We start from the raw sequence: 56468 nt of genomic DNA on the forward strand, positions 1-56468 counted from the left end.
CTTTAGCACGAATAAATCTTAGAAGTAAAGTATGAAACAAGAACTTGAATTTCAAGGAATGTAGTGACGATGAAATTCTTAGTTCCTACTGCTAACGTACACAGTGGATTTCTTAAGGCTCACCTGAGCTTATAATCTCAGGTGAAGCCAGTATTTCACAGCAACAAGCCTAATAGCAATGTTTGTAAAATAATATATAAATAAGTTTCTTAGTCCTAACTATGTATTTGTGATATAATTATATAGTTGACTGTTTTCGAAGAAACTAAATTTTACGGTCGATAATAATTAGTATTCGAGGTAAACAATGCAAAGAAAAAATAAGATAATAATACAGGGTGCAAGAGAGAATAATTTAAAAAATATTGATTTAGAAATACCGAGAGATAAATTTGTTGTTATAACAGGGCTTAGTGGAAGTGGGAAAAGCTCGTTGGCATTTGATACAATTTATGCAGAAGGGCAACGTCGTTATGTTGAAAGCCTTAGTGCATATGCGCGACAATTTCTGGGAAATATTGAGAAACCGGATGTCGATTTGATTGAGGGCTTATCGCCGGCAATCTCAATTAATCAAAAAACAACATCAAAAAACCCACGTTCAACAGTTGCAACAGTTACAGAAATTTATGATTATCTTCGTTTATTATACGCACGTATAGGAGAAATTTATTGCCCGAATCATCATATTAAAATTGAAAGTAGTTCCATTAGTCAGATTGTTGATTCCGTTATGGCAATGCCGGAAAAAAGCAGAATACAAATAGTAGCACCTGTATTAAAAGAAAAAAAAGGGACGCATAAAAAATTAATAGAAAAGTTAGCTAAGGACGGGTATATACGTTTTAAAATAGATGGAGAAAACTATGAAGTAGATGAAATTCCTGAACTTGATAAAAATAAGAAACATTCCATTAGTGTAATTATTGATAGACTGGTAATAAAAGAAGGAATAGAAACTAGATTGGCAGATTCTCTTGAAACGTCATTAAATCTTTCTAATAATGATTTAGTAGAGATAGATGATGTAAGAGAAAATATAACACAACTTTATTCAACAAAGCATAGTTGTAAGTTCTGTGATTTTGCACTTGGAGAACTGGAACCGAGAATATTTTCATTTAATAATCCACAAGGTGCTTGCCCATCATGTGATGGTCTTGGAATACATGAAACTGTTGATGTAAATAAAGTTATTAAAAAAGATTTATCAATAGAAAATGGTGCAATAGTCGTTTATAATAATGCCACAAGTACATATTATCCGAGTCTGATACAATGTGTGTGTAATCATTTCGGAATTGATATGACTATTCCGTTTAACCGATTACCAAAAGAAAAACAAGATATTATTTTGTATGGAAATGACAAAGAAGAAATTACTCATACTTATATCAATGATGAAGGCGTTAAACGTTCTCGTATAATATATTATGAAGGTGTTGCCAATAATATATTTCGTCGTTACAAATCAGGTATGACAAAAGCAACACGAGAAGCAATGTCAAAATATATAAAAGAAGATTTGTGTACCAGTTGTAAAGGACAAAGATTGAAGCCGGAAATCTTATCAGTGTATGTCGCTAAAAAAAATATTGCTGAAATATGCGAAATGTCTATTAAAGAAAGTTATGAATTTTTTAATACTATTCAATTAAGTGAAAAAGATTATACTATTGCAAAATTGGTATTAAAAGAAATTAGGGCGCGACTGCAATTCCTTAATGACGTAGGATTGGATTATTTAACATTAAATCGTGCTTCCGGAACACTGTCCGGCGGAGAGGCACAACGTATTCGATTGGCAACTCAAATAGGTTCAAAATTAATGGGTGTTACTTATATTTTGGACGAGCCATCTATCGGACTGCATCAACGAGATAATGAAAAACTAATAAATACGATGTTATCAATGCGTGATTTAGGGAATACGGTTTTAGTAGTTGAACATGATGAAGATACTATGTTAGCGTGTGATTATATTGTTGATATTGGACCAAAAGCCGGTGAAAACGGTGGGGAAGTTGTAGCAGTAGGAACTCCACAAGAAGTAATGGCTAATTCAAAATCTATTACAGGTGCATATTTATCGGGGAGAAAGAAAATAGAAGTTCCGAAAAGAAGAAGAGAAGGGAATAATGAATTTATTACCGTCAAAAAAGCTAGAAAGAATAATTTAAAAGATGTATTTGTAAAATTTCCGCTGGGTAAATTTATCGGAGTAACTGGAGTTTCCGGGAGTGGTAAATCAACATTAGTTAATGAAATACTATTTAATTCTGTTAAAAGTATTTTAAATAAAGAAGAAATAGATACGACAGTGGTTGAATCAGTAGAAGGTGTTGAGAAAAACATAGATAAAATAATTGATATAGATCAAAGTCCGATTGGAAGAACACCAAGAAGTAATCCTGCCACTTATACCGGTGTTTTTGATGATATAAGGGATTTATATGCAAGTACCAATGAAGCGAAATTACGTGGATATAAAAAAGGACGTTTTAGTTTTAATGTTAAAGGTGGACGTTGTGAAGCGTGTACGGGTGATGGTATATTGAAAATAGAAATGCACTTTTTACCAGATGTTTATGTACCATGCGAAGTATGTAAGGGTAGCCGCTATAATAGAGAAACACTGGAGATAAAATATAAAGGTAAAAGTATAAGTGATGTATTGAATATGACAATAAAAGAGGCATATGAATTCTTTGAAAATATTCCTAAGATTAAAAATAAACTGGAAACACTTGTTAATGTCGGACTTGATTATATTCGCTTAGGGCAAAGTGCAACAACACTTTCAGGAGGTGAAGCTCAAAGGGTAAAATTAGCTAGTGAATTATACAAAAAATCTACAGGTAAAACTTTGTATATATTAGATGAGCCAACTACAGGATTACATATTGATGATATTAGCAGATTGATAAAAATTATTGATAAACTGGTTGATGGAGGTAATACTGTTATAGTTATTGAGCATAACCTTGATGTAATTAAGTGTTGTGATTATTTAATCGACTTGGGACCGGAAGGTGGTATTGGTGGGGGAACAATTCTTGCCGAATGTACACCGGAACAGTTAATTGAAAATAAACAAAGTTATACCGGTAAATTTCTGAAAAAAATGTTATAGCTATGGTTATGTTAATAAAAAAATTGAATATAAAATAAAAAATATTAAAAATATATTTTTCTTTAAAAAAAATTATGGAAACTTAGGTAATATGCTGTAACTTAATAAAAAAATGTGAAGAATTGAAAATATTTTGATATTGTCTTCTCAAGATACTTGTGGTAAAATATAAGTATACAACTGGAGTGCATGTATGACTCACTATACATTCGGGCCTAACACTTTTTAAAAGGGAATGAGAATCTTTTATCGGTATAAAACGCTTCCTTTAGTTGAAGACTTTAGAAGATAAAGCTATCGTACCCACCTGATTATATCAGGACCAATTTAGGTGATAATCTACGGTACTCTGGTTTTGTGACTGGTTTCGTTTTGTTTCCAGTCTTTTTTGTTAGGCGTAAGATAATAAATAAATGAGGTATAGAATGTTACATCAATTTTCTAGAAATGAGTTGGTAATAGGTGATGAGGGGTTAAAAATATTGAAAAATAGCAGAGTGGGAATTTTAGGCATAGGAGGGGTAGGCTCTTTTGCCGCTGAATCATTAGCACGCTCGGGAGTAGGGTCGTTAGTTATTATGGATAAAGATAATATTGATATTACCAATATTAATAGACAAATACACGCAACGACTAAAACGGTGGGAGCAAGTAAGGTAGAAGAAATGAAAAAACGTATTTTGGATATAAATCCGAAATGTGAAGTAATAGCAATTCGCGATTTTTATACAGAAGATACATATCATAAATTTTATGAAAGAAAGTTAGATTTTGTTATTGATGCTTGTGATACAGTAACTTTTAAATTGCATTTAATACAATACTGTTTAAAAAATAAAATACCGATGATAAGTGTCATGGGATCTGCTAATAAGATGGATCCGACGAAGTTTAAAATAGCTGACATTAGTAAAACAACAGTTTGTCCGTTAGCTAAGGTAATAAGAACAACACTAAAGAAAAAAGGAATAAAGGGGAAAATTCCTGTTGTATACTCTACAGAAAGCCCAACAATTGCTAATGAGGAATACTTAATAAAAATAGGAAAACAAGATTCAAATATAAGAAAATCAAAAATTCCACCAGCATCTAATGCGTTTTGTCCATCGGTGGCGGGCTTAATAGCGGCAAATTATGTTTATACTAATTTGTTGAAAAATATAAAAATATTAACCGTTGAAAAACCGGAATAATTTGAAAGTAACGTTTCCATAAACGTTGCTTTTATTTTGATAAAAGGTTGACGTATTAAATTTATTGGCGTTTTTCTGAAAAAAACAAATGTAATTAAAACGAAAAAATTTTCATTATCATAAGAAAAAATATAAATAATTTATAATTTAATTTGATTTTTTATAGGGAAAAGAGTATAATGTTAATAGATGAGAAAGGAGGATTACTTTGAAGAATAACGGAACATTACTGGCACAAAATTTAAAGAAACTTCGAAAAATGAATAATTATTCTATGTCTGCTGTTGCACATAAGTTAGAGTTATCTTCTCATGGTGTTTATGCTAATTGGGAGTACGGTAGAAACGAACCTAATGTAGCTACTTTAGTATCTATTGCGAAATTGTATAATATTTCTATAGATGAATTGGTTGGCTATAAAACAGAAACAGAGGCTCGTTCGAAGTTAGCTGATACTCACTTTGAAGTAATTGATATGATAAAGGCATTAGACAATGAAGATTGTAAATTAGTAGAAGAGGTTTTAAGAAGATTTAGGGGTTACTCTTTTTCTAGGAACTTGAATCTGTAAAAAATTCAAATTACTTAGGCTATATGGAGTTATATGTAGTATATTAAATTAATAGTTTTTAGATATAGGCTAGGTGAACACTTAGCCTATATTTTCTTTTTCTTGTAAGTAAAGAAGAAGGTGATATATATCGATATTAAAGATAAAATGACAAAAATTATAGAGTATGCTATAAAAATAAAAGCCAGTGATATTCATATTTATCCACATGTATCAGGTAATTCTTTTATAAAACTTAGAATAAAAGGTGAACTAAGTAAATATGAAGAGTATACAAATGGGGAGTTAGAAGGGATAATTTCATTATTAAAATTTAATGCAAATATAGATATTTCAAAAAATAAAGAACCACAAAGTGGTAGGTTTGTTTATGAATTTGACGGCAAGAGTTATTACCTTAGGGTATCAACATTGCCTCTTAATGAATTAACGGAAGGTTGTGTAGTGAGAATTTTTATTAATGAAGTAGAAGATGTTGACTATAGTATTTTTGAGCCGGATAAAGATTTTATTACTGGTTTGGCGAAGAAAAACTACGGATTAATTCTTTTTTCGGGACCAACAGGAAGCGGGAAATCAACATCACTTTATAAATTAGCTAGCGAGATTGCAAAAGATAATAGACAAGTCATTACTGTAGAAGATCCTGTAGAAAAAAATATTCAAAGCTTGGTACAAATGCAAATTAATGATAAGGCAGGTATTAATTACGATAATGCTTTAAAATCTATTTTACGTTGTGATCCCGATGCGATTATAATAGGGGAAATACGTGATTACAAAACGGCGAGTGAAGTAGTAACATCGTCGTTTTCAGGGCATTTAGTAGCTAGTACCATTCATGCCGAAGATTCAATTGGTGTTATCAACAGATTAAAAGATTTGGGGTTATCGCTAGAGGACATTAGACAAACTGTACTTTGTATTATTTCGCAAAGGTTAGTGACTCTCACAACAGGTGAACGAGGACTTGTTACCGAAATATTGAAAAAAGAAGATATAAAAGATTATATCACTTATAATAAAATAAATAACCATACTTTACCCTATAAATTTAATTTAGCTTTAGAGAAAGGATTTATAACTTTTGAAGAAAAAGAAAAATGGGGATATTAAAAAATTATTAGATAAAGATAATAAAATCTATTTTATAAAAAGGTTATATGAACTTATAGAACATGGTTATATGTTAGAAGATTCATTGGAATTTTTACTAATTCAATATGAGGTTTCAAGCGACGAAATAAAAAAAATTAAAACTCAACTCTCAAATGGGAAAAAATTATCTGATATACTAAGGTATCTTGGATATTCACAGTTAATTGTAAGCAAAATGAAATTTGCTGAAAATTATGATCAAATAGAAAGTATGTTAATTGAGGTAACGACATATTTAGAAATACAAAAATTACAACAAGAAAAAGTAATAAAAACATTAAGGTATCCGCTATTTTTAACAATTTCTTTAATATTACTAATATTAGTATTTAATTCACTGGTAATTCCGCAGTTTGAAAATATTTATACTTCATCAAATATAAAAATGGATTTTCAAACTATTATTCTTATTAAATTTTTATATTATATTCCAAAAATTATTTCAGTTATTTTTATTATATTTCTTTTTATTTTAGGGTATTTGTATTATGCAATGAAATATAAACCTAAATTATTTTTAAGATCTTTATTGTATATTCCTAAAATTAGAGATTATTCAAAATTATATTTTTCATATAAATTTTCTTTAGAACTTAGTTTATTTTTAACTTCCGGTTTTTCTTTAAAAACGGCTTTAGAAGTTATGATTGAAGAAAATTATGATTATTATTTGACTTTGTTTTCAAAAAGTATTTTAGATGAGTTAAATAAGGGGATTAATTTTGAAATTGCGATTTCGAATGTAAAACACTTCGAAAAATCTATTGGAAAATTTGTTTCGCATGGTAAAAGTAACGGGTTAATAGATAAGGAGTTAAAGTTATTTAGTGACTTAATGTTAGATACATTTTTAGTATCGTTGGATAAAAGTTTAAAAAAAATTCAACCAATATTATTTACAATTTTAGCGGTTGTGATTATAGGGTTGTATATGGTAATTTTATTGCCGATATTTAATATGGCAAGTTCATTAAAATAAAGGGAGGAACTAATGAACAAGTTATTAATATTGAAAAATAGATTAAAAAAGAAAGAAGGTTTTACTCTTATAGAAACGCTTATGTAGTAGTTCTATTTAAAATTTATTTCTGTAATACCTAGTTCTATCAATGTTCTTGATTTGAATTTTTTAATTTTTGAACATTCATAATGTATTGATATTATAAATGTGTTGAGAAATTCTGCCCTTTCTTCATAATTTAAAACTTCCCATACTTTATTAAAATTCAATAGAATATTTTCAAATTTTATTTTATTATTTTTTCTTTTTATAGCATCTTCTTGTTGTTTTTTCATTTTATTAATATCATTTAAAGCATTATCTAACTCTTTTTGATATTTTTCTAACTCATCATCTGAAATTAAATCATTTAACCAAGCACGTTGTATTTTAGAGCGTTTTTTAGTAATAATATCTAATTCTTTATCATAATTTATTACAATAGTCTTATTTTGATTTTTGTTTTCAACTCCAACATCAAACGAATAATTATTCAAGTAATCTATTAATTTATCCAACACCTTTTTTTCTGATATAGTAGGAGCAAATTTACCTGATCTTTTACAATATATACATCTATAATGATTTTTATATTCCCCTTTGATTTTTTGCCTTGATACAGCTAATCTTCTATGGCACGTAGGGCATGATATAAGTCCTCTGAATAACGCATAATAGCTTTTATTTTTCCCTTTACTTTTATAACAATTTCTTTCTTCCAGCATACTTACTATTTTGTCGTGTTCCTCGTCATTAATATAAGGCTCGTGAGTATTCTTGACTTCTATATTCATTAGCAAAGTGTGACCGCAATATACTTTTTGCCTAGCAATTTTATTAACCGTATTAAAATGCCAAAATGATTTTTTTAATTCACTATACTTATGAAATTCTAATATTTTTGCTATGTGACTAGTACTATATCCATCTAGTAATTTTTTGAAAATAAATTCAATACACTCTCTCGTTCTTTCGTCTTTCACCAATTTACCATTTACTTTTTTATAACCAAAAGGCGGGTGATTGATATAGTTACCATTTTTCACCGATTGAATTTTGCCTGCTATCATTCTATCCCGAATAGTGTCACGTTCTAGTTGGGCGAATGTTGATAACATACCAACAGTAGCCATTCCTATTGCTTGTGAAGTATCGAAATTTTCGCTAATACTAACTAAGTCAATATTATTCGGTTTAAACAAATCTTCAATCAATAGCATAGTATCTTTTATTGAGCGTGAAAGTCTGTCTAATTTATAAATTAATACTATATCTATTTTGTCTACATCTAATTTCAATCTGTCAAGTTCTGGACGGTTAAATTTAGCCCCTGAAACTCCAGCGTCGATATAAGTATTAACAATTTTATAATCGTGCAATTTAGCATAAGCCGTTAATTTTTCTATTTGAATATCAATGGAATTACCATTGTCAGCTTGTTCTTGGGTTGATACACGGGCGTAAATCGCTGCTCTTTTATTCATAATACACGTCCTTTCTTGATTATTTTGGTTGTGTATGGTATACTTAAAATAATCTTGTTTATATAACAATACACAATTATCTCAGGATATTTTAAATAATCCTATTGGTAAAAAAACTCTCTTACTCTTGGCGGGGCGGGGGAGTTTTTTTATTTATGCACCTAGTTGTGTTTTTATTTTTTTCTTTTCTTCAAAATTGATGATTTTTATATTATATTCATCTAGTGCGTCTTTATATTCGTCTTTTAAATCATTATACCCATCAGGACTTATAATAATAGATAAGCTTTCGTTTCTTCCTAATAGTTTAAAAAAGAAAAGAGTACCTCTTTTGAGATACCCTTATATGATATTGATGCTGATGTTTCACAGCTAATAATGATATTGATGTGGGTGTTTCACCACTAATTTATATAATTAGTATCTCATTTTTCTTATTATTTGTCAAATGTAAAGTAGAATTTTTTTATCCTTTCTTCTATAACGTCCATAGATTCATTTGAAATTATAATATTTCCTGCACTTTCAAATTTAGAAAGAGGAGTTAGTTTTCGTTTATCTATTGTTTGTATCATATTGATACAGGCAAAACTATCTTTATTTTTATATTTTTCATATTTTATAATTCCTTTATAATGTTTCCCTTGTGATTCTAGAAATTCTTCTTTACCTTTTTGTAATTTATATAAAGCTTGATTTATTAGTTCTTCAGAATAAAAATTAATTTTTTGCTGATTTTCTGGTGTTATAATTCCATTATTCTCTATTAATAATTTTTCTACATAATTTTTGAATTTATTACTGTAATATTCTCTATTTGTATCTAATTCAGATAAATACTGTTTTGAATCTACTTTCCACTTAGCAATTAAATTATCTATTTTATTAAGATGATATTGTGAATTTTTTATATAGATATTATCTATGAGGTGTAATTTTTGATAGTAGTTCTTATTTTTTGACGAAAGAGGGACTACAGTGATTGTGCTTTTAGTTTCTTTATCGTATTTATCTAATACTATAGCGAAATGATTACCACTTATTTCTGCACCTATATTTATTCCAAATTTTACATATACAACAGTTCCTCTTTTAAACTTAGGAAAGTATTTCGGAATACTTCCTTGTGCTTCATTATGTAGTTGATTTGCTTTGAATAGTGTTGACTGCGGAAGATATTTGAATTTATATAAATTATATTTCATTATCTTTTGAAATATATTATATACTTCTTTAAATTTGTCTTTCATTGAGTACCTCCTTAAAACTTTCTCTCTCCTTTAAAACTTTCTTCTTAGTTCAACTACTTTTCCTACTATCTTTACCGGTAAATTTTCTATTTCTTCGTTTTAATTTATAAAAACTGTTTAACAACCTCTGTTAATTCATTTTTATATTTGGTTAAATCCATAGGTATGGATATTTCAATTTTTTCTTTTTTACCATTGTTTAATTCTATATATTTTCGGCTTCTATTCATATATATTCTTACTATCCATTTTCTTATATTATCATCTAATAAAATATTAAAATAGGATTGATTGTCGCGGTAAAATACTCTATTAACATCAATAGTATCTTTTAACAATACTTTTGCGATAGCGTACGCTTCTAATTCTTCAGGAGTAGTTATAATTTCGACATCGTTATTAATATTGTCAATATTTTCTTCGTGTTCATCGTGCTTAGTATTAACAGTAGTATTTAATGCCGCATTTAATTTATTATTTACTTGTTCATTTATGAAAGTTCTAAATGTTTTTTTAACAATAGGAGTAAACCGTTCAATAACTTGTTTAGTTTTTACACCATCATATATTTCATTTAATAAATACTTTACGAACAATTCAGATGGTTCATTCCATTGTTGAGTTAAGTAATCTTTTAAAGAGTTCACATACTTCAACTCGTAAGCTGTTTTAGAAATTTTCGATATTTCGAAATTATCTTTTGTAAACTTGAAGATTTCTATAATATGATTTTCTTTTAATTCTAATAAGTTGAATTGCAAAAATGGTGTGCTATCCATTTTATTTTGCTCGTCTAAATCGGTATAAAATCTATATTCAATGCCGTTGGTTAGTATCCCAAATTTTGAAGATGTTGTTACAAAATACCTGAATAATTGTGAGTCATGATTATCTAATTTCTCATTAACTGATTTACATTCTATTAGTATAACTGGATCATCTTCATATAAAATCGCGTAATCAACTTTCTCACCTTTTTTAATTCCTACATCGGCGGTAAATTCCGGGGTGAACTCAAGGGGATTGAATACGTCGTACCCTAATATTTGAAAAAAGGGCATAATCAATGCCGTCTTTGTAGCTTCTTCAGTATTTATAGTATCTTTTAAATTTTCTATCCTATTAGATAAGCCCTTTAATTGTTCAGTAAATTTTTCCATAATATATCTCCTTTAAAATTTTCTTCTTAATTCAACTACTTTACCTACTATCTTTACTGGTAAATTTTCTATTTCTTCATTTGAGTAAAAATAAGTAGGATAACTACTATTATTAGGTATTAGCATTATTCCGTTGGTGTTTGCCAAATAATCCTAATTAAAATCAATATGTTTTGCTAGCATTCCAGGAACTGTGATTGTCGCTCCGGAAGTAGCTTTATAACTTATTTCACCAGCAGATATACCTGAAATAGTTACTTTGTCATCTTCTAACACATTTTTCTTCACGATGGAAGAGTTGTATTCTACTAGAATTATCTTTTTGTAATTTTCATCAACAGCTAATCTAAGACGAATGCTATCTTCCCCTTTTGAAACTTGAATTACCTTTCCGGAAAATTTAATTTTTTTACCGGAATAAGAGTTTGGCTCTCTTGATAATTGTTCATAAGTTATTCCTGAATCATAACCTTTTTTCTCTTCTGCTTCTTGTTTTTCTTTTTCTTTTTGTTTTTTCTTTTCTAACTCTTCTAATTTTTGTTTAGCTTCATTTTCAGATAATTCTTCATATTTTTTCATTTTTGTTTGATAGGTTGTATAATCACTAAATAGTTTATTTTTTTCTTTTGTTACTTTTGATCTTTCGGTTTCTACTTTTTTATACTTATTTTCAAAACTTGTCGCTTTGTCATAAAAGTGTGTTGTGGTTACTAATAACCCGAAAGACGTAACACCTAAAATAACTGTTATGATTATAATTTTATTCTTTTTAACAAAACTTAAATATTTATTTTCTCTTTTTTCTGAATTTTCTTCAACATTATTCATAATATTTCTCCTTTAGTTAATATATTTTTTTTGGCGGTTAAAAACCATATTGGATAGCTAAAAATAGCTATCTAAAATTATTTTTGAACAGGAGTTACTGATTTAATAACTCTGCCTATAATGTTAAAGTAAATATCTTCTAAATCTGTAAGATATAATATTATATCATCATATTTCGGGTTGATTGACCGTAGAACGTAACGTGTCCCCTCATTATATACTTTTTTTATAAAACTTTTACCGTCGTAGTCCACTAAATATATTTGACCATTAACACCATCATACCCAGCCGATATTAACGCAATATCGCCGTCTAGTAACTTTGGGGACATACTATCACCTGTTATTCTAGTTGCAAAGTCATGATTTGGGACATCATCAGAAGTGTAATATATCTCGCTTTCTTCACCATAATAACTATATCCCGTTCCTGCTGCTGCTTTTTCAGTAACTAAAATTTCGGTAATATCTTCATTACCAATATTCTCGTTTATATTATTTCCAATGCTTTTATTTTGTGAATTTAATAACTCATTCGTATAATTCAAAGTTTTGTTTTGATTTTTACTATTTAATTTAATAACATTATTATTGATTTTTTCTAATAATGAATTGTTGCTAGAATTAATATCATCTGTCCAACCCATAAGGTATGCTTCAGGAACGTTAAGTGCCATTGATAGTTTATATATATTATTTTGTTTAGGTTTGTTTTTCCCTTTTAAATATGAATGCAATGAAGATTTGCTTATTTTCGAAATATCAGATAATTTTGATAAATTGATATTTCTTATCAACATTATTTCTTTTAATCTCTTTTCTATACTAGTTTTATTGTTCATTTAAAGCACCTCCTTTAGTAAAAGTATATCATTTTTGTTCTTAAAACGCAACAAAAAGTTTAAGAAAAAATAGTTTTTTTTCGGAAAAACGAAAAAAACTATTGACAAAAAATAAAAATATATGTTATACTATGTTCGTAAAGAAGAACGGAAGAGGTGGTAAAATGAAAAAAATAAAATTCGACTATAATAAATTGAAAGGTCGGATTAAAGAGAAAAATCTTACACTCAATGAATTCGCTAATAAAGTTAACATAGGGAGAACCGCATTATATTCTAAACTTGAAAGAAATGGAGAATTTACAGAAAGTGAAATGTTTAGAATATGTAACGTCTTAGAAATTCCGTTAAATGAAGTGAGTGTTTATTTTTTTACAAAATACGTTCGTTAAACAGAACGAAAATTAATTCCATTGTTCAAGGGAAGAAAGGAGATAAGCGAAATATGAAAGAAGAAATTTTAAATACGATTAATAGAATATCAAGTCAATATCCTACAGAAATGAAACCAGATTTAGTAGATGGAATAAAAGAAAAAATAGCACCCTTGACAAATGAAATTGTATCTTTATTTGAAAAAAAAGAATTAACATTTGAAGAATGCTACGCGGTATTAAACTTTACATATGATGTTCTTAAATATAAATCACAGAAAGTTAATCTTTAAAGTCTACTGAAATAATTTCAAAATTATCTGTTTCATCAACTAATAGAAAATCTAAATTTAACAAATATAAAGATGAGTTTATAAAACTGTGGGAAGCGGGATATTATCCAAGAGAAAGTTATTTAAGTGAATGTAAAGGGATAGAGATAAAAGCTTTCGTACATTACCTATCATGGAGAGATTATTTTCAAGACACAAATTTAATAAAAGAAGTAGAACTATTTAAAGGAGTTTGGCAATGAAACTAAAAACGAAATATAACTCCCTTATTGCTAAGAGAGTTAAATAGATTATTTTAGAAAGGAGTGATTTTATGTACGAGGCGTATGCTGCAATTGCCCAGGTTTTAGCTTGTGTTTACGCACTTTTGATGGTAAGCATCTGGAGTGACTATCTTGATTTTTCATGGCTTTTTGGAAAATATTCAAAAATTCTTTCGCTGAGTTTGGGTACTTTATTATTTTTGATACTTCTTGTGCTTCTAGCAACAGTTCGATAATAATATAGTCAAATAGTTCGGATGCGGATTTTAAATGGTTGTAATAAAAATAATCATATTCTTCCCCCAAAAAAAAATGGGATAGAGTTGGCTGAATGATATTTATATTTTGATACGTAAGAAATTAACTTTGGAGGAATTTTTTCCAAATTATTATTTAAGATTACACTCAAAAAATCAGGTTTTTTTTGTGAATATCTTGGATGAGCTATTAACCAATGATAATTTAAAAATTCTTCATTTAAAGCAGAGTTTAATTCTCTGAATAACTGTATGTAAAGCTCTTTATAAAGTTTCTCATTTTGAGAATGTTTGTATTCTTTATTAATTTTAAGCGTACCAAGCCAATGAGAAATGAAGATTGATAATACCGAAACTATGGACGGAATAACCATACTCCAATTTATTTGCATATAATTCACCTCCTTTGAGGTAATTATAGCATAGAAAATACGAAAGGAGGTGATTAAAATGATTGTGGTGACTGTAAAGAATTCTGATTTATCGAAATTAGCGATTGATAACTTGAATAAATTTTTTACTAAATTATTTAACAACAAGCCAGAATTGATAGAACAATTACAAAAGGAGACAAAAGATGAAACTACACAGAGGAACTAACAACGCTGTATATTTATCAATCATAACGACTAGCGTATTCGCATTGATGGCAAGCAATATAGAATGGGGGACTATTTTAGCAGTATCTCTATTCACTGCAATGGCATGGGCGTATATCTTTGATAAAAGAATTGATAATTTTTTCCCGGAGAGTGACGTTGAATAATGAATACTTATGAATTACACGATAAATTAATCGAACTTCAATCGCTGCAATGTGAAGTCGACGCCCATGTTGAAATATGGCGAAGGGAAAATATAACTACAGCTTTACACGAAGAGTTTCACGAATGGTATAACACGCTTGAATTATTCAAAGATTGGAAAAAGAATAGAGGAAAATCTAAAGAAGTACAATTAGAGGAATTAGCCGATTGCTTAGCATTTGCTTTATCGTTGTTAAATGATGATAAGCGAAATTTAAGCCTAATGAGATGTATTTTTATTACAAAAAGAATGGAGAATAATTCTCATCAAAAAGGAATGTTAAATGAGATAAGCAAAGGTTATTTGTTCGCTAAAAGAGTAATAAATACAGTATTTGTTCAAGAAAGCGAAATGGCAATTGAGTTAATTTTAGATATAGCAATGTTATATTATTCGCTTGAAGATCTATTTGAAGCGTACGAGCGAAAATCAAAAATAAATATCCAAAGACAGAAAGAGAATTATTAAAAACAGCCCTCTGAGAAAGGACTGTATAAATAACATATTATAAGTTAAAGATAACATATTTAGGAGGAAAAAGCAAGTAATGAGAGATAACGCTAACTTAAAAACAGCTTACACATTACTTTCTTTTGCAGAAGAAATTTTAGAAGCTGAAAAATGGAATACTAAACATTTAAAAGTTTTAAAAGAAGATTTAGAAGATTGTATTCAAAGCAAAAGTATAGCTGTTTACGATAAAATCAGAAAATTAAACAAAAATCAAGATATAGTATTAAAACAAATAAAAAAATATGATGATGAGTATATTATATCTACATTAGTTAATTTTAGTGAAGAATATGAGTTAGATAAAGATGTAGAAAATAGCTATACTTTACTAAATGAATTAGAGGAACTAGAAGTAGTCGAAGAATATATAAAATATTTAAAGGAGAAATTAAATGTTAACAAAAGAGTTTGTAGATAAAGTTAAAGAGTTAGGGTATGAGACAGAATTTGAAAATAATATTTCACCAACAATTCGTATTAGTAACGACGGTGGTACCTTAGGAAGAGCATTTTGTATTTTAAATTTAATTGATACTTATAGTTTTACTCCTATTAAATTAAAACAAATAATGAGAGAATACGAAGATACTCCAATAGATGAGAGAGAAGAAAAAAACATTACTTTATTTGAAATACCACTATTTAGCTTAAAAACTAGCGACGGCTATCAACAATATCTTACTTACGATGAAGAAAAAGGGTGTTATTTTGCTAGCAGAGGTCGCTCTACTTTAAAACAATCATTTACTATAGCTGAATTAGAAAAAATACCAAGCTATTATAGGGTATTAGCAAAGGAGATAAAAGATGTTAACAACTAAAAAATTTAAAGAAAAAATTAAAGATATGGGATATGACATAATTGAAGATGACGGAGCTATGAATATTGTAAAAAAAAATATTATATATGCAATAGCAGGAGTAACGGAGCAATATTCAAACACATTTCGAAATACTCCTATAGCATTAAAAAAAATAGTTAGATATTATGAAGATACTAGAATCGAAGATAGAACAGGATATTATGAAATACCGTTACCAGGATTAACGTTAGGTGGTCAGCAATATATTACTTTCAACAGAATAACAGAACAATTTAAAGCAATGGATAAATTAAGTTTTCACAGCGAAGATTTAGTGCAGTTATTCACTAAAGATGAGTTAGAAAGCGACTTTTTTAAAGAAGTGTTAGGTGATTATCTAAAATGGGTGGTGGAAGCTTAATGAGTGAAGAATTAGATATTTTAAAAAATAAAGCTAAGTTATATAAAAAATTGCAAAAAGCAAGGCTAAAGTTACAAAATAAAGATTTTAAAAAAAGTGGTTATAACCCATTTCAAAAATTTAATTATTTTGAATTGAGTGACTTTTTACCACATATTAATAAGATATTTGATGAAATAGGGTTAGCAGACCACATAAATATTTATAGAGAAAAATCCCAAGCAGAGCTTATTATTTATGATACTGAAACAGGGCATTCAGAAACGTTTTACAGCCCTATTCAAGAGCAATTAGGCAAACAACAAGATATAGGTGCTATGATAACATACGCAAGACGTTATGCGTATAATATAGCGTTAAATATAAGCGAAAATGACGTGTTAGACGCACAAGATATTAAAGCGAAAAGCACGACAAAAATAGATAGAGTAAAAATATTACAAATGCTAAATGATAATGCCGAAATAAGCCAAATTAAAGGGTGGTTAAATAATAACAATATTAAAGCAAATAGCTTTGATGAATTAACAGATAACCAATTAATGCAAGTATTCAATTTATTTAACCAGAGATAAAGGAGATAAGAAATTATGATAAATAACGTAACTTTAACTGGGAGATTAACTAAAGTCCCGGAATTAAAATACAGTACTAATAATACAGCATACGTTAACTTTACGTTAGCTGTAAATAGGGCTTTCAAAACCGAAAAAGACACAGACTTTATAACGTGTAAAGTATTCAACAAGCAGGCTGAAAACCTAGCTAAATTTTGCGGTAAAGGCAGCTTAATAGGTATTATAGGAAGTATTCAGACTGGAAGTTATCAAAACAAACAAGGCAACACAGTATACACAACAGACGTTATGGTTAACAGTATTCAATTTTTAGAAACAAAGCAACAACGAGAACAACAAGGTCAATTTAATCAAGGGTATAATCAGTCATTTAATAACAATGGATATAACCAACAGAACAACTTTAACCAAGGATATAACAATCAAAATAACGTCTATAACAATAAACAAGCACCTGACGCTTTAGAACACATCAGGCAAAATAACAATACTCAAATGGACTTTGGATTTAATCCAATGATGGGAGTTAATAATACTAACACAGTATTTGAAGATATACCAAATCCTTTTGCAGAAGATTAGAATATGGAAAGAGATATATTCGAACTAAATAGTAAGGTATTAGTAGTCAACTTGGAACTACTAGAAGTATTAGGGGGGGCAGGGCATTTAAATGAAGCCCTAGTTCTCCAACAAATTGATTATTGGTTAGAGCAAAATAAGAAACAAGATAAGCACTATATAGACGGGGAATATTGGGTAAGATATTCAATAACACAATTACATAAATATGATTTCCGCTTATTATTTAGTATAGACACATTAAAAAGAACAATAAAGAATTTAGAAGAAAATAATTTCCTCATCATTTCAAAAAAAGAAAAGAAAAAATACATCAAAATAAATTATACTAAAATAAATAAATATATTAGCATTAGTGGTGAACCTGAAAAGAAACCCGACGAACCTGTGAAGACGTTAATGCAGAACATTGAAAATAGAATAACAGTGCAAAATGCACCGGATGAACAGTGCAAAATGCACCAAAAAACAGTGCAAAATGCACCGGATGAACAGTGCAAAATGCACCAAAAAACAGTGCAAAATGCACCGTCCATATATAAGAATAATAATAATAAGATTTATATAAGATATAAGAACTTTATCAAAGAAATACTAAATAATAAAGATAGTGTTGATAAAGATATATCAAATAATTATACACAATATCTTTTTTGGTTTGAAGAAATAAAACAAGATGTGAATTTAGTTATATCAAACGTTTTAAATAACAAAACACCTACAAAAGAATTTCGTATAAACGGTGTAAAGGTTGATATATCAAGCGTAAGAACGACGTTTGAATTAGTGCAAGAAAAAAACGTAGATTATTGTACTGACAAAATCTTAAAATCTAAAAAAATTACTAATTTTGAAAGTTATGTAATAGCAAGTTTATACAATTCAATCAAATCTAAAGATAATAAAAATTCTGAAAGTTCTTTAGGTTATGATTGGTTAAAAGAATAAAAAGGAGAATAGAATGCGAGAAATTATAAAAATAGAATTAAACGAAAATCAAGAGCCGATAGTAAGCGGTAGAATACTACATGAGGTATTGGAAGTTAAGACACCTTATCATAAATGGATAGAAAGGATGTTTGAATACGGATTTGAAGAAAATAGAGATTATTTAGTTACGGACATTTTTGTCCACAACTCAAATGGTGGTAGACAAACGATGATAGACCACGTTATAAAATTTGATATGGCTAAAGAAATAGCAATGCTGCAAAGAACGGATAAAGGAAAAGAAGTAAGACAGTATTTTATTAAAGTTGAGAAAGAATTCAACAGCCCTGAAAGGATAATGGCAAGAGCGTTATTAATTGCAGATAAGAAAATTCAAACTTTGGAAACTGCGATAGAAGAACAAAAGCCAAAAGTTATATTTGCTGACGCTGTTAATTCTAGCCATACATCAATTTTAATTGGCGATTTAGCAAAAATATTAAAACAAAACGGAATTAGTATAGGGCAAAAAAGACTATTTGCCTGGTTAAGAGAAAAGGGATATTTAATCAAAAGAAAAGGCAATGATTGGAACATGCCTACTCAAAAGAGCATGGAGTTGAAATTATTTGAGATTAAAGAAAGCACGCATAACAACCCTGACGGCTCTATTAGAATAACTAAAACTCCGAAAGTAACAGGTAAAGGGCAAATATATTTTATTAATAAATTTGTAAGGGTAATTTAAGATGACTTTTAATTTTTTTACAAAAATAAAAAGCGAAGATTTTCCAAGGACTACAGCACAACAAAAGAAATTTTCGACCAAGACAAAAAGATTTTACGAAACATCGAAAACTAAACTAGCTAAGGGACAACTTATTAATGCATTATGTGGCAAGCAGCCTAATAAGCAGTTTGACACGCCTATAGAGCTTACAGTGATTTGGGTATTCCCTAAGGTTAAGCAAGCTAAGAATGGTCAAAGAAAAGGAACTAGACCTGATTTAGATAATTTACAAAAAACATTACAGGATACTTTAGCTAAATTAGGGTATTACAAAGACGATAGTTTAATTACTGATTTGATAGTTAAAAAACGTTGGCATGATTGTAGCGGTATTTACATCAAAATTAGAGAAGTTGAAAAGATTGACAATGAATTTAATGAATTTATCAAGGAGTTTGACTAATGGCAGTTTCAAAGAAAAAACACAAGAAAAAGAAAATAAAAAAGTCTAATGTGTTAAATAATGTTAGTGTGAAAGATTTAAAGAAATTTACTCAAATCAAAGTTAAAGAACAAATACAAAACGAAATAGAACGGAATAAGATTAAAGTTTTAGAAGCAACTTACGAGGATATATTTATTAATTTGTTAGGAGTTCCATTATTAGCACTTAGAAATAAAGGCTGGGGTGGTAAAAGGTTAGGGGAATTTTATCAAGAGATGATAACAATATTTAAAGATTATCACCAAGAGTGGTTAAGTAGTCAAGATATGGCGGAAGTAATATCAAAAGAAACTGGCTTTGATTTATTGAAAGAAAAGCAAGATTTTATAGAATGGTTAAGAAGTATTGATTTAGGAGGAAATCATGAATAAAGAAAAATTCTCGAATAGACTTAAATATTTAAGATTAAATAAAAATGTTAGCCTTAGAAAACTAAGTAAAGAGGTAAGGATACCTCACACAACGCTTAGTGGATATGAAAAAGGTCGTATTCCTGATAAAGAAAGACTAATAAAATTAGCAAATTACTTTAATGTTAGTATTGATTTTCTATCGGGAGAAAATGATACCCTAATAAAAACAGACGGCTTAGAAGCCTTTTAAATGATTTTAAATTTTAAAGTAAGGAGATTAGGAGATTGTTTAGTGATGAATAATAATAAATTTAATTACACTAAAAATGACGTTGATTATTATTTAGAAGCTTATTCTAAAATAAAAAGGCAGTTAAATATATATGTTATAGATAAGTTAAGTTCTGATAATGATAATAAATCTACTTTACACGATATTAATACCAATGAAGCAGTGTTGGTAAATAAATTGTCAGATTATGATTTTGAAAAAGATAGATATGCATTAGATTGTATAGATAAATTAATTGATTCATTAGTTGATGTAAGAGATAAAAAGATTTTGCAGTTTAGATATAGATATAAATTAACAATAGAAGAAGTGGCAGAAGAAGTATGTTATCACACAAGAACTGTAGAACGCAAGATACAAAGGTTTAAAGATAGATTGTATAAAATGTTAAATGATAAAAAGGTTTAAGTAGAGATACTTAAATCCTTTTATTTTTTAAAAACATTTAAAAAAGTATTGACATATTGTAATACATGTATTATAATATAAGTATAAAGTGAGAAAGGAGGAAAAAGCTAAGTGGTAAAAATAAAAAAGCTAATGTTAGAAGAAATACACATCACAATTAAACTTTTCTTCATAACAATTAGCTTAAAACTAAAATAGGTTTAAAGGGAAGTTAACTTCCCTACCTATTACCATTATAGCATAAGACTTATGAAAAAGGAATACAAATTAGGAAAAAGAAAACTAGAAATTGAAATAAGAAGAAGCACTAAACAAGAATTTCTAGAAAGTGTGATAGGAACTTGTATTGTAGGTTTAGTAATATATTATTTTTTCATTAGATAAGATTTAAAAAATACAAAATCTAAAAATATAATTTCTAAAAAATTTAAAATTCTAAAGGAGGAAAAATAAAAATGACAGAAAGAAAAACATCAGAAGCACAATTAAAAGCAAATAAAGCATACTATGAGAATAATAAAGAACACGCTTCTTATTTAAAGAAGAGGTCTTCTGCACGTAGTTTTGTAAGACACAATGCAACTAAAGAAGACATTGAGGAACTAATAGAGATATTTAATAATGAAAATCCTAACGCTAAATAAAAAGTTGTCGGTTTTGTCGGCTTTGTCTGTGGTATAATAATAGTATCCGAAGAGTATATAATATAATTAAATATGATTTATTGTAAAAGAGATGGTAAAAACTATCTCTTTTTTATTTATTCATCGGAAATTAAATCTTTTTTTTGTACGGGGCTTTTAAATGTATAAAACAAAAGAACAAAAGCAAACTTTTTATAAAAGTAGCAAATGGTTAAACTTAAGACTAAAAGCGTTAAAGAGAGATAATTACGAGTGTCAGCAGTGTAAGAGAATGGGGAAGGTTACTAAAGGACAGAATGTTCATCATAAGTTAGAAATAGAATTCTATCCCGAGCATGCTTTGGATATTAACAACCTTGAAACATTATGTATTAATTGCCATAATGTTGAACACGGTAGGTTATTCGGGGGTAATAGTCAAAAGAAGAGGTGGAACGATGAAAAGTGGTGATATGTCAGTAAATAATCTTAGGCAGTCTTTTATAAATACCCCCCCTAAAAAAATTTCGAAAAAAATTTTTTTCTCTGGAGCGGGCAGCTCTCTTTTCTGCAGTTAGATTGATATTTTTTCATGAGAGGGGGTGAGGGTATATGACAATAAAAAAAACAACTGTTAATAAAAATGATTTAAAAAAATATCTTTTAGATAAAATTAATCAACCTGATAATATTCTTGAAATTGAAAAAGTAAATAGATATATACAATTTGTTGACTTAATAGCAAAACTTAAAAAAGATATCAAAAAGCAAGGTGAAACTATTGTAGTTGAAAATGGTAGTCAACGTTATATAAAAACTCACCCTGCTATCGCTGAAATTAGTAAATTAAATACTAGTATGCTTGCAATCGAAAGAACATGGAATTTTAAAGTTGATTATGCAGAAGATTTTGATGAAGATCTTATATGATTTTAAATAGATATGTAGAGCAGTATATTAGTGATTATCGAAAAGGTAAAATAATACTCAATAAAGAACGTGTGCAATTAATTAATATTTTGGAAAAATATATATTTCCAAGAGAAGATTTATATTTTAATGATGAATTGATAGAAAATTGTATAAAGTTCGGAGAGAAGTATTACTTTAAATTACAACCATTTCAAAAGTTTATAATAGCTTTTGTTTTTTTATTATATAAAAAAAATGACAAAGCATATTATAGACGATTTCTAATCATGATGGGAAGAGGTGGAGGAAAGAATGGTTTAATTTCTGTATTAACCAATTTTTTAATTAGTTCGCTTCATGGTATTCAAGATTATAATATTTCAATAGTTGCCAATTCAGAAGAACAAGCAAAAACATCGTTTAATGAAAGTTATAACGCTATTACAAGAAATCAACGAATGAATAAAAGTTTCAAGTGTACTCTTGAACAAATTCAGAATATTAAAACAAAAAGTATTTTGAAATTTAGAACATCTAATGCAAGTACAAAAGATGGATTAAGAGACGGAGCGGTAGTATACGATGAAATTCATCAATATGAAAATAATGATACGGTTAGCGTTTTTTCAAGTGGATTAGGGAAAAAGAAAAACCCACGAGAATTTTTTATTACCACTGACGGATATGTAAGAGATGGCTTCTTAGATAAGCAAAAAGTAAAAGCAAATAAAATTCTAAGTGGTGAAAGTCCTAACAGTAATATGTTTATTTTCATATGTAAACTTGATGATTATTCAGAAATTGATAACCCTGATGTTTGGGAAAAAGCTAATCCTATGTTTTGCAATCCTAGGAGTGATTATGCAGATAACCTTTATGATGTGGTATTTGATGAGTATAGAGATTTAGAAGATGAACCAGACGGAAGAGAAGAATTTATAACAAAACGAATGAATCTCCCTGAAACTGATTTAACCAAAAGCGTTGCTACTGATGAAGAAATTTATGCAACTAACAGACCTATTCCAGATGTGAAACATAGAACATGTATAGGTGGTCTTGACTTTGGTTCTATTAGGGACTTTACAGCGGTAGGTTGTTTGTTTAAAGTTGATGGTAATTACATTTGGAAAACACATTCATTTGCTAGAAAAGAATATCTTGATAAAACTAAATTAAAACCCCCAATAAAAGAATGGGAAAAGCAGGGACTTTTAACTATTGTTGATGAACCTTCAATAAATCCACAACATGTAGTTGATTGGTTTGTGGAAATGCGAAAAGAACATGGGTTACAAACTATTGTGGCAGATAATTACAGGCTTGATTTATTAAGACCTCTTTTAGAAAAACAAGGTTTTGAAGTTATATGCATTAGAAATCCTAAAGCTATTCACCCTCTACTTATTCCTAGGATAGAAAGTGCTTTTGCAAACCGCCAAGTGATTTGGGGAGATAATCCGCTGATGAGATGGTATACGTTTAATGTTTACGTAAATATAAAAAAAGATGGAAATAAAATATACGAGAAAAAAGATGAACACAGAAGAAAAACGGACGGATTTCAAGCTTTTGTGCATGCAATGTATAAAGCTGGAGAATTACTTACAGATGAAGTTGATTTCTTCTTAAATGATTTAGAATTTTAAAAAAAGAGGTGAGATTTTGGGATTTTTTGGTAAAAAAAAAGAAATCGATATACTCCTGGATTTAGATTTAATAGAAACTAGTTATGAAAATGTTCATATGAAAAATATGGCGTTGCACACAAATATAGATCTTATTGCAAGAACAATTTCACAATTAGAATTTTTAGTTGTGAAAAATGGAAAATATATCAAAGATAGATTGTATTATAAATTAAATGTTAAACCTAATAAAAATCAAAATTCGTATGAGTTTTGGAAACAATTTGTAGAAAATATTTTTTATGAAAATGAATGTTTAATTATTAAAACTGATTCAGATGATTTAGTTATTGCTGACGATTTTTATAGAGAAAAATCAGCATTATATGAAGATAAATTTTCTAATGTTCAAATTGATACATTCAGATACGAAAGAGATTTTTATAGTGAAAGTGTTTTGTATTTTCAATATAGTAACCGTCGTTTACAAAATTTTGTAAATGGATTATATAAAGATTATGGCGAGCTTTTTACAAGAATGGTTGCATTTCAAAAAAGGAAATCTCAAGTAAGAGGAATTACTAGGATAGATTCAACAAAATATGATAAGAATAAAAGTCATGAAATACAAGAATATATTAATAAATTGACTAAAACTTTTAGAGATCAAGAATATGCTAATGTTCCAATGCAAGACGGTTTTGATTATACAGAAGTTAACAAAAACAATATAAAAACAGAGTCTGTTGATGAGGTGTCAAAAGTAGTAAATAATTTCACCAATCATATAGCAAATTGTTTGGGCATTCCTATAGGTCTATTGAGTGGCAACTTAGCAGATGTTGAAAAGCAAACAGATAATTATATGCGATTTTGTATCAATCCTTTAATTAAATTTATTATTTCTGAATTTAACGGTAAATTTTTCACAGAAAAAGAAATATTAAACGGAGATGGATTAGAGGCAAACACAACACCTATAATGATTTATAACGTATTTAATTCTGCAAGTTCCATTGATAAGTTAATTGCTAGTGGAATGTATACGATTAATGAATTAAGATTAAAATTAGGTGATAAATTATCTGATGATGAACTTGCTAATAAACATCACATAACTAAAAACTATCAAACTTTAGGAGGAGGTGAACAAAGTGCCAAAGGAGAAAATTGATTACTTTTTTAATTCTGTACAAAAGGATGAAAGAATAGAACTAACAATTAGAGGAGCGATAGGAGAAAGTACATATTTCTATGAAGCGACCTCAGCAAAAGATGTAAAAGAAGCATTAGAAAACTCTATCGGAGATATTCATATTTTTTTAAACAGTGGTGGAGGAGATGTTTTCCAAGGGATAGAAATTTACAATTATTTAAAAAATCTATCTAATAATGTTACTGTTGAAGTAACAGGTACTGCTTGCAGTGCAGCTTCTATAGTTGCAATGGGTGCAAATAAACTGATTATGAATACTGGAACTTCGCTTATGATTCATGAAGCTTCAACATTTGTATGGGGGAATAAAAATGAACTTAAGAAAACATTAGGGGCTTTAGAAACAATAGATCAATCTATTGTCGATATTTATAACGAAAAAACAGGAATTGATAAAGTAGAATTAGAGAACTACCTTTCTAACGAAACATGGATTACGGCAGAAGAAGCAGTTGAACTTGGTTTTGCAGACGAGAAAAAAGAAAATAGTAAGAGAGATAATATAAAAGAAGATGTAGCAACAAATGTTATCATCAATCAATTGTGTAAAAACGAAGAATTTATACAAAAAATTTCTAACTTATTAAATAATGAAAATAAAAAAAATGAAGAAACTTCCAACAACAGTTGTTTCTTTTTATGATGGAGGAAAATAAATGACAATAAAATTTAAAAATTTTGAAGAAAAAAAACGTGCATATGCTAATTCAGTTATTAACAATGAATCAAAAGAAAAGCAAGGCGAAGCATTTGAAGAAATGATGTCGACAATGGTTGATGAAATCAGGGAAAATATTTTAGCGAATGTAAATACAAAAAATGCTGATAATGTGATTTTAAGTAATAGAGGGCAAGAAGTATTAACATCTGAAGAATTAAAATTCTTTAATACAGTAATTGAAGAAGGCGGGTTCAAAGAAAATGATACTCTACCAAAAACAACTCAAGAGCGAGTATTTAAAGATTTAGTAGAAGACCATCCGCTATTATCTAAATTAGGATTACAAAATTATGGTGCTATTACAGAATTTATTTACGGTATCCCAGAAGGAGCAGCTGTTTGGGGTGAATTATTTGGAGCAGTTCAAGGCAGCTTAAATGCTAACTTTAGAAAAGAAAAAATCAGTCAATACAAACTTACAGCATTCTTTGCAGTTTCTAATGATATGTTGTCATTGGGACCGGTTTGGGTAGAAACTTATGTAAGAACATTTCTTGTAGAAGCATTAAAAGTAGCTTTAGAAAAAGCATTTATTTTAGGGGACGGGAAAAACCAACCTATTGGGCTAAATCGTGATTTACTAGCTGCAGTTAATCAAGGAAAATATGCTGAAAAAACATCAGCTGGAACTTTAACATTTAAAGATAGCCTAACGATTATTGATGAAATAGCGGGAGTTCATAAAAAACTTGCTAAATACAAACGTTTGAAAAAAGATGGAGTTACCGAAGAAGATGATTTCAAAGCTAGAAATATTTCTGGTAAAGTAGTTATGTTAATTAATCCGTTTGATTATTATGATATTATGGCAAGAGCGACTACTCAAAACGCGGCTGGTGCATTTATTACCGCTTTACCGTTTAATCCAACAATAATTGAATCTATATTCGTTCCAACTGGAAAAGTCATTTTCTTTATTGAAGGTGAATATATGGCGATAACAGGTGGTAATTTTGGTATTAACAAATTTACCGAAACATTAGCAATGGAAGACGCAACATTATATATTACTAAAATGTATGCTAACGGCAAACCTACAGATAATTATGCTGCACAAATCTATGATTTAAATATTACACCACGAGCATAAGGAGGTATAATAAATGGTTAAAGTTAAAATTTTAAATAACTTTTTGAATAAATACACTGATGAAGAATATAAAGCGGGGGCTATTGTAGATTTTTCTAAAGATAGACTTGAAGAAATTGAAAAAAACTTATCGGATCATGATAAAAAATTCGTTCAAAAAGTAAGAAATATTGACCCAGAAGAAGAAACATCTGAAGAACAACTAGAAGAAGCGGAAGAATAATCTATGAATGATTTATTAAAGAAATTAAAAGATAGATTACATATTTTACATGGTGATGAAGATGAGCAACTTAAACAGTTGCTTTCTTCGTCTATTTTTTCATTAAAAATTCAGTGCGGTAATTTTGATGTAGAAACTAATCTTTTAGCACAAGAACTTGTTTTTGAGAGAGTTAGATATGCCTACAATGATAGTTTAGAATATTTCGATAAGAATTTCAGAACACAGATTATTAATCTTGCTTTAACATTAGGGGAAACATAATGATAAATTTAGGAAAAAAACAAGAAAAAATTAATCAGACATATAATGATGGAATAGTAAAGTTTGTAAAGTATGAATTTGAAAAAGATGAATTTAATACTAAACTAACTACTAAAATTGAAAAAGAAATAAAAAGTTTTTGGTTTAGAAAGTTAGGAATAACATCTATAGAACAATATCAAGCTCTACAAGTTGATACAGAAGTATCTAGGAGAATAGCTATTCGATTATTTCCAAGAATAGATTATTATATTCTAAGTGATTTATTTATCGTTATTAAAAATAAAATTTATACTATTTCAAGGGTATATCACAACCATACGAAAAATGAAACTGAATTATCTTTAGTTGAGGTGATTAAAAAATGACAACTAAAAAAATGATTTTTAACACTATTCAATCTTTAGGGTTGAACATTCCACTTTCTTATGGATTCAGTGATAATGAGGCATTTCCTAAATTAGTTTACTTTCATGTACATACTAATGAAAGTAGGCTTTCTAACCAGAAAAAAATAAAGCGTCATACATATCAATTGAATTTTTATGATTTTAAACCACATGATCTTGATAATTCTGAAATACTTATAAAACTTCAAGAAACTATAGAAAATACAACATTAAATACAAGTTCTTGGCAAGAGGTGATTGATGTAGATCCAGAAACAAAGGATACGCAGTTCATGTATTTTATGGAGATTTATTCGTGAGTAAAGAATTTGGATTTGATAAAGCTATCACTAGGTTAGAAAAGATAAGAAATAATGCAAATGGTGTAAATTTAATCATAGAAAAAGAAGCGGAAGAAATAAAAATAGATGCACAAAATATAGCAAAAAGTAAAGGATTAAAAGTAACAGGAAAAGGTATTGCAGGTATAACAACCAAACATAACCCTTATGAGAGTATCGTGGGTTGGGCAAGCAGACCAAATTTACATTTATATTTTCATGAAATAGGATTTCATGCGGGTTTTTCTAAATCATCAGGAAGAGAACGTAGAGGTAAAAGAAAGCGTAAATATAAAAAAGGTACTAGAAAATACATTGCTCCAAAGCCTCATATTCGCCCTGCTGCAATAAAACACAAAAAAAGTTTTTCTAAAAAAATAAAAGAAAACTTATTAAAGTAAAGGAGAAATTAAATGGCAGTAACAAAAGAAACAGTAACTAAAGCATTATTAACTGGTGTAGGTGCTGGTTATTTACAAAAAGTTAAAACAGAAGCACTTAGTTCAAGTGGTTTAACTTATGAGGAAAAAGTTTTCGAAGTATATGCTATTGACAAAATAGCATTTAAAGGTCAAACAAAAAATAAAACAGTATATCTTTCTAATGTAAAAGCAAGAGATATTGTTAAATATTCAAGTGTAGAGATGACGGTTGACATTGGTTGGTTTCCAGATGGCTTTTTAGAAGAAGTAAGTGGAATGGTGAAATTAGCTAATGGAGCGTATGTTCAAGGGGATAGCCCGAAATATAAACAATTTAGATGGGCATTCCCAGTAACAGATGAAGATGGTCAAGAAATTATATATAATTTCCCAGTTTGCCAAATTGAAAACCCTGACTTTAATGCTGAAACTGAAACAGATGAGAAAAAAGAAAATATTACTCAAGTAACCATCAAAGCTTATCCAGTTTCATCAGAAAAACGAAAATCTGTATTTAGTAAAATTGACTTACGAGAAACGACTAAATACGACAGGGAAAAATTACTTACATTAGGGTTTTACAACGCTGAAACATTAAAAGCATGTTTGAAAGATAGCGGAACACCTGATGACACAGTAGTACCGGAAGCATAATATTAAGGGCTAGCAAAGACTAGCCCTTTTCAAAAAGGAGATTTTAACAATGAGTATTTTTGTAAAAAATATAAAAACATTTGAAACAAATATTTTAGGTAAACCTATAAATTTAAAAGCTAATTTAGCAGTTTGGATTCATTTAGAAGCTGATTATGGAATTAAACAAGGGCAATGGCAAGAAAAGTACGCAGAAGAACCATTCATTAGTAACGCTAAATTTTTAGCTTCAATTTTAAAAGCTAACGGCTATATAACAACTGTAAATGAAATTTTGGAAAATGTAACTGAATCTGAATTAGAAATTTTTTCTTTGGAATATCAAAAAGCAGTGTATGGAGATATTACCGAAATATTACTTACGATGTTAGGGATAACAAGTGATAGTGAATTGGGAAAGAATATTTTAAATACACAGGTAAGCGAGCTCCTAGAAGAGAAAAAAACAGTTCAACTAGTGAGCAAGAAGAAAAAACACAAGAAGAAATAGATTGGGATGAGTTGTATTATAGATGTAAAACTTGGTTTGGAATGAATTTGGATGAATTTTTATATGAGTATAATTTGGATTATATAATATATATGCATAATAAATATATAAATGAAAATTATAATCAAACTGATCAATCTGAATCAGAAGAAGTTATAACAACAAATTTCAGTAATATACTTTAAGGAGGTAAAAGATGGCGGAATACTTGGATAAGATTGGCGTAGTATTAACTGCTGATGGGGTAGGTACTTTTACTTCTGCAATAAAGCAAGGTGAAAATGCTTTAAAAAGATTACAAGCTGAAACTAAAAGGAATATAGCAGCTTTGGGTAATGGTGGTAGAGCCTACGATTCTTATAAGATTAAAATTCAAGGCTTAACATCTCAAATGAATCAGTCCGCAACTAATGTCAATAACTTAAAAAATAAATATGATTCATTAAAACAATCTACGAGCCAAATTCCAAAAGAAATAGATAAACTATCTAATAGTTTAAAACAAAAACAATCAGTATTAAAAACAAATGGTGCTATCTTACAAAGTCAACGACAACATTTAAAACATCTAGAAGAGACTTATGGTAAGAATAGTGAAGCTGTTAAAAAATATAAAGAAACTGTGACGGCTAGCGGTAAAGTATACAAAGAAACTGAAAAAGAAGCTAAAACTTTAGAAAGTCAAATTAAAGGACTAAATTCGACTTTAAATAGTCAAGAGAAAGAATTAACAACTTTACCTACTAAAATTGCTAATGCTGAAACTAGTTATTTTAAATTAAGAAATGCTGTAGAAAGTACACATGCATCATTTAGAAATAGTGGCGGGCGATTAGCTGATGTTGCCAAAAATTTTGAAAATACAGGAACTAAAGTTCAAAACTTTGGGCAAGGTATGACAAGGGTGGGCGATGGAATAACAAAAGCAACAGCTGGAATATCAGCAGGAATGCTATTAGCTGGTAAGAGTGCCATTAATTTTGAAAGTGATTTTGCTGGTGTAGTAAAAACAGTAAATGGTACTCCAGAAGAATTAAACAAAATACGTCAAAGTTTACTAGATTTATCAACACAGATACCGGTAAGTGCAAATGAATTAGCTAAAATCGGCGAGATTGCAGGACAATTAGGTATTAAAAAAGAAAATATAGTTGATTTTACTAAAACAATAGCTGACTTAGGAGCAACAACTAATTTAAGCGGAGAAGAAGCAGCAACCTCATTATCTCAATTTATGAACGTAATGGGTACTGCTCAAAATAAAATTCAAAACCTTGGATCAACAGTAGTTGCATTAGGAAATAATTTTGCTACTAATGAGCGAGATATTGTTGCTATGTCCCAAAGGCTTTCAGGTATGGGAAAACAAACTAATATGGCAGAAGCTGATGTATTAGGCTTGGCTGCTGCTATGAGTTCTGTAGGTATTGAAGCCGAAGCAGGTGGTAGTGCCATGACCCAAAGTATGACTAAAATGCAAAATGCAGTAATGGGTGGCGGTAAAGAATTAAGTGCTTTTGCTAAAGCAGCAGGAGTAAGCACAACTGAATTTGCTAAAGCCTTTAATGATAGACCGGTAAAAGCATTAGAACTATTATTATCTGGGCTTAAAAAAGTAAAAGATAATGGCGGAAATGTTAACGAAGTATTAGCTAGCCTAGGAATAACAGGGATTCGTGAGGCTGACGCAATCAAACGATTAACAGGAGCCTTGGGTGGCGATAGTGGGCTTGGTAGAGCGTTAGATATTGCTAATAAAGGTTGGGAAGAGAACACAGCCCTAACTAATGAGGCTAATATCCGATATCAAACAACAGCTAGTAAGTTGCAAATCGCTAAAAACGAAATTCAAAAGATGGCTATTGAGTTAGGTTCTCAATTGTTACCTAAACTTGTAGAAGTATTGCAACATTCGAAACCTTTGGTAAAAACAGTAGGTGATATGATGGTATGGTTTAGTAAATTGCCACCAGCTATACAGGTTGCAGTATTAGGAATGGGACCGTTTTTATCAATTACAGGAAGATTGACGAATGGAATCGGCAGTGGAATTAAGAGTATAAGTAGTCTTATAAAATGGATAGGGAAAATAACAACAGGTAAAGCTGTTAAAGATATTGCAAAATTAAGCACCGAAATAGCAGGAGTAGGGACTCAAGCAACAAGAGCAGGGGGAATGGCTTCGGCTTTTGTAAATCCATATATTGCAGGAGCAGCATTAATAGGAGCAGCATTTGCAGGAATAGGGTATTTAATATATCGGGAAATGACTAAAGACAGTCGTAATCATGAGGCGGCAGTTGAACAAACAAACGGGAAATATAAAGAGTGGTATGATGAAGTTAGAAAAGGTGCTGAAAGTTCAGGGAATGCTATTGATAGATTGAAAGGATCGGTTGAGAAAAATACGCAATCTATTGTAGAAGAAACTAAAAAAATAAGAGAAGCTAACACATCTATTATGGAAAACTTGGATGAAAATTTCAAAAAAGGTGCTTGGTATGAAAAAGACGGAGTGTTTAGAAAAAAACTTAAAGAGAATTTAAGTTTGAGTGATGATGATGTCAATGAGATAGAAAGCAAGTTTAAAAATTTTGGAATAATGATAGGCAACTCTTTATCTAATATTCAATCAACTTATTTAGAAAATAAAAAAATAACTTCTGATTATGCTTTAACTCAAATTAAAGCAATAAATGATGTAGCATTAACTTCTGTTGAAAGTTTTGAAAAACGTAGAAAAGCGGAACAAGACAGATTAAATCAATTAAAAGCTAATGGGTTAATCGAAGAAGCGGAATACAAAAAACAATCAGAAGTAGTTAAACAAAGTTTTGACGAGCAAATAAAAAATGTAAGAGAAACTCAAAATAGAATTAAAGAAATTTTAACAAGAGCAGGTAAGGAGAATAGAAGTTTAACAACTCAAGAAATGGCTGAATTAGAAGCTCTATATAAAAAATTAGGTAAAAGTGCTACTGAAGCAGCAACTGATAGTAAGACGGCACAAAAGGCAATGCAAGAAGCTTTGGAAGAAACAGCATTAACAGCTAAAATTGCTGCCTTGAAACACATCGGATTAATTACTAGCCAAAAAGAAGAGTATATTAAAAACTTAGGATCGATGGAAGAAAAGGTCAAAGAAGTTGATGAGATATTAAAAAATTGGACTGCTCATAGTGATATAAAAAGTATAGGAATTAGCTATGAAGATCAAGATTTAATTTTTAATTTTAAAAGCGATTATGAAAGAGCCTTGGCGTTTCCTGATATTTTAAAAGCAATTAAAATAGCGGAAGACCAAGGTCGAACTATTAAAATGACAAAAGAAGATCTTGAGTGGTTGGACAAAAAAGGTATTAAGCCGAAAAATGTTGAAATAGTTGATAAAGCTAGTTTACCTTTAGATAATATTAATAAAAAAGTAGAGGTATTTAATCAAGTTAGTTTGCCTCCTAAATCAATAATGTTCAATGACCAAAGTAATGTTATTGATAATGTTTTTTCGAAAATATTAAATTATAACAATACAAATGTAACTGATAAAAATTTAACTGCTACAGATCAAGCTAGTCAACCTATCAGCAATGCACAAAATAAATTAAATGTATTCAATGGTACTAATCCTGTTGATAAAATATTGAACGCAACTGGGAATACTACATCATTTACCCAAGAAGCTACTAATACGTTGAATAACTATAACAATACAAATCCTAGCACTAAAAGTATTATGACCCAAGGGAATACAACACCTTTTACTAATCAGGCGACAAGTGCATTGAATAATTATTCAGCAACAAATCCAGGTACTAAACATTTAGAAGCAGAAGATAATGTAAGTTATAAAGCTAATAATGCTAATAATTCTATTAGAAGTATCCCTACATTTTGGCGATCAGTAATTAATGTTGCTGCAAGTGGTCCTATATCTTTATTACAAAAATTAGGATTATTCGCTCAAGGTGGAAAAATTGATTTTTACGCATACGGTGGAAATGTAGATATGTTTGCAAACGGTGGACAAATAGGAACTTCTCAAAATTTACCGCCAAGGTATACCGGTATTGTAGGGGAGGCTGGCCCAGAATTATTTCAAGTAACAAAACGAGGCGTTAATATAACACCGTTATCAACTCGTGAAAAGATACAAGGGATAAGTGGTAAGTTATCAGAATATACTAATAATCAATCGCCTGAAATTAATGTAACTATCAATATAACAGGTAACAACATTAGTAACAAGGAGGATATAAATACATTAGCTTCAGAAGTCGAAACTAGATTAGTTAGAAAAATGAAAGAATTTAAAAATATGAATTTTGGAGGTGGTAGCAATGTCGTTACATTATAATAAATTAATATTCAAAGATAAGTCTACCGCTGATTTTCCTTTTGGTATATATGTAATAGAAAATGATGGAATTAATAAAGGAAAAAGAAAAGATAAAATTTTTACAACTGATGAGATGTCTGGCGGAGTAGTTAGGAGTTCAACTTCATATGATGTTGTTGAAAAAACTTATAAATTACTTATATACGATGTTAAATTATTCCAATTGAATGAATTATTAGTATGGTTAGAGGGGAGCGGTAAATTAACTGCTTCTGATAATCCTAACAGATATTACGAGGTGCTGACAGTATCGGCTATAAAATCTAGGTTAGGAGAAGTTGATGATTATGAAATTGATGTAACATTTACATGTAACCCCTTTTCTTATAATTTGGAAAAAGATATCAAAACTTATGATAGTAACGGCACTATCCACAACGAAACTAGTGTAGTTATGTATCCTAAAATAACAATATATGGATCATCTCATAATCAAACTAGTCTTACTATAGGAAAGCAAGTTGTTAGATTTAAAAACCTAATAGAAAAAATAGTTATTGAATGTAAACAAGGTGAACAAAATGTATTTGATAAAGATGGAGATTTATTAAATAGTGTTATGCTAGGATCTTTTTTTGAAATAGAACCAGGAACACACGGAATAGCCTTAGGTAATGGAATATCAAAGGTAGAAATTGAATGTAGATGGGGGGCGTTTATTTAATGTTATGGTTATATGATAAATTTGAAAAAGATTTTACTTACAACGGAATAGTGTTAAATAATGCCTATGAAGCGGACATTCATTGGGTTTTGAATGTTTCTTATAAATTAACATTTAAATATCCTACTGTAGATAATGATATATACAGTTTCATTCAAAAAGGAATGATTGTTAAAGGTGATGAGTTCGACAGAACTAACACATTTAGAATTAAGGATATTGATGTTTCAGAGCATGAAAAATGCATAATTGTAACATGTTATCAACAAGCTTATGATTATAACAAACGATTGCTTAACAATTTTAGTAAATTAAATGCTAATTGTCAGGCAATTTTAGATGAATGGGCTGTAAGTTTTATATCAAAAGAAAAAGATTTAATTTATTATTCTGATATAAAAAAAATAAATTCATATAGCACCTTTAAAGATTATAAAGATAAAGAATTAAAAAATTCGTTTAAGATATTAGGTGAAATAGCCGATACTTATTCAGCGGATATTGATTTACACGATAATCAAATAAGTTTATTAAATAAATTAGGTAAAGACACTGAAGAAGTATTAACAACAGCTAAAAATATAAGTGAATTTGTAAATTCTAGTAATGCAGATGAAATAATAACTAGAATTCATGCTAGTTCAACTTTTAAAGTCGGAGATAAAGAAGACAAGGATAATTTAAAAGAAAAACATCGTAGAGAAATGGAAGCACTAAGAAATTCTCAAAAAGAATATTCTAAAATAAGAAATTCTCAAAAAAGAGCAGAACAAATTCAAGAAGAAATTGATAGGAGATATTCCCAAGAATTGGCTAAGGCTAATAGATCTGTAAAAAGAAGTGGAACTTCATATAAAAGTTATGAACAAATTGTTAATGAAGTTAATAAAAAATACCAAGAAAGAGAAGCAAGAGCGAACCAACGAAAGGCTGAAAGTCAGGCAATAGCAGATAGAAAAAAAGCGGAAATTGAAGAATTAAAGAAAAAACAAAAAGATGAAATATCAGCTTTAGATGATGAAATGTCGATAACTCTTATAGTTGATAGCCCGTTAATAAATGATTATCCATTTATTAACGAAATTTCAATGTCAAATAATGATTTAAGAACAGCGGAAGAATTGGAAGAATGGGCATTCAAACAATTTGCAGAAAATAATATTGATAAACCTAAGAATTCTATTAAAGTAAGTTATGAGCAATTATCAGAAAACATCAATAGAGGTGATACTGTTATCCTTAAGTATCTCAAATATGGCATAGATGAACGCATTAGAATAATTGAAACGCATTACGATCCTATGAATAAAAAATGGAAAGAGTTTATCTTAGGTGAAAAAGAAACACACTTAGGATCGGAAATTTCAAGCAGCATGAGTGGAGTAGAAGCCAACACAAAAGCATACTTCGATTATATAAGAAATAACTTTGATGAAAAGGTGCAAGAGCAATCGGCTAATGCTAGTAAGTTATTTGATAAAAAAGCTAAAGCAATTGAAAATACTATAGGCGATGAGATAGAAAAAAATATAGCAAAATCAGAGGTTATAAAAGAAAAAATTATAAAAACGGTAGAAACTTCTATAGAGCCGTTAAAAAACGACATTCAACGAGCAACTACTGAATTCAACAAAAACCTAAACGAAACTAAACATCAACTTGAAACATTAAAAACTGATAATCACAATAAAATAATCGAACTTGAAAAAGGAATAGCTTCCGCCAAAGAAAAAGGCGAAACTGCATTTAATAAAGTAACAGAGCTAAACGGCGAAGTTACTAGAGAGTTTGAGAAGATAAAAAAAGATACCAACGATAGCATTAATGCTGTTAAATCAGAATTTAAAGTAACCGCTGATGGCTTATCAAACAAAATAGTCAAGTTAGAAGATTATGTAAATAAAGACGGTGAAAGAACTCAAACGATGAAGTCTTGGGTTGAAACTAACACTGTAGAAGCTTTAAAACGAGAAAGAACAGAAGTATTAAAAGTAATTGACGGTAAAGGATATGTAACAGCTCAAAATCTTACTAATAAGCTAGAAGAAACAAGCAAGGGTATTACTAGGGAAATATCAAGTGCTATTGATAACATAAGCTATAGTAACCGTAACTTACTTTTAAATACGCATTTCCCAGACTCAAATTCAATAGAAAATACAAGTGCTACTTTAAAAATTAATCAAAATGATTATAACGGGCATAATTCTATTGAATGGCAAGTGGCAGGGGCAGCTAATTATACATGGAAAGGAATTAACGTTAAAAGTAGCATATCGTCAGTTAAAAAAGGTGATAAGTTAGTAATTAGATTACCAATCTATATTTTTAGTGATGTAAATGACGACGCAGGAGTTAAGTTAAGATTAAAAAATCATAAAAATAACTCTACTTTAAAATCTTTTAATTTATCCGATAATATGCCAAAAAATCAATGGGTAATTAAAGAGATTAAATTTATAGCAGAAAGCGATTTTGATTTCACGAAGAATAATTTCTTTTTCGTGGCAATTGATAAAAATGGGCATTGCAAAATAGCTGAACCTTATCTTGGATATGGAACTGTAATACCTAGTTCGTGGTCTCCAGCTCCTGAAGATAGTACTAACCAAATAAACGCATTAAATACTTGGAAGCAAACAGCAACTGAAACGTTAAATAAAGTTGGCAGCATTAATCCTAATGACTTAGTTAAATACTCACAGATGAGAATAACTGATGAGGGTATTGATTTTGGCTCTGGTAGACAATTTAACGGTAAATCGTTAGCTAGTATGCTAAGAATAAGTCCTGACAGTATCCAAGCGATAACTGATAAATTTATAATTACTCCAAGTAATGAGAATTTGGTTGAAGTTGATAAGCGAAATGAAATTGGATTAGAGCAACGTTCACTATGGCTAACCTCTAAAATTAAAGAAGATAACCTATTAAATAAAAATGAATTTAGAATAATAGGAGAATTTATCTGGCAAGGTAACTTAACTTATGACCTTAACTTTATAATTGAAATAAAGAGAAACGGTCAAAATGCAGAATACTTTTTTAAAAAAATTGCTTCAAAAAATTCAACTTATATATCAAGTAAACGAGGAGTTGATTTAAGGGTTAACCCTGATATTTCAGATATTGAATATTACAGATTAGGAATATATCAAGAAGGAAATAACAACTTCCACAAAATAGCTTGTAAAAATTTAGAAATTCGCCAAAAAAGGTCAGCAGAGTTAATTGTTGACGGAACTATAAACTCTAAGCATATATCAACAGGGTCAATAGAAGCTGGGCATATATCCGCCGGATCAATACAAGCTATTCATATGACGGCTGAAAGCATTGCCGCTGACGCTTTAAAAGTTGATGAAGCAATGATTAATAAATTGTTAGTAAATAATCTATTGGTTAAAGAGTTGTTTGCCAATAGTGCATTTATCAATAAATTACAAGCCGTTGACATCAGTGCTACTCAAATTACCACTGGGTATTTAAGCGGAGATAGGATATATGGTGGAACTATTGAGGGGGTTACAATTACCGGGTCAACACTTACAGGTACTACTAAGATAAAAATAGGTGAGTATGGTTATATGCAACCAGTAGATAGAGGACTCCAAATTAACACTCCTGCTTCTTATACTGCTAATTATGGAACAGGGGTTCAGATTTTAGGTGATACATGGGATAATTATCCTAAGGGGATATTTATTTACCACGACCCAGATTTTTCTGTCGCAGGACAAACGGTTTATCCTAACGTCGATAATACATTGTTGACAGTGCACGGTTATGCTGCAATTTGCAATAAATTTAATGGCAATCCTGTACAAGGACACGCTATAATCTCTAATAGATATAAAGACACTCCTGTTAATGGGATTTATAAAATTGCATTTATAGGTTGGGACGGACGTAGCGGTCAATTATATGTTGATGACGGAACGGGTTCATCAGGAACTTGGTGGTTCACGCCTGACTCTTCATCATCAGATAGAAGATTGAAATTAGGGATTGAGGATAGTAATTATAACGCAATAGAATTTATTGAAAAATTAAACTTCAAACAATTCGATTGGAAAAGGGATAAATTCGGGTATAAAAAAGACTACACTAAATGTGGATTGATTGCTCAGGACATTCAAGCGTTGGATAGCAGCTTAGTATTTTCTCAAGGTGATAAGTTAGCACTAGATGACTTTAGACTTGGTAATATAGGGCTTAAAGCAATTCAAGAGTTAAATATTAGATTAAAACGATTAGAAGAAAAAATAGGAGCATAAAGAATGGAATTAAAAATTCAGAATAAAGATTTAGAAATATTATTACAGACGGTATCAAATTTACCAATTAAAAAAATGAAAGCTAATAGAGGGCGTGCTAAGTTTCTTAAAAAGTTACAAGAGAAATTAGAAACTTATATCGAAGATAGAACCGAACTAGCTAAAATATACGTCGAATATGACAAAGACCAACCTAAAGTTGATAGCGACGGAAATTTAATCTATAAAGATAATGCTAATGTAGACGAGTTTATCAAAGAGTTAAATGAGTTAAATACTGAAAGAGTAATAATTCAAGGGGGCGAATATTCTGAACGTTACACTGACTTTTTTAATGACTTGTTAGAGCTTGAAGTTGAGTTGTCGGCACTCGAAACAATTCTAATTGATGATATTTTAGAACAATTTGAAAAAGGAGATAAAAAGTAATGACTTTAGAAATTAAAAAAACAACCAAATTAGAGGGTAGATTTAAGGTAGAGAATGAAACAGTTAAATTAGTAACTGTAGAAATTAACGATAAAGGAGTATCAGAAATTTACGAAAGTATGTATAACCAAGAATTGTACAGTAAAAATCGTGTAGAAATGCGTAAGCATGAAAAAGAACTTAGGGAAAAAAGATACGAGATAGAGGATAAAATTTTAGAGGAATTGGAAAAAACTAAACAGGAGTAATTTAAATGGCATTAATAGAATTAAGATTTTCGGATTTAGTAATACATCTTAGGGAATTCTTTAATATTGCAATTTTATATATTGTTATGGCGTTAATAATATTTGATATTTTATCTGGGATTGCAAAGTCTTGGGTTACTCATGAGGTCAACTCAACACTAAGCAGGAAAGGGATTCTTAAACACACAGCTATTATTATGTTTATCATAATATCATTTCCAATTCTAACGGCAATTGGATTTAAATCTGTGGCGACAACTATAGTTTTATATCTTATATATAGCTATTTAATTTCAGTTATTGAGAATTTAACAGTATTAGGAGTTCCTTTCCCAAAAGGAATATTAAAAAGACTTACTAAATTAAAAGATTTAATAGAAAACAAGGAGGAATAAATGACAGAATTACAACAATTTTTAAGTCCAGCAATAATGGCACTTTGTTTACTGATAGGAAACAGCATTAAGACTAGCTTTCCTAAAATACCTAACAATTATATTCCCGCAATATTAGCAGTTATAGGGGCAGTTTTAATTTGCATATTAGAGGGATATTCAGGACATAATATCGTGACAGGTATTGTTAGCGGATTAAGTGCAACTGGACTACATCAAATTCATAAAGGGATAAGAGAAGTTAAAAATAATTAACACACTTTGAACAGTTGTTTATAGTGTTTGACAAAAAGTAGAATTTGTATTAAAATAAATTCAGAGATAAAAAGGAAACTATTCACCTCCTTTCAGTCTCGTTTTAACGTTAAAATTCGTAGTGATACGAAAGTGTAATAGAAGCACATTACACTGCTTGGCAGAGCTTAAGAACTGTTCCTTGGAGATAAGCCTAAGAAGCACAAAGAGGAGTTAGTCAACCAACAATTCGACTAATCGTAAGACCTGGTTAGAGTCTTTTCTAATCCGTGCTTAATTTTGTTTTATGGAGAGAAAATGGATAATGTTGATTTAAAAAAATTGTATGATGATTATAAAAAGAAATTTCATAATAATTCTTGTATGATAGAAACGAATTATAAAAAATTAAATGAATTTATAGTCAAATTCAATATTTTAGATTTACATCATTTATTTGGAATTCATAAACTTGAAAATATTAACGCTAGCAAAACTAAAGAATTTTTAGAGAAAAATGAATTAGATTTAAATAAGTATAGAAAATATAAGAACTTTAATGAAGTAGTTAATAGGATCAATAATTATAATTTTATATCGGAAATTTTTATTGATAAAAAATATAATTATTGCATATTAGCCAAAGATTTAAATAAAAATACTATGAAATTATCTGTTGTATTTTATAAAGAAAATGAGGATAAATATATAGTATTCGGATTGAGAAAAATTTATAAAAATGTTTTTGTACCTACTACATTACATGAAGGTAGAGGACAAGCAATTTATAAAAGTTATAGACAAACTAAAATTAAAAATATTAAGTGGTTAGACTGAGATTATTCTTGGTCTTTTTATTATGAAAAAATGGAGGATAAATAAATGGTTAAAACAATAGATATAGTAAATGAAGCAAAAAGAATAGCAAATTTAGGAATAGGGGTAGATCAAGACGGAGCATATGGCACTCAATGTGTCGATTTACCGAATTACTTAAGTGTATTATTCTTTGGTAAAGCATTAAGAGGTAATGCAATAGATTTATTAAATAGTGCTAAGTCATTGGGTTATACAGTTGAATATAATGTGGTAGGAGATGTCAATTCTAAGCCACGTGCGGGGGCGGTGTTTGTTATGGATACCACTTATATTGCTGGTCATTCTTACGGGCACACAGGATTAGTAATTGCTGATAGTGACGGGTATACAATGAGTACCATTGAACAAAATGTTGATGGTAACGCTGATAGTTTATATGTAGGCGGTCCTGCCCGATATAGAAATCGTGACTTTAGTGGCATTGTTGGGTGGTTCTACTTCCCAGTGAACGACACACCGGCTAATAACCCAGCTAATACCGATTTACAAGCATTAGATAAAGCTAGAACATTCAAGGTAACTGTTGATAAGTTAAATGTGCGTTCAGCTCCATCGTTAGATAGTGAAGTAGTAGCAACTTACGAAAATGGTGAAGAATTTAATTATATGGAATATTGCTATGCTAATGGTTACGAATGGTTATCTTACATCTCACACAGTGGAGAAAGACGTTATGTTGCAAGTATGGAGCTTGAAACTGGTAAAGAATATGGTGAATGGAGATATAGAGATTAATATTCCTTGTCAATTCCAAAGATATGTAGTATAATGTAATTACTTTATTTTTATTCATTTTTATTCACACCCCTTATCATTTAGATAGGGGGTATTTTTTATTTCACTTGATTTAGTAAGGAAAATATGATACTGTTAATGCGTATAAAATAAAATTTAAGGAGGAAATAAAAATGAATAAAGTAGTTAAGATTACTGCAAAAGTTTTGCTAAGTACTGCATTGTTATCATCAATTATAATTCCCGCATCTAACCAAGCAAGAGCTGATTGGAAACAAGATGAAAACGGTTGGTGGTATGATGAGGGAAATGGGAGATATCTTGCTGATGGAAGCTGGTCGATTGGAGGAAAAGCTTATCGTTTTGATAAAAGAGGATATATGGTAACAGGCTGGTATTATGATAATGGTGATAAGCATGAGAGATTAAAAGGATGGTATTATTATGATCCAGTAAATGGGGATGAAAAAAGAGGTTGGCAAAAGATAGATGGAAAATGGTATTATTTTAATGCTATGGCACTTACAGGTTTACGGAATATAGATGAAAAAAAATATTATTTTGATCCAGTAAATGGGGATATGAAAACAGGGTGGATAAAGATTGAAGGGAAGTGGCACTATTTTGATCCTGAAAATGGTAATGAAAAATCAGGTTGGCAGAATATAGATGGAAAATGGTATTATTTTATTTCTGGAGCATTTACAGGTTTTAATTATATAAATGAAAAATTGTATTATTTTGACCCAGTAAACTGTGATATGAAAATAGGATGGACAAAAGTAAATGGAGTTCAATATTATATGGATCCTAATGATGGAGGAGCGGTAGCAAGAGATAAAGTCTTGCTTATGAATGGTGTTTATTACACTTTTAATGCGGGTGGTAAACTTATAAAAGTTGAGTTAGCTAATAAAAATTAGCTAATAAATAACGGGAAGAAATATTTTAACCCTTGCAGGAATGCGGGGGTTATTTTTGTTTGTGAAACAATTATTATGAAACATATTGTTTTCGTAAAAGTTATGTGGTAATATATAGGTATAAATAAAAAATTTAAGGGGAAAATATCATGAATACCATTAAAGATGTAGCTAAATGGTTTTTATCGAAAGAGAGTATGACGCATAAAAAGTTACAGAAGCTTTGTTATTATTATGTAGCGTGGAGTTATGCTTTATATAGTAAAGTAGATTTAGTTAATCCGGAATTTGAAGCATGGGTACATGGTCCAGTTTCGCCGTCAATATATAGTTCTTATTTTACTTATAGATGGAATTTTATTCCACAGTATGAAGATAAAGTAAGTGATTTTTCGGATGAAGAAACGTACTTATTGGAGAGTGTTTGGCTTACATATGGAGACAAATGTGGTGATGAATTAGAAGCCTTGACACACTCAGAAGCACCATGGATAGAAGCAAGAAGTGGGTTAGGTGAATACGAGCGTTCAAATGTTGAAATTTCACCTAAAACAATGGAAAGATATTATCAATCCGTTTATAAGGTTAATCAAGGTGTCTAAAAAAATTGAAAGATTAACCAATGTAACTGTTGATAAATCATTAACTATGGGTTCAAGATTAGATAGCAAAACCACAAAATTCAAGATAACTATTCAGCATAATTTAAATAATAATTTTTCTTTCAATATAATAAATAAGAATAACGGTCATAAGGAGTTTCATAAATTTATTTGTAATACAGTTGGAAAAAATTATCTATTTCGGAGGTTAACCGATTGTATTTAAGAACTAGAGGGAAAAATAAAATAATAGAAATAGAGGGTGTTGAATTTGAAGAAGTACACTATGGGCGAGATCAATCTGCTTTTAGAATATTTGGATACCATCATGGAGGAGAGTTTATTTTAACAAGAATAGATACAAACCATAAAAGTCATAAATAGTCCTTTGTCAGAGATGACGGAGGGTTATTTTTTATTGCCTGAATAACGGAAATTTTTAAATATTTCTATTATTTAGGAATTTTTTTAAAAAAGGGGTTGACTTTTTGTAGCAACTTAATATATAATTATAATTGTAGCGACAAAAGAAAGGAGAAAAGGTATGGTTGCTAAGAAAATAGGTAGACCCACGGAAAATAAAAAAGATACTATGTTAAGAGTGAGAATAGATAGTAATATAGTAATTAAACTTGAAGAAATATCAAAAAAAGAAAATATTTCCAAATCAGAAGTAGTAAGACGTGGTATAATCAATCAGTATAATGATATAAAAAAATAGAAGATTGCTAGACTCTCGCAAAGTTACAATCTTCTACCAGAAAGGAATAGTACTCCTAAATTTATTATACCATAGGAGTACATTCTTATCAAATTAAAATTTAAGGAGATAAAAATGTATAATTTACAAAAACAAAATAATACTCTTGACTTTTAAGCACGCATAAATTATAATTAATATGTGCTCATAAAAAGAAAAGAGGTGAAAAAATGGGAGCAAAAGTTGGAAGACCCAAAGTGGATAACCCTATTAATATTCGAACAAGTGTTAGATTGGATAAAATAACTGATAAGAAATTAATGGAATATTGCCAAAAAAACAATATATCAAAAGGTGAAGCAGTTAGAAAAGGAGTCCACCTACTTTTGGGACAACAAAAAAAAGATTAGAGATATAGGTTCTGAGGCTACAATCTCTAATCAAACACAAACCGTTATGATTTGATAAATCTATTATATCATATTATAAACGGTTAATAAATAAAAAATTTATAATTTACAAAAACAAAATAAAACTCTTGACTTTTAGCATTCAAAAATGCTATAATGTTTGTTGTTAGGAGGTGAACAGATGAAAACTCTGACAATAAGGTTAGAAGATGATTTACATAAAAAGCTGAAATTATTAGTAATTGAAAAAGATACTACAATTCAAAATCTAATTGTGGAATTAATCAATAGACAAATAATGGAAAGTGATAAAAGTAAATCGACAAATAAAAAATAGAAGATTGCTCAACCCTGAGAAAGTTACAATCTTCTACCCGATAGGAATAGTATTCCTAAATTTATTATACCATAGGAGTACATTCTTATCAAATTAAAATTTAAGGAGATAAAAATGTATAATTTACAAAATCATAATAAAAAATTTACATCGTTAGAATTAGTAAAGCAAATTAATTTTTTTAGAGGAGAATTTCAGAATAAATCAGAACTTGCACATAATGATTTACTAAAGATAATAAGAGATGAATTTGAAGAAGAAATCTCACTGGGAAAAATTTCCCAGTCAAAATATACTAATTCTCGAGGTAGAGAATACCCAATGTATATATTAACAACATCACAAGCTAAGCAAGTGTTAATTCGAGAAAGTAAGCAAGTAAGACGTGCGGTTATTAAATATATTGAGGAACTTGAAGGAAATCTGACTCCCCAACAAAAACGCCTATACTACAAAAAAGTACCAGTAATGACAGTAGATATGTTAGCAAAAGAATTAAATATATCAACAGTAACTGTAAATAAAATGTTGTATAAATTAGATGACGGAAATGTGTTAACCGGAAATGAGTTAAAATATTTTAAAAAAGAAAACAGTTATAAGTCAAGTTGTAGCTTGCTTAGAATAATCTACCATCGTGTGGCTGATACAATAGCAAGAAATTTAGGTAAGCAATTAAGTGATTATTTTCTGTTTGATTGTGATAAATATAAACTACCCCTTGAGCAAATGCAAATAGCCTTAAAACAAGCAGACAACCTTGCTAGAATAGGTAAACAAATAAGCAATAAAGAAGATAAGGATTTTGTGTTAATGAAAGCCAGTGAGATATTAGTTAATATCGGACTATGGGATAATAAAGAAGATACTGATTACGATATAAATAGCCTCGATGGCTGGAACAAGAAATGTAAAATAGGTAATAATTTAGGCTACATAAATAGGCAGTTAAAATTATTGTAAAGCACTCCCCCTATAATTTAGGGGGTATTTTTTATTTCACTTGATTTAGTAAGGAAAATATGATACTGTTAATGCGTATAAAATAAAATTTAAGGAGGAAATAAAAATGAATAAAGTAGTTAAGATTACTGCAAAAGTTTTGCTAAGTACTGCATTGTTATCATCAATTATAATTCCCACATCTAACCAAGCGAGAGCTGATTGGAAACAAGATGAAAACGGTTGGTGGTATGATAGGGGAAGTGGACATTATTATAAAGATGGAGTATATGATATTGGAGGAAAAGCTTATCGTTTTGATAAAAGAGGATATATGGTAACGGGCTGGTATTATGATAATGGTAAGCATGAGAGATTAAAAGGATGGTATTATTATGATCCAGTAAATGGAGATGAAAAAAGAGGTTGGCAGAATATAGATGGAAAATGGTATTTTTTTAGTTATGGTAATGGCAATGCACTTACAGGTTTACAGTTTATAGATGATAAAGAATATTATTTTGATCCTGTAAATGGGGATATGAAAACAGGGTGGATAAAGATTGAAGGGAAGTGGCGCTATTTTGATCCTGAAAGTGGAGCTCAAACAGAAAAAACTTGGAGATATATAAACGGGAAATGGTATTATTTTGACGCAGTTAATCCAGTTACAGGTTTTTTGTATATAGGTGAAAAAAGATATTATTTTGACCCAGTAAACTGTGATATGAAAATAGGATGGACAAAAGTAGATGGACATCAATATTATATGGATCCTAATGATGGAGGAGCGGTAGCAACGAATAAAGTCTTGCTTATGAATGGTGTTTATTACACTTTTGATTGGATTGGCAAACTTATAAAAGTTGAGTTAGCTAATAAATAACGAAACTAATTATTTAATAAAGAATATATCCGCAAGATTTTTAATAAAATAAGAACTAGCTTTTATTTTAAAGTTAGTTCTTTTGTTGTTTTAAAATATATTCTAGTGGCATTCCTTTGTCAATACCTCTAAATATCCTAAATGCTACTATTACATCTGCGTAGAAATGTTGATTGTACTATTTATAATAGCGATATTATTAATATTAATAATACCGAACATTACTAAAAATATTGACACAGCAAAAGATAAAAGTTCGCAAGCATATGAAAAAACTGTTCAATCTCAGGTAACGGCATATCAAATAAATGAAAAAGATAATGATGTAACATTTGAAAAATTGGTAGAAAAACATTATTTAGATGGCCCGGTAGATAAGGCCAGCACCGCACCTAATGGCAAAAAAATTATTATTTCAAATGGAAAAGCTACATTACAAAACTAAAGAAGCATATACTTTGGTAGAGATGCTTGCTGTTTTACTAATAGTTAGTATTATAGTAATTATGTTATCTGTTATTTCAATAGGAGATTATACTAAATATAAGGAAAGGTTAGCGGTGAATGAATTAATCTCCGATATTTATTTTATACAAACATCAAGTTTAAGAGAAGGTAATTCTCCGTATATTGATTTATTTTCCGGTGATAATGAATATTTAATGTATTATGATAAGCATTCAAGTTGGAAAAAATTATCTCAAAATGGAAAAATAGTTGCTAATGGTCCGACGATAAGACTTAGGTATAGAGAGGGGAACTTAATATCAAGAGCTAACACAATAGATGTAAAATTTGAACGCAGTTTGTATCGTATTATCGTTCATTTAGATAGTGGGTATATTACGGTAGATGAACTATAAAAGTGGTTTTACATTTGTTGAACTGATTATTGCTTTAGCAATTTGTTCCATGATATTCGGTTTTCTTATACCTAATTTAGTTCGTCAATATTCAACTATTGCAATGATAGAAAAACAACTTGAGATGAAAGAAATTCTTTATGAAGAAATTAGTAATCATTATAATGAAAAAAATTTCAGTGTTAGAAGAGAAAACTATGAAATAGTAGTTAGTCTTGAAAAGGCGGAAATAGTGGATATAAATACTAATGAAAAGGTCAGTTATGAGTAAAAGCAAAAAAGAGGGTTTTACACTATTAGAACTTACCATATCGTTATTTCTTTTGATTATAGTTACACTTTTGTTGATGCTTATACTTCAGACAACATTGAAAACTTCTAAAAATTTTTTAGATTTTACAAATTATGAATATGCTTTAGCACATAAAAAAATCTTTCAAATTTATAATTCCAGCGAAAAACTTGAGAGGGAAAGTAATTACATTATAATGAAAAATAAAGAAAAAAAGAAGAAGTAAGGTTAGTATTTCAAGGAAATAAAATTTATATGGAAAAACAAAAAAATACAAACTCTTATGCAGGATATATCCTTCTTCTTCAAAAATTAAAAGGTTACTCAATAGAGCAAAGTGACGACAGAATAAAAATTACCATCATTGATAGAGAAAATAAAAAGAGAATACTTTACCTTATGCTAAAAAATCAAAAAGATAATGATAAAGATGAAAAAAAAGAGGATGACGAAATTGAATAAGAAAAATCTTAAAAATGGTAGTGCAGTTATAACTTCACTTTTAGTAATGCTTTTTGTTATTGTTGTTATGTTTAGCATAATTGGAATTTATATAAACAAGATGTATAGTATAAAAAATCTAAATGATTATTATGATAAAAAAATAGTAGAACAGTTAACTAAAAATATTAGTAATAAAGAATAATTATATGAGATGGGAAAAGTTAAACTTCTGACGTTCCCATCTTTTTACTTTCTATAACCAATATAAATGTTGCGTTGTTTTGGTAAATAGTTTAAAATATTAGTATGAAATTTAAAAACAAATAATTTATTAAGGAGATAAAAATGAGTAAAAAAACAATATTAACTTTCGCTGTTGCAGGCTTAGGTGCGGTAGCATTATCTACATTAATTTCAAAAAAAGAAAGATTTAGTAAAGAAGAAAAAGAAACTATTGATAAATACAAAGAATATTTAGAGGAGAAAGACTACATTGTAGTTGATAAGAAAAATTATAAAAAACAAGTAGGAAATATTTTGTCATTGTCATCATTACCTTTATATTATAAAGCTGCTAAAAAAGTAGCTAAATTTGTGTTATAAAATGTTCATACCGGAGAAAAATTATTCCTTTTATGAGGAAAATCCTAAGGGAAAGTTAACTTTTAAAAAATTTGTAAAAGAGATGTATTATAGAATAATGTACGATGAAATATCAATTCTATCATCAAATTTGAGTTATTATTTCATTCTTTCGTTGTTCCCTATGCTTTTAGTCGCATTAGCGCTAACTCCATACTTCAAAATAGATCAACAGTTTTTATTAGAAAAAATACAAACCTTTGCTCCAGGAGATTTAGGAAATTATTTATTTAGCATAATCAGTGAAGTATTAAATAATAAAAGTAACAACACAATTCTAACATTTGGTATTATTTTTACTTTATGGTCTGCTTCTAACGGAATTTATGGTATTATTATAGCATTTAATAATGCTTTCAGAGTGAGAGATGAACGTGTTTGGATTGTTACCAAAATTATTAGTATAATATTTACAATATTATTTTTAGTAGGAATGTTTTTAGTATTAACTCTTGTTGTTTTTGGGAAACAATTAACATGGTTATTATTCCATAAGCTACATTTTGATGAGGGTTTTTCTAATTTATGGACATATCTTACATACAGCTTTCCTATGCTATTTACGTTTATAGTATTTGTGTTTATATATATATTAGGACCTAATGTTAAGGTAAGAGTTATTAGTATATTCCCCGGAGCAATATTCTCAACTATATCTTGGACACTGGTTAGTAGATTGTTCGGTTATTACATTGATCATTTTTCCAGTTATATAAAAACATATGGTACCATTGGTGGACTAATGGCATTTATTCTTTGGCTTTATATAACGGGATATATATTAATACTTGGTGCAGAGATAAATGCAATATTACATAATTATAAGGTAGAACATCGAGTTTTTGAAGAAACTCACACGAAAGCTAAATAAAATATAATAGTATATTTTAAAAAAATAATTATATCTTATAGTGTACAAAGAATATTTTTAAGAAAAATTAACGAAATTTTCAAAAAAATGTTTACTTTTATTTTATTCTATATTATTATAGTGTAATAATAATTTAAAAATAGGAGGATGTGTATGCAAAAACAACGTGTGAAAGATTTTCTTAATATTATTTTAAATGGAACAGCACTTGGGATAGTTGTGGGTTTAATACCTAATGCGGTATTGAGTACACTGTTTAAGTATTTAGGAGCACATTTTGCACCGAATGTGTTTACAACATTAACACAAGCAATGTATTTATTCCAATTTGGAGTTCCGGTATTGGTTGGAATGATTATCGGGCAAATGTTAAACTTTAAAGCAATAGAGTCAGCGGTATTGGGATCAACTGTTTTAGCAGCCAGCGGTTCATTAACTTTTAATGCTACGGCAAAGGCATGGACAGGTGTGCCGATGGGTGATTTATTTAATGTTATGTTAATTGCTGCGATCGGTGCATTGATTATTAAGTTAGTAAAAGATAAATTTGGTACATTGACAATTATTTTACTACCAATAGTAGGAGGATTAGTTGCCGCTTTTGGATTAGTTACATTACCATATATGAAAAGTCTAACAAATTTTCTAGCGACTATTGTTTTTAAATTTACAACTTTGCAACCTGTATTAATGTGTATATTGATTGCGATGGCGTTTTCATTTATGATTGTTACTCCGGTTTCAACTGTTGCTATGGGAATTATTTTATTTTCTAATGAAAACTTTATCGGTGCGGGAGCGGCGACACTTGGTGTATTATCTGCAGCAGCCGTTCTTTCAATCGGGACATTTAGAGCCAAAAATAAAGGTGTCAGTCTTGCAATTATTTTAGGAGCAATAAAATTAATGATGCCGAACTGTGCAAGGAAGCCACAATTATTTTTAACTATATTGACTACCTCCGCTATTACCGGCTTGGCAGGATATTTACTTAATATTTTAGGAAATAAAGATAGTGCAGGATTTGGTATTATCGGGTTAATTGGACCTACAAAAGCCAGTGAATTAGGGAGTACATTATTAGGGGTTATTTTAGCGTTTTTTGTAATTCCGTTTACAGTCGCATTTATAGCAGATAGATTATATTCAGATGTACTAAAATTATATAAAACTGATGCGTATAAAACAGATAATTTATAATGACTTATGACCTATAAGTTAAAAATTTAATAGAATTACTTATTGATAGTTGAACACAACGGCTATTGAGTAAAAATTAGCTTTAAAGAACTTTTTCAAATTTAATGAATTATGAGGGGGTGACTTAACAAAAATGATTTTTAATGAAATCATGATTTTTGAGTCGCTCCTCTTTTTACTAATTTTTCCACATTCTTAAACGTTTACAAAAGTTGACAAAACAGGAAGATAAAGTTAGAATTATAGAAAATAATAAATTATTAAGTAGAGGAGATATGGCTATGAAAATTTTATTTGCGGGTGCAGGGGCACTGGGAACAAGATTTGGATATATGTTATTTAAAAATGGAGAAGATGTTACATTTATTGATTCTTGGCAAGAACATATTGATACTATTAAAAAACATGGATTAAAAGTAATAATTGATGATAAAGAATTAGGTAACTGTGATATACCGATTTATAAACCGGAAGAAGCGAAGGGGAAATATGACGTTGTATTTGTTGCTACAAAATCTATGCAGTTGAAAAGTATGTTAAATAAGGTTAAACATTTAATACATGAAGATACAAAAATAATTTGTATATTAAATGGATTAGGGCATGTAGATACTTTAAAAGAATTTGTAAAAGAAGAAAATATTCTTATCGGTGTTACCGTCTGGACAAGCGGGTTAGGAGGACCGGGTATATTAAAAGCGTATGGAACCGGAAAAACAGAAATTAAGCAAGTGAAAGAAGATAATTTAGATAAGACGTTGAAACTAATTGAAAAATTAAATGAATCCGGATTGAATATGAATTATTCAGCAGATACATATCAATCTATTTGGCATAAAGCAGGGTTGAATTGTGTTTTGAATACATATTGTACTTTAATAGATTGCAATATTAATGAATATGGAAGTTACGAAAAGCATTTAGATTTAACGAGAGCGGTATTAAATGAGGTAACTGCAGTTGGGCGTGCAGAAGGAATAAATGTAAATCAAGAAGTTATTGAGAAAAATATAGAGAATTGTTTTGATCCTCGAACAGCAGGGCTTCATTATCCATCATTATATCAAGATATGAAGAATGGGAGATTAACTGAAATTGATTATTTAAATGGTGCAATTTCTAAACTTGGTAAAAAACATAATATTCCTACACCGGTATGTGATGTTATAACACTTATGATTCATTCAAAAGAGCATATCGGAGGAAATAAATAAGATTTCTATAAATATTAGTATAAATAAGAAAATTTTATTTTATTAATCTATAAAATTTTGAATATAAAATAATTATATAAAATTGTTTTAACAAAGGGGTTAGCTAAGGTCACTGAAATAGAAATTGTCAATGTTTTACTTGTATTTTTTTTACAAAAAAGGTATAATAACTCTTATGTTTCAATTTGTCTATTTTTGATAGGAGGAAAAGAATATGTCAATAGAAATTAATAATGAATTGGGAGCTGTATCGATTAGCGATGATGTTGTTTCATCAGTAGCAGGTGGGACAGCTGTGAGTTGTTACGGTATTATTGGTATGGCTAGTAAAAACCAAGTAAAAGATGGAATTATTGAAATTTTAGGAAAAGAAAACTATTCAAAAGGAATAGTGGTAAAAAGAGAAGATGAAAAATTAGTAATCGACTTATATATTATTGTAATGTATGGAACAAAAATTTCAGAAATAGCAAGTAATGTTCAATCATCAGTAAAATACCAAATAGAAAAAACACTAGGTGTCAAAGTAGATTCAGTAAATATCTATATTCAAGGCATTAAGGTTAATAAATAGGAGGATTAACAGTGGAAAAAATCAATGGTCTTATTTTTGCTAAAATGATTGATTTGGGTTCAAGAAATTTGGCAAAAAATGCGGAAAGAATTAATTCATTAAATGTATTTCCGGTACCGGATGGAGATACAGGAACCAATATGAATCTTTCTATGTCATCGGGAGCAAAAGAAACGGCTTCTAATGTTGTGGAAAATATTGGAGAACTTGGAAAATCTTTTTCAAAGGGCTTACTAATGGGGGCTCGTGGTAATTCCGGTGTTATTCTTTCTCAATTATTTAGAGGTATGTCACAATATATTGCAGATAAGGCTGAGATTGATGCTAAAGAATTTGCTAATGCCATTCAAAATGGAGTAAGTATTGCATATAAAGCAATTATTAAACCGGTGGAAGGTACTATTTTAACAGTTGCACGTGAGGCGGCTGCGGTAGGAATGAAGACTGCAGAATCAACAGATTCAGTAATAGAAGTAATGGAAGCAATTTATAAAGAGGCTCAAGAATCATTAAAAAGAACACCGGAGTTATTACCGATATTAAAAGAAGTTGGTGTTGTAGACTCAGGCGGACAAGGTCTTGTTTGTGTATATCAAGGCTTTGTTGCAGCCTTAAAGAACGAAGAAATTGACGGACTTGATGAAGTTGAAATAAATATTGTTGATATGCAATTTGAAGATAATCATGATATGGACTTTATGAGTCCTGAAGATATTGTATATGGTTTTTGCACAGAATTTACAGTGCGTCTTGATAAGAACAAAAAAGAATTTAATGAAGAAAAATTTAGAGAAGATATGAGCAAGTTTGGTGATTCATTACTTGTAATTTCGGACAATGAATATGTTAAAATTCATGTTCATACAGAAACTCCCGGTGATGTGTTTAATTATGGTCAACAGTATGGTGAATTAATCAAAATTAAATCAGATAATATGCGTGAACAACACAGAGAGGTGTTAAGAAAACAAGAAGAGAAACAAGAAACACCTAAGGAAAGAAAAAATCAAGCGATGATTTCTGTTTCCATGGGAGCGGGATTAAGTAAAGTGTTATCTTCTATGGGCGTTGATTATATTGTAGAAGGTGGGCAAACAATGAACCCGTCTACTGAGGATATTATGAAAGCCATAAGAGAAGTAAATGCGGATAATATTTATATCTTCCCTAATAATAAGAATATTCAGTTAGCTGCTAAACAAGCGGCTGAATTGGCGGAAGAAAATGTCTTTGTAATTGAAAGTAAAACCGCCCCACAAGGTGTAGCTGCTGTAATGGCATTTAATTCGGTATTATCACCGGAGGAAAATTATGCAAATATGCAAAATGTTTTAACAACTGTAAAAACTTTAGAAGTAACTTATGCTGTTAGAGATACAAATATAGAAGGTATAGAAATTAAAAAAGGCGAATATATGGGTATTAAAAATGGTAAAATTGTTGTTTCAGATTTGTCATTAAATGCAGCATTAGCAAAACTATTGGAGATGTCAATTGATGAAGATAGCGAGATAGTAACACTATACTTAGGAGAAGAAAGTACGGAAGAATGTACGGATTTCTTAGAACAACTTCTCGAAGAAAAATATCCTGATGTTGAGATAGAATTAGTTGAATCCGGTCAACCGGTATATCCATATATTATCGGTGTTGAATAGAAATAAAAAGTAGCATATATCTAAATCAGGTTATGCTACTTTTAAAGTTAGTCGTATATAATAAAACAAAAATAGTATGAAAGGATGTTTTTATGGTTGATATAATAGTAGGGTTATTATTAGTAGCTGGACTTTATATGGGATATAAGCGTGGTCTTATTGTTCAACTATTTTATTTAGGGACTATAGTAATAGGGTATATTGTTTCAATGTTTTTTAGCCCCCGTTTAGCATTTTTATTTACAGATCTAATTCCTATACCAACAGATGTTACTCAAGGGCTGGAAGGTGTATATAAAGGATTAAATATACCGTCAGCATACTACAGAATAGTTTCATTTATTGTGATATTTATATTAATTAAAATAATTATACAAATATTGGCTTCGATTTTAGGGGTAATAAGAAAATTACCTTTAATCAAAACAACAGATAGATTATTAGGAGCAATATTGGGATTTTTAGAAATTTATTTGGTAGTTTTCTTAATATTATATCTTGTAACTGTTTTACCGACACCGGAATGGAAAACAGCAATATTTACAAATTCAACATTACCTGAATATATATTAGAAAATACACCAATATTATCAAAAAGTTTAATTAGTTTATTCTTTAACAAATAATATTAAAACGGCAATAATCATAAATGGTTATTGCTTTTTTAATATAAAATATATAAAACAGTAAAAAGTATGATATAATATTTTTATTGAATTATTGGGGAAAATGTGATGATGGAACTTTCTAAAACATTACTTCAAGATAAAGTATAGGGATAGTTGAAAATAGTTACTTGTTGGTTTAAAGTGTTTAGAAAGAATTTATACTAAATATTTTTAATGAAATACATTATTTCAAAAATATTTACAGAAACTACATCTTAAAATAATAATATTTAAGTGAAAAGGTAACAACTTTAAATTTTATGGAATAGAAATATTATAGATTTTTTTAAAAAAAGGGAGGTATATAAAAATTTCAGATGGAAAGATTCAAAATAGAAATAAAAGAAGTAAGTGTTAGAGAAATTGATGTGATTGCGGATAATACAGTATAAAAATGAAAATATAGTGTTAGAGAGTTAAGATTATATCTATACAGAATTTATTGTTAATAGTACGAAATGTTAAGGAGTGTGTAGTAATTTGAATAAGAACACAAAACGCAAACTAAACTTGGATTTAGTATTGCAAGATATTGATAAATACTGTTATTCAGAAATGTCATTAGAAAAAATACAGCAATTAGAATATATATCAGATTATAACAAGTTAGTAGAAGTTCATAAAGAGAACGAAGAGGCTTATGATTTGTTACGTAAGTATCCTAACGAATTCAGATTGAAAATTTATAATTATACGAACAGTATAAAAAAAGCAAAGATTGACAGTATTTTATCGGAAAAAGAATTATTTTATATATTAAGAAATATAATAGTGTATGATAGATTTACTAAACGTTTTCTATTTATCAAAGAACAAGAACGTAAACAATATGGTAGTTTAATGAAATACATAGAAAAAATGGATAATTTTGAAGATACTGAACGTTATTTAGATCGAATAATTGATGAAGACGGTTATATAAAACCTGACGCCTCATTGGAGTTGAAAAATATTAAAGTTAACATAATGCGCTTAAAAAATAAAAGTGATCAAGTGTTGAAAAATATTATTCGTTCTAATGGAAAAAAACTTACAGAAGCTATTGTAACAAAACGTAATGATAGGGATGTTATTTTAGTAAAACCGGAGCATAAAAACGACTTTGGCGGTATTATTCACGATGAATCTGCATCGGGAAATACTTTTTACGTAGAACCTCGTGAAAATGTAGAAATTAATAATGAAATAGGAATTTTGCATCGAAAGGAAAAAGAAGAGATACTACGTATTTTAAAAGAAGCGACTGAAATAATTAAATCAAGAGCAAATGAATTAACTAATTCA

General features: G+C 29.2%; 73 protein-coding genes and 1 other RNA gene (1 of these 74 only partly in view). 68 read left to right on the plus strand and 6 right to left on the minus strand.

What is annotated here, in order from left to right; translation table 11 throughout:
* Nucleotides 1-307: 307 nt before the first annotated feature.
* The 6 genes from uvrA (at nt 308) to comGB (ending at nt 7034) form a co-directional block, all read left to right on the plus strand.
* The gene (gene uvrA, locus BQ7358_RS06040) at nt 308-3133 is read left to right on the plus strand and encodes an excinuclease ABC subunit UvrA (protein ID WP_062173856.1); all 2826 of its coding nucleotides are present in this window, start codon (nt 308-310) and stop codon (nt 3131-3133) included.
* A 174-nt stretch (nt 3134-3307) separates the two neighbouring features.
* A non-coding RNA gene (gene ssrS, locus BQ7358_RS06045) (6S RNA) lies at nt 3308-3493 on the plus strand.
* Nucleotides 3494-3558: 65 nt separating this feature from the next.
* Nucleotides 3559-4326: a tRNA threonylcarbamoyladenosine dehydratase gene (locus BQ7358_RS06050; RefSeq protein ID WP_062173854.1), complete on the plus strand. Its 768-nt coding sequence runs from the start codon at nt 3559-3561 to the stop codon at nt 4324-4326.
* A gap of 208 nt (nt 4327-4534) precedes the next feature.
* Complete coding sequence (locus BQ7358_RS06055; RefSeq protein WP_021753619.1) at nt 4535-4897, plus strand: helix-turn-helix domain-containing protein; 363 nt, start codon at nt 4535-4537, stop codon at nt 4895-4897.
* A gap of 147 nt (nt 4898-5044) precedes the next feature.
* The gene (comGA, locus tag BQ7358_RS06060) at nt 5045-6013 is read left to right on the plus strand and encodes a competence type IV pilus ATPase ComGA (RefSeq protein WP_231723758.1); all 969 of its coding nucleotides are present in this window, start codon (nt 5045-5047) and stop codon (nt 6011-6013) included.
* A complete protein-coding gene (comGB, locus tag BQ7358_RS06065) occupies nt 5985-7034 on the plus strand; it encodes a competence type IV pilus assembly protein ComGB (protein ID WP_062173850.1) in 1050 nt (349 codons plus the stop codon). The genes comGA and comGB overlap by 29 nt, the downstream gene beginning before the upstream one ends.
* A gap of 92 nt (nt 7035-7126) precedes the next feature.
* On the opposite strand, the gene BQ7358_RS06070 is transcribed toward comGB, so the two are convergent.
* From BQ7358_RS06070 to BQ7358_RS06090, 5 genes are all read right to left on the minus strand, one after another.
* On the minus strand, nt 7127-8539 hold the full coding sequence (locus BQ7358_RS06070; RefSeq protein WP_072520334.1) for a recombinase family protein: 1413 nt from the start codon (nt 8537-8539) through the stop codon (nt 7127-7129).
* Nucleotides 8540-8976: 437 nt separating this feature from the next.
* Nucleotides 8977-9789 (minus strand): type II toxin-antitoxin system PemK/MazF family toxin, encoded by an 813-nt coding sequence (locus BQ7358_RS06075; protein ID WP_072520335.1) that lies wholly within the window; start codon nt 9787-9789, stop codon nt 8977-8979.
* Between the two features lie 104 nt (nt 9790-9893).
* Nucleotides 9894-10949 (minus strand): type I restriction endonuclease, encoded by a 1056-nt coding sequence (locus tag BQ7358_RS06080; RefSeq protein ID WP_072520336.1) that lies wholly within the window; start codon nt 10947-10949, stop codon nt 9894-9896.
* 153 nt (nt 10950-11102) lie between these two features.
* Nucleotides 11103-11777, minus strand: a complete 675-nt coding sequence (locus BQ7358_RS06085; protein WP_072520337.1) for a hypothetical protein — start codon at nt 11775-11777, stop codon at nt 11103-11105.
* 77 nt (nt 11778-11854) lie between these two features.
* A complete protein-coding gene (locus BQ7358_RS06090; protein WP_072520338.1) occupies nt 11855-12619 on the minus strand; it encodes a LexA family transcriptional regulator in 765 nt (254 codons plus the stop codon).
* 164 nt (nt 12620-12783) lie between these two features.
* Here BQ7358_RS06090 and BQ7358_RS06095 point away from each other — a divergent pair, with 164 nt between their 5' ends.
* From BQ7358_RS06095 to BQ7358_RS06105, 3 genes are all read left to right on the plus strand, one after another.
* Nucleotides 12784-13011: a helix-turn-helix domain-containing protein gene (locus BQ7358_RS06095; RefSeq protein ID WP_072520339.1), complete on the plus strand. Its 228-nt coding sequence runs from the start codon at nt 12784-12786 to the stop codon at nt 13009-13011.
* A 53-nt stretch (nt 13012-13064) separates the two neighbouring features.
* On the plus strand, nt 13065-13286 hold the full coding sequence (locus BQ7358_RS06100; protein ID WP_072520340.1) for a hypothetical protein: 222 nt from the start codon (nt 13065-13067) through the stop codon (nt 13284-13286).
* A gap of 313 nt (nt 13287-13599) precedes the next feature.
* On the plus strand, nt 13600-13785 hold the full coding sequence (locus BQ7358_RS06105) for a hypothetical protein (RefSeq protein WP_072520341.1): 186 nt from the start codon (nt 13600-13602) through the stop codon (nt 13783-13785).
* Nucleotides 13786-13838: 53 nt separating this feature from the next.
* Here BQ7358_RS06105 and BQ7358_RS06110 read toward each other — a convergent pair whose 3' ends face one another.
* Nucleotides 13839-14198, minus strand: a complete 360-nt coding sequence (locus BQ7358_RS06110; protein WP_072520342.1) for a hypothetical protein — start codon at nt 14196-14198, stop codon at nt 13839-13841.
* Nucleotides 14199-14383: 185 nt separating this feature from the next.
* Between BQ7358_RS06110 and BQ7358_RS06115 the strand changes: the two genes are divergently transcribed.
* The 59 genes from BQ7358_RS06115 to BQ7358_RS06395 form a co-directional block, all read left to right on the plus strand.
* On the plus strand, nt 14384-14572 hold the full coding sequence (locus BQ7358_RS06115) for a hypothetical protein (RefSeq protein ID WP_062173835.1): 189 nt from the start codon (nt 14384-14386) through the stop codon (nt 14570-14572).
* Complete coding sequence (locus BQ7358_RS06120) at nt 14572-15081, plus strand: dUTP diphosphatase (protein ID WP_062173833.1); 510 nt, start codon at nt 14572-14574, stop codon at nt 15079-15081. Before BQ7358_RS06115 ends, BQ7358_RS06120 begins: the two co-directional genes overlap by 1 nt.
* Nucleotides 15082-15160: 79 nt before the next feature.
* Nucleotides 15161-15544: a hypothetical protein gene (locus tag BQ7358_RS06125; RefSeq protein WP_072520343.1), complete on the plus strand. Its 384-nt coding sequence runs from the start codon at nt 15161-15163 to the stop codon at nt 15542-15544.
* Nucleotides 15519-15947, plus strand: coding sequence for a hypothetical protein (locus tag BQ7358_RS06130; RefSeq protein WP_072520344.1), 429 nt, complete (start codon nt 15519-15521; stop codon nt 15945-15947). The genes BQ7358_RS06125 and BQ7358_RS06130 overlap by 26 nt, the downstream gene beginning before the upstream one ends.
* A complete protein-coding gene (locus BQ7358_RS06135) occupies nt 15934-16350 on the plus strand; it encodes a hypothetical protein (RefSeq protein ID WP_072520345.1) in 417 nt (138 codons plus the stop codon). The genes BQ7358_RS06130 and BQ7358_RS06135 overlap by 14 nt, the downstream gene beginning before the upstream one ends.
* Nucleotides 16350-16925 carry an ERF family protein gene (locus BQ7358_RS06140; protein ID WP_159428388.1) on the plus strand — a complete coding sequence of 192 codons (576 nt, stop codon included), beginning with the start codon at nt 16350-16352 and terminating at the stop codon, nt 16923-16925. Before BQ7358_RS06135 ends, BQ7358_RS06140 begins: the two co-directional genes overlap by 1 nt.
* Nucleotides 16926-16940: 15 nt before the next feature.
* Nucleotides 16941-17510 carry a single-stranded DNA-binding protein gene (locus BQ7358_RS06145; RefSeq protein ID WP_072520347.1) on the plus strand — a complete coding sequence of 190 codons (570 nt, stop codon included), beginning with the start codon at nt 16941-16943 and terminating at the stop codon, nt 17508-17510.
* 3 nt (nt 17511-17513) lie between these two features.
* Nucleotides 17514-18458 carry a hypothetical protein gene (locus BQ7358_RS06150; RefSeq protein WP_072520348.1) on the plus strand — a complete coding sequence of 315 codons (945 nt, stop codon included), beginning with the start codon at nt 17514-17516 and terminating at the stop codon, nt 18456-18458.
* A gap of 13 nt (nt 18459-18471) precedes the next feature.
* Nucleotides 18472-19188 carry a phage antirepressor KilAC domain-containing protein gene (locus BQ7358_RS06155; RefSeq protein WP_062173818.1) on the plus strand — a complete coding sequence of 239 codons (717 nt, stop codon included), beginning with the start codon at nt 18472-18474 and terminating at the stop codon, nt 19186-19188.
* Between the two features lies 1 nt (nt 19189).
* Nucleotides 19190-19633: a RusA family crossover junction endodeoxyribonuclease gene (locus BQ7358_RS06160; RefSeq protein ID WP_072520349.1), complete on the plus strand. Its 444-nt coding sequence runs from the start codon at nt 19190-19192 to the stop codon at nt 19631-19633.
* Nucleotides 19633-20046, plus strand: coding sequence for a hypothetical protein (locus BQ7358_RS06165; RefSeq protein ID WP_072520350.1), 414 nt, complete (start codon nt 19633-19635; stop codon nt 20044-20046). The genes BQ7358_RS06160 and BQ7358_RS06165 overlap by 1 nt, the downstream gene beginning before the upstream one ends.
* Nucleotides 20039-20278: a helix-turn-helix domain-containing protein gene (locus BQ7358_RS06170; protein WP_072520351.1), complete on the plus strand. Its 240-nt coding sequence runs from the start codon at nt 20039-20041 to the stop codon at nt 20276-20278. Before BQ7358_RS06165 ends, BQ7358_RS06170 begins: the two co-directional genes overlap by 8 nt.
* Nucleotides 20279-20323: 45 nt before the next feature.
* On the plus strand, nt 20324-20728 hold the full coding sequence (locus BQ7358_RS06175; protein ID WP_159428389.1) for a sigma-70 RNA polymerase sigma factor region 4 domain-containing protein: 405 nt from the start codon (nt 20324-20326) through the stop codon (nt 20726-20728).
* Nucleotides 20729-21183: 455 nt separating this feature from the next.
* The gene (locus tag BQ7358_RS06180; RefSeq protein WP_072520353.1) at nt 21184-21372 is read left to right on the plus strand and encodes a hypothetical protein; all 189 of its coding nucleotides are present in this window, start codon (nt 21184-21186) and stop codon (nt 21370-21372) included.
* A gap of 160 nt (nt 21373-21532) precedes the next feature.
* On the plus strand, nt 21533-21823 hold the full coding sequence (locus BQ7358_RS06185) for an HNH endonuclease (RefSeq protein WP_072520354.1): 291 nt from the start codon (nt 21533-21535) through the stop codon (nt 21821-21823).
* A gap of 140 nt (nt 21824-21963) precedes the next feature.
* A complete protein-coding gene (locus tag BQ7358_RS06190; protein WP_072520355.1) occupies nt 21964-22281 on the plus strand; it encodes a P27 family phage terminase small subunit in 318 nt (105 codons plus the stop codon).
* Nucleotides 22278-23912, plus strand: a complete 1635-nt coding sequence (locus tag BQ7358_RS06195) for a terminase large subunit domain-containing protein (protein ID WP_072520356.1) — start codon at nt 22278-22280, stop codon at nt 23910-23912. The genes BQ7358_RS06190 and BQ7358_RS06195 overlap by 4 nt, the downstream gene beginning before the upstream one ends.
* 16 nt (nt 23913-23928) lie before the next feature.
* Entirely contained in the window at nt 23929-25065 is a 1137-nt protein-coding gene (locus BQ7358_RS06200; RefSeq protein WP_083577640.1) for a phage portal protein, read from the plus strand.
* Nucleotides 25046-25750: a head maturation protease, ClpP-related gene (locus BQ7358_RS06205; RefSeq protein ID WP_072520358.1), complete on the plus strand. Its 705-nt coding sequence runs from the start codon at nt 25046-25048 to the stop codon at nt 25748-25750. Before BQ7358_RS06200 ends, BQ7358_RS06205 begins: the two co-directional genes overlap by 20 nt.
* A gap of 13 nt (nt 25751-25763) precedes the next feature.
* Nucleotides 25764-26918 carry a phage major capsid protein gene (locus BQ7358_RS06210; RefSeq protein ID WP_072520359.1) on the plus strand — a complete coding sequence of 385 codons (1155 nt, stop codon included), beginning with the start codon at nt 25764-25766 and terminating at the stop codon, nt 26916-26918.
* A 13-nt stretch (nt 26919-26931) separates the two neighbouring features.
* Nucleotides 26932-27141 carry a hypothetical protein gene (locus BQ7358_RS06215; RefSeq protein ID WP_072520360.1) on the plus strand — a complete coding sequence of 70 codons (210 nt, stop codon included), beginning with the start codon at nt 26932-26934 and terminating at the stop codon, nt 27139-27141.
* Nucleotides 27142-27144: 3 nt separating this feature from the next.
* Nucleotides 27145-27405, plus strand: coding sequence for a hypothetical protein (locus tag BQ7358_RS06220; RefSeq protein WP_072520361.1), 261 nt, complete (start codon nt 27145-27147; stop codon nt 27403-27405).
* Nucleotides 27405-27773 (plus strand): phage head closure protein, encoded by a 369-nt coding sequence (locus tag BQ7358_RS06225; RefSeq protein WP_072520362.1) that lies wholly within the window; start codon nt 27405-27407, stop codon nt 27771-27773. The genes BQ7358_RS06220 and BQ7358_RS06225 overlap by 1 nt, the downstream gene beginning before the upstream one ends.
* Nucleotides 27770-28114: a hypothetical protein gene (locus tag BQ7358_RS06230; protein WP_072520363.1), complete on the plus strand. Its 345-nt coding sequence runs from the start codon at nt 27770-27772 to the stop codon at nt 28112-28114. Before BQ7358_RS06225 ends, BQ7358_RS06230 begins: the two co-directional genes overlap by 4 nt.
* Complete coding sequence (locus BQ7358_RS06235; RefSeq protein WP_072520364.1) at nt 28111-28536, plus strand: hypothetical protein; 426 nt, start codon at nt 28111-28113, stop codon at nt 28534-28536. Before BQ7358_RS06230 ends, BQ7358_RS06235 begins: the two co-directional genes overlap by 4 nt.
* A gap of 12 nt (nt 28537-28548) precedes the next feature.
* Nucleotides 28549-29211, plus strand: a complete 663-nt coding sequence (locus tag BQ7358_RS06240; RefSeq protein WP_072520365.1) for a hypothetical protein — start codon at nt 28549-28551, stop codon at nt 29209-29211.
* A gap of 49 nt (nt 29212-29260) precedes the next feature.
* Nucleotides 29261-29701: a hypothetical protein gene (locus BQ7358_RS06245; RefSeq protein WP_072520366.1), complete on the plus strand. Its 441-nt coding sequence runs from the start codon at nt 29261-29263 to the stop codon at nt 29699-29701.
* Between the two features lie 196 nt (nt 29702-29897).
* Entirely contained in the window at nt 29898-34055 is a 4158-nt protein-coding gene (locus BQ7358_RS06250) for a phage tail tape measure protein (RefSeq protein ID WP_072520367.1), read from the plus strand.
* Complete coding sequence (locus tag BQ7358_RS06255; RefSeq protein ID WP_072520368.1) at nt 34039-34761, plus strand: phage tail domain-containing protein; 723 nt, start codon at nt 34039-34041, stop codon at nt 34759-34761. The genes BQ7358_RS06250 and BQ7358_RS06255 overlap by 17 nt, the downstream gene beginning before the upstream one ends.
* The gene (locus BQ7358_RS06260) at nt 34761-39038 is read left to right on the plus strand and encodes a phage tail spike protein (protein ID WP_072520369.1); all 4278 of its coding nucleotides are present in this window, start codon (nt 34761-34763) and stop codon (nt 39036-39038) included. Before BQ7358_RS06255 ends, BQ7358_RS06260 begins: the two co-directional genes overlap by 1 nt.
* Nucleotides 39039-39041: 3 nt before the next feature.
* Nucleotides 39042-39467 carry a DUF1617 family protein gene (locus tag BQ7358_RS06265; RefSeq protein ID WP_072520370.1) on the plus strand — a complete coding sequence of 142 codons (426 nt, stop codon included), beginning with the start codon at nt 39042-39044 and terminating at the stop codon, nt 39465-39467.
* Nucleotides 39467-39715 carry a hypothetical protein gene (locus BQ7358_RS06270; protein WP_072520371.1) on the plus strand — a complete coding sequence of 83 codons (249 nt, stop codon included), beginning with the start codon at nt 39467-39469 and terminating at the stop codon, nt 39713-39715. The genes BQ7358_RS06265 and BQ7358_RS06270 overlap by 1 nt, the downstream gene beginning before the upstream one ends.
* 5 nt (nt 39716-39720) lie before the next feature.
* Nucleotides 39721-40110, plus strand: a complete 390-nt coding sequence (locus BQ7358_RS06275; protein WP_021753573.1) for a phage holin family protein — start codon at nt 39721-39723, stop codon at nt 40108-40110.
* Nucleotides 40111-40365, plus strand: coding sequence for a phage holin family protein (locus tag BQ7358_RS06280; protein ID WP_072520372.1), 255 nt, complete (start codon nt 40111-40113; stop codon nt 40363-40365).
* Nucleotides 40366-40662: 297 nt separating this feature from the next.
* On the plus strand, nt 40663-41181 hold the full coding sequence (locus tag BQ7358_RS06285; protein ID WP_021753571.1) for a PBECR4 domain-containing protein: 519 nt from the start codon (nt 40663-40665) through the stop codon (nt 41179-41181).
* 45 nt (nt 41182-41226) lie between these two features.
* On the plus strand, nt 41227-41958 hold the full coding sequence (locus tag BQ7358_RS06290) for a CHAP domain-containing protein (RefSeq protein WP_062173763.1): 732 nt from the start codon (nt 41227-41229) through the stop codon (nt 41956-41958).
* Nucleotides 41959-42131: 173 nt separating this feature from the next.
* Nucleotides 42132-42881, plus strand: a complete 750-nt coding sequence (locus BQ7358_RS06295) for an N-acetylmuramoyl-L-alanine amidase family protein (RefSeq protein WP_072520373.1) — start codon at nt 42132-42134, stop codon at nt 42879-42881.
* Between the two features lie 149 nt (nt 42882-43030).
* Nucleotides 43031-43483 carry a Panacea domain-containing protein gene (locus BQ7358_RS06300; protein ID WP_072520374.1) on the plus strand — a complete coding sequence of 151 codons (453 nt, stop codon included), beginning with the start codon at nt 43031-43033 and terminating at the stop codon, nt 43481-43483.
* The gene (locus BQ7358_RS08510; protein ID WP_083577642.1) at nt 43476-43709 is read left to right on the plus strand and encodes a hypothetical protein; all 234 of its coding nucleotides are present in this window, start codon (nt 43476-43478) and stop codon (nt 43707-43709) included. The genes BQ7358_RS06300 and BQ7358_RS08510 overlap by 8 nt, the downstream gene beginning before the upstream one ends.
* Nucleotides 43700-43867, plus strand: coding sequence for an MAG6450 family protein (locus BQ7358_RS08680; RefSeq protein WP_159428390.1), 168 nt, complete (start codon nt 43700-43702; stop codon nt 43865-43867). The genes BQ7358_RS08510 and BQ7358_RS08680 overlap by 10 nt, the downstream gene beginning before the upstream one ends.
* Nucleotides 43868-44027: 160 nt before the next feature.
* On the plus strand, nt 44028-44204 hold the full coding sequence (locus BQ7358_RS06310; protein WP_072520375.1) for a ribbon-helix-helix domain-containing protein: 177 nt from the start codon (nt 44028-44030) through the stop codon (nt 44202-44204).
* Between the two features lie 209 nt (nt 44205-44413).
* Nucleotides 44414-44593, plus strand: coding sequence for a CopG family transcriptional regulator (locus BQ7358_RS06315; protein ID WP_072520376.1), 180 nt, complete (start codon nt 44414-44416; stop codon nt 44591-44593).
* A gap of 181 nt (nt 44594-44774) precedes the next feature.
* Nucleotides 44775-44930 carry a hypothetical protein gene (locus BQ7358_RS08685; RefSeq protein ID WP_159428391.1) on the plus strand — a complete coding sequence of 52 codons (156 nt, stop codon included), beginning with the start codon at nt 44775-44777 and terminating at the stop codon, nt 44928-44930.
* A gap of 114 nt (nt 44931-45044) precedes the next feature.
* A complete protein-coding gene (locus BQ7358_RS06320; RefSeq protein WP_072520377.1) occupies nt 45045-45893 on the plus strand; it encodes a hypothetical protein in 849 nt (282 codons plus the stop codon).
* 106 nt (nt 45894-45999) lie between these two features.
* Complete coding sequence (locus tag BQ7358_RS06325; protein ID WP_072520378.1) at nt 46000-46758, plus strand: N-acetylmuramoyl-L-alanine amidase family protein; 759 nt, start codon at nt 46000-46002, stop codon at nt 46756-46758.
* A gap of 166 nt (nt 46759-46924) precedes the next feature.
* Entirely contained in the window at nt 46925-47203 is a 279-nt protein-coding gene (locus BQ7358_RS06330) for a hypothetical protein (protein WP_040460736.1), read from the plus strand.
* The gene (locus tag BQ7358_RS06335) at nt 47154-47621 is read left to right on the plus strand and encodes a type II secretion system protein (RefSeq protein WP_231723756.1); all 468 of its coding nucleotides are present in this window, start codon (nt 47154-47156) and stop codon (nt 47619-47621) included. Before BQ7358_RS06330 ends, BQ7358_RS06335 begins: the two co-directional genes overlap by 50 nt.
* On the plus strand, nt 47611-47892 hold the full coding sequence (gene comGE / locus BQ7358_RS06340; RefSeq protein WP_062173751.1) for a competence type IV pilus minor pilin ComGE: 282 nt from the start codon (nt 47611-47613) through the stop codon (nt 47890-47892). The genes BQ7358_RS06335 and comGE overlap by 11 nt, the downstream gene beginning before the upstream one ends.
* Nucleotides 47885-48139: a type II secretion system protein gene (locus tag BQ7358_RS09075; protein ID WP_062173749.1), complete on the plus strand. Its 255-nt coding sequence runs from the start codon at nt 47885-47887 to the stop codon at nt 48137-48139. Before comGE ends, BQ7358_RS09075 begins: the two co-directional genes overlap by 8 nt.
* A gap of 29 nt (nt 48140-48168) precedes the next feature.
* Nucleotides 48169-48375: a hypothetical protein gene (locus BQ7358_RS09080; protein WP_062173747.1), complete on the plus strand. Its 207-nt coding sequence runs from the start codon at nt 48169-48171 to the stop codon at nt 48373-48375.
* On the plus strand, nt 48368-48559 hold the full coding sequence (locus tag BQ7358_RS06355) for a hypothetical protein (protein WP_231723755.1): 192 nt from the start codon (nt 48368-48370) through the stop codon (nt 48557-48559). The genes BQ7358_RS09080 and BQ7358_RS06355 overlap by 8 nt, the downstream gene beginning before the upstream one ends.
* Before the next feature lie 143 nt (nt 48560-48702).
* The gene (locus BQ7358_RS06360) at nt 48703-48960 is read left to right on the plus strand and encodes a hypothetical protein (RefSeq protein WP_062173742.1); all 258 of its coding nucleotides are present in this window, start codon (nt 48703-48705) and stop codon (nt 48958-48960) included.
* A 1-nt stretch (nt 48961) separates the two neighbouring features.
* Nucleotides 48962-49870 (plus strand): YihY/virulence factor BrkB family protein, encoded by a 909-nt coding sequence (locus tag BQ7358_RS06365; RefSeq protein WP_062174745.1) that lies wholly within the window; start codon nt 48962-48964, stop codon nt 49868-49870.
* Nucleotides 49871-50023: 153 nt separating this feature from the next.
* Nucleotides 50024-51070 (plus strand): PTS sugar transporter subunit IIC, encoded by a 1047-nt coding sequence (locus tag BQ7358_RS06370; RefSeq protein ID WP_062173739.1) that lies wholly within the window; start codon nt 50024-50026, stop codon nt 51068-51070.
* Between the two features lie 281 nt (nt 51071-51351).
* Nucleotides 51352-52284 carry a ketopantoate reductase family protein gene (locus BQ7358_RS06375; protein ID WP_062173738.1) on the plus strand — a complete coding sequence of 311 codons (933 nt, stop codon included), beginning with the start codon at nt 51352-51354 and terminating at the stop codon, nt 52282-52284.
* A 214-nt stretch (nt 52285-52498) separates the two neighbouring features.
* Complete coding sequence (locus BQ7358_RS06380; RefSeq protein ID WP_062173736.1) at nt 52499-52858, plus strand: Asp23/Gls24 family envelope stress response protein; 360 nt, start codon at nt 52499-52501, stop codon at nt 52856-52858.
* An 11-nt stretch (nt 52859-52869) separates the two neighbouring features.
* Nucleotides 52870-54516, plus strand: a complete 1647-nt coding sequence (locus BQ7358_RS06385; protein ID WP_062173734.1) for a DAK2 domain-containing protein — start codon at nt 52870-52872, stop codon at nt 54514-54516.
* A gap of 92 nt (nt 54517-54608) precedes the next feature.
* Entirely contained in the window at nt 54609-55142 is a 534-nt protein-coding gene (locus BQ7358_RS06390; protein WP_062173732.1) for a CvpA family protein, read from the plus strand.
* A 522-nt stretch (nt 55143-55664) separates the two neighbouring features.
* Nucleotides 55665-56468 carry the 5' portion of an endonuclease MutS2 gene (locus BQ7358_RS06395; protein WP_062173730.1) on the plus strand. The gene runs 1536 nt beyond the window's last position, so only the first 804 of its 2340 coding nucleotides appear in the window; its start codon is at nt 55665-55667; the stop codon falls past the right edge of the window.

It is taken from the genome of Gemella massiliensis, assembly GCF_900120125.1.
Taxonomy (GTDB): domain Bacteria; phylum Bacillota; class Bacilli; order Staphylococcales; family Gemellaceae; genus Gemella; species Gemella massiliensis.

What these genes read in the sequence shown, in the direction of transcription:
- uvrA (WP_062173856.1), top strand. Translation starts at nt 308, where the DNA reads ATGCAAAGAAAAAATAAGATAATAATACAGGGTGCAAGAGAGAATAAT.
- BQ7358_RS06050 (WP_062173854.1), top strand. Translation starts at nt 3,559, where the DNA reads ATGTTACATCAATTTTCTAGAAATGAGTTGGTAATAGGTGATGAGGGG.
- comGA (WP_231723758.1), top strand. Translation starts at nt 5,045, where the DNA reads ATGACAAAAATTATAGAGTATGCTATAAAAATAAAAGCCAGTGATATT.
- BQ7358_RS06070 (WP_072520334.1), bottom strand. Translation starts at nt 8,539, where the DNA reads ATGAATAAAAGAGCAGCGATTTACGCCCGTGTATCAACCCAAGAACAA.
- BQ7358_RS06075 (WP_072520335.1), bottom strand. Translation starts at nt 9,789, where the DNA reads ATGAAAGACAAATTTAAAGAAGTATATAATATATTTCAAAAGATAATG.
- BQ7358_RS06080 (WP_072520336.1), bottom strand. Translation starts at nt 10,949, where the DNA reads ATGGAAAAATTTACTGAACAATTAAAGGGCTTATCTAATAGGATAGAA.
- BQ7358_RS06085 (WP_072520337.1), bottom strand. Translation starts at nt 11,777, where the DNA reads ATGAATAATGTTGAAGAAAATTCAGAAAAAAGAGAAAATAAATATTTA.
- BQ7358_RS06090 (WP_072520338.1), bottom strand. Translation starts at nt 12,619, where the DNA reads ATGAACAATAAAACTAGTATAGAAAAGAGATTAAAAGAAATAATGTTG.
- BQ7358_RS06095 (WP_072520339.1), top strand. Translation starts at nt 12,784, where the DNA reads ATGAAAAAAATAAAATTCGACTATAATAAATTGAAAGGTCGGATTAAA.
- BQ7358_RS06100 (WP_072520340.1), top strand. Translation starts at nt 13,065, where the DNA reads ATGAAAGAAGAAATTTTAAATACGATTAATAGAATATCAAGTCAATAT.
- BQ7358_RS06105 (WP_072520341.1), top strand. Translation starts at nt 13,600, where the DNA reads ATGTACGAGGCGTATGCTGCAATTGCCCAGGTTTTAGCTTGTGTTTAC.
- BQ7358_RS06110 (WP_072520342.1), bottom strand. Translation starts at nt 14,198, where the DNA reads ATGCAAATAAATTGGAGTATGGTTATTCCGTCCATAGTTTCGGTATTA.
- BQ7358_RS06115 (WP_062173835.1), top strand. Translation starts at nt 14,384, where the DNA reads ATGAAACTACACAGAGGAACTAACAACGCTGTATATTTATCAATCATA.
- BQ7358_RS06120 (WP_062173833.1), top strand. Translation starts at nt 14,572, where the DNA reads ATGAATACTTATGAATTACACGATAAATTAATCGAACTTCAATCGCTG.
- BQ7358_RS06125 (WP_072520343.1), top strand. Translation starts at nt 15,161, where the DNA reads ATGAGAGATAACGCTAACTTAAAAACAGCTTACACATTACTTTCTTTT.
- BQ7358_RS06130 (WP_072520344.1), top strand. Translation starts at nt 15,519, where the DNA reads ATGTTAACAAAAGAGTTTGTAGATAAAGTTAAAGAGTTAGGGTATGAG.
- BQ7358_RS06135 (WP_072520345.1), top strand. Translation starts at nt 15,934, where the DNA reads ATGTTAACAACTAAAAAATTTAAAGAAAAAATTAAAGATATGGGATAT.
- BQ7358_RS06140 (WP_159428388.1), top strand. Translation starts at nt 16,350, where the DNA reads ATGAGTGAAGAATTAGATATTTTAAAAAATAAAGCTAAGTTATATAAA.
- BQ7358_RS06145 (WP_072520347.1), top strand. Translation starts at nt 16,941, where the DNA reads ATGATAAATAACGTAACTTTAACTGGGAGATTAACTAAAGTCCCGGAA.
- BQ7358_RS06150 (WP_072520348.1), top strand. Translation starts at nt 17,514, where the DNA reads ATGGAAAGAGATATATTCGAACTAAATAGTAAGGTATTAGTAGTCAAC.
- BQ7358_RS06155 (WP_062173818.1), top strand. Translation starts at nt 18,472, where the DNA reads ATGCGAGAAATTATAAAAATAGAATTAAACGAAAATCAAGAGCCGATA.
- BQ7358_RS06160 (WP_072520349.1), top strand. Translation starts at nt 19,190, where the DNA reads ATGACTTTTAATTTTTTTACAAAAATAAAAAGCGAAGATTTTCCAAGG.
- BQ7358_RS06165 (WP_072520350.1), top strand. Translation starts at nt 19,633, where the DNA reads ATGGCAGTTTCAAAGAAAAAACACAAGAAAAAGAAAATAAAAAAGTCT.
- BQ7358_RS06170 (WP_072520351.1), top strand. Translation starts at nt 20,039, where the DNA reads ATGAATAAAGAAAAATTCTCGAATAGACTTAAATATTTAAGATTAAAT.
- BQ7358_RS06175 (WP_159428389.1), top strand. Translation starts at nt 20,324, where the DNA reads ATGAATAATAATAAATTTAATTACACTAAAAATGACGTTGATTATTAT.
- BQ7358_RS06180 (WP_072520353.1), top strand. Translation starts at nt 21,184, where the DNA reads ATGACAGAAAGAAAAACATCAGAAGCACAATTAAAAGCAAATAAAGCA.
- BQ7358_RS06185 (WP_072520354.1), top strand. Translation starts at nt 21,533, where the DNA reads ATGTATAAAACAAAAGAACAAAAGCAAACTTTTTATAAAAGTAGCAAA.
- BQ7358_RS06190 (WP_072520355.1), top strand. Translation starts at nt 21,964, where the DNA reads ATGACAATAAAAAAAACAACTGTTAATAAAAATGATTTAAAAAAATAT.
- BQ7358_RS06195 (WP_072520356.1), top strand. Translation starts at nt 22,278, where the DNA reads ATGATTTTAAATAGATATGTAGAGCAGTATATTAGTGATTATCGAAAA.
- BQ7358_RS06210 (WP_072520359.1), top strand. Translation starts at nt 25,764, where the DNA reads ATGACAATAAAATTTAAAAATTTTGAAGAAAAAAAACGTGCATATGCT.
- BQ7358_RS06215 (WP_072520360.1), top strand. Translation starts at nt 26,932, where the DNA reads ATGGTTAAAGTTAAAATTTTAAATAACTTTTTGAATAAATACACTGAT.
- BQ7358_RS06220 (WP_072520361.1), top strand. Translation starts at nt 27,145, where the DNA reads ATGAATGATTTATTAAAGAAATTAAAAGATAGATTACATATTTTACAT.
- BQ7358_RS06225 (WP_072520362.1), top strand. Translation starts at nt 27,405, where the DNA reads ATGATAAATTTAGGAAAAAAACAAGAAAAAATTAATCAGACATATAAT.
- BQ7358_RS06230 (WP_072520363.1), top strand. Translation starts at nt 27,770, where the DNA reads ATGACAACTAAAAAAATGATTTTTAACACTATTCAATCTTTAGGGTTG.
- BQ7358_RS06240 (WP_072520365.1), top strand. Translation starts at nt 28,549, where the DNA reads ATGGCAGTAACAAAAGAAACAGTAACTAAAGCATTATTAACTGGTGTA.
- BQ7358_RS06245 (WP_072520366.1), top strand. Translation starts at nt 29,261, where the DNA reads ATGAGTATTTTTGTAAAAAATATAAAAACATTTGAAACAAATATTTTA.
- BQ7358_RS06250 (WP_072520367.1), top strand. Translation starts at nt 29,898, where the DNA reads ATGGCGGAATACTTGGATAAGATTGGCGTAGTATTAACTGCTGATGGG.
- BQ7358_RS06255 (WP_072520368.1), top strand. Translation starts at nt 34,039, where the DNA reads ATGTCGTTACATTATAATAAATTAATATTCAAAGATAAGTCTACCGCT.
- BQ7358_RS06260 (WP_072520369.1), top strand. Translation starts at nt 34,761, where the DNA reads ATGTTATGGTTATATGATAAATTTGAAAAAGATTTTACTTACAACGGA.
- BQ7358_RS06265 (WP_072520370.1), top strand. Translation starts at nt 39,042, where the DNA reads ATGGAATTAAAAATTCAGAATAAAGATTTAGAAATATTATTACAGACG.
- BQ7358_RS06270 (WP_072520371.1), top strand. Translation starts at nt 39,467, where the DNA reads ATGACTTTAGAAATTAAAAAAACAACCAAATTAGAGGGTAGATTTAAG.
- BQ7358_RS06275 (WP_021753573.1), top strand. Translation starts at nt 39,721, where the DNA reads ATGGCATTAATAGAATTAAGATTTTCGGATTTAGTAATACATCTTAGG.
- BQ7358_RS06280 (WP_072520372.1), top strand. Translation starts at nt 40,111, where the DNA reads ATGACAGAATTACAACAATTTTTAAGTCCAGCAATAATGGCACTTTGT.
- BQ7358_RS06285 (WP_021753571.1), top strand. Translation starts at nt 40,663, where the DNA reads ATGGATAATGTTGATTTAAAAAAATTGTATGATGATTATAAAAAGAAA.
- BQ7358_RS06290 (WP_062173763.1), top strand. Translation starts at nt 41,227, where the DNA reads ATGGTTAAAACAATAGATATAGTAAATGAAGCAAAAAGAATAGCAAAT.
- BQ7358_RS06295 (WP_072520373.1), top strand. Translation starts at nt 42,132, where the DNA reads ATGAATAAAGTAGTTAAGATTACTGCAAAAGTTTTGCTAAGTACTGCA.
- BQ7358_RS06300 (WP_072520374.1), top strand. Translation starts at nt 43,031, where the DNA reads ATGAATACCATTAAAGATGTAGCTAAATGGTTTTTATCGAAAGAGAGT.
- BQ7358_RS06310 (WP_072520375.1), top strand. Translation starts at nt 44,028, where the DNA reads ATGGTTGCTAAGAAAATAGGTAGACCCACGGAAAATAAAAAAGATACT.
- BQ7358_RS06315 (WP_072520376.1), top strand. Translation starts at nt 44,414, where the DNA reads ATGGGAGCAAAAGTTGGAAGACCCAAAGTGGATAACCCTATTAATATT.
- BQ7358_RS08685 (WP_159428391.1), top strand. Translation starts at nt 44,775, where the DNA reads ATGAAAACTCTGACAATAAGGTTAGAAGATGATTTACATAAAAAGCTG.
- BQ7358_RS06320 (WP_072520377.1), top strand. Translation starts at nt 45,045, where the DNA reads ATGTATAATTTACAAAATCATAATAAAAAATTTACATCGTTAGAATTA.
- BQ7358_RS06325 (WP_072520378.1), top strand. Translation starts at nt 46,000, where the DNA reads ATGAATAAAGTAGTTAAGATTACTGCAAAAGTTTTGCTAAGTACTGCA.
- BQ7358_RS06330 (WP_040460736.1), top strand. Translation starts at nt 46,925, where the DNA reads ATGTTGATTGTACTATTTATAATAGCGATATTATTAATATTAATAATA.
- BQ7358_RS06335 (WP_231723756.1), top strand. Translation starts at nt 47,154, where the DNA reads ATGGCAAAAAAATTATTATTTCAAATGGAAAAGCTACATTACAAAACT.
- comGE (WP_062173751.1), top strand. Translation starts at nt 47,611, where the DNA reads ATGAACTATAAAAGTGGTTTTACATTTGTTGAACTGATTATTGCTTTA.
- BQ7358_RS09075 (WP_062173749.1), top strand. Translation starts at nt 47,885, where the DNA reads ATGAGTAAAAGCAAAAAAGAGGGTTTTACACTATTAGAACTTACCATA.
- BQ7358_RS09080 (WP_062173747.1), top strand. Translation starts at nt 48,169, where the DNA reads ATGGAAAAACAAAAAAATACAAACTCTTATGCAGGATATATCCTTCTT.
- BQ7358_RS06360 (WP_062173742.1), top strand. Translation starts at nt 48,703, where the DNA reads ATGAGTAAAAAAACAATATTAACTTTCGCTGTTGCAGGCTTAGGTGCG.
- BQ7358_RS06365 (WP_062174745.1), top strand. Translation starts at nt 48,962, where the DNA reads ATGTTCATACCGGAGAAAAATTATTCCTTTTATGAGGAAAATCCTAAG.
- BQ7358_RS06370 (WP_062173739.1), top strand. Translation starts at nt 50,024, where the DNA reads ATGCAAAAACAACGTGTGAAAGATTTTCTTAATATTATTTTAAATGGA.
- BQ7358_RS06375 (WP_062173738.1), top strand. Translation starts at nt 51,352, where the DNA reads ATGAAAATTTTATTTGCGGGTGCAGGGGCACTGGGAACAAGATTTGGA.
- BQ7358_RS06380 (WP_062173736.1), top strand. Translation starts at nt 52,499, where the DNA reads ATGTCAATAGAAATTAATAATGAATTGGGAGCTGTATCGATTAGCGAT.
- BQ7358_RS06390 (WP_062173732.1), top strand. Translation starts at nt 54,609, where the DNA reads ATGGTTGATATAATAGTAGGGTTATTATTAGTAGCTGGACTTTATATG.